The following is a 57,671-nucleotide window of genomic DNA, read 5'->3' as shown; positions in this document are numbered from 1 at the left end:
CAACTAACGAAAGGACAACTGCAACGATTGATAAGATTAAAGGAAGTGAAGTTGATTGATCAGAGTCAGATGCTTCAACATTTGTTGTTTTTGTTTCCTCTTTTTTTGTTGTATTTGTTGTAGCCTGATCATCATGATGTTGATCCGTAGAGGCACCTGCAACGATATCTGTAATTGAATGAGGTGTATCTCCACCTTCATCTTTCGTCCATTCTACAATACTGCCATCTTTATAAAATTGGAAAGCATCCCATGCAATTTTTGTTGCCTTATCAGGGTTTTTTGCAACAAACGTAAACTGTTGGAATTGACCAGGTAAGATTCCTTCACCAGTAGCCTCGAATGTAAATGATTTTATTTTTCCATCGGCATCTTTATCAGTGGAATATTTCCACCCAGGTATCGGCTGGTAAGACTCAATTTCTACGCCCTCTGGTGCTTTAATCGTAAATTTAGTTGTAGGGATTTCTTTTTCCGTTGGAACTTTAACTGTATATGTTTCCCAAGCACCTGTTGTGGAAGTAGTTGGGTTCACTGTCACATGGGCACTTGCCACACATGAAAATAAAAATAATCCTAGAACTGTTGGTAAAAGCACTTTCGACATCTTTTTGATTGTTTTTATCATTTTCGATTCTCCTCTTATTCTATATTATTGACTACCTACCAATACTTTAAAGTCAGTATCGAGGGTTGCTAAATCTTTCGTCAGGACGTGAACATGAACATTCCAGCGACCTGCCATATTGAAATTCATACCCATTCCTTCATATTTGCCTTCTTTAACTTTCAATAATGTTTTCGTATCCTCGCCCATATCCATCTCCTGACAAGTAAACGTAAGGACAACTTGCTCAATATTCTTCATTGGTTGCCCATTTCGATCTTTTAAATCAATAGCAAATGTATTTTTTCCGATGACGTTTGGGGTTGCTTCAAAAGTAATTTTGCTTCCTTGATTTACAGTTTTTGATTCTTTTATCGGACCCGGTGATGCCATTGCCGTTGGTAAATTTGTTAAGATAACGGAAAGAACTAGGACAATTATTCCTGCTAGTAATTCACCCCATAAAGAAGGAGAAACTCCCTTTTCACTCTTACGTTTTCCTTTAGTAAAATTCACTGCTGCAAATATAATCATAATAACCAGAAGAATAACTTTCCCTAATAATGTCCGTCCATAATCAGTAGTAATAAGTGAACGGAGATTAGGAATATATAATAGACTTCCAAAAATACCTGTCGCAGTTAAAACGAGGAGAATGATGATTCCCCACTTGGAAAACCTTCTTATCATTTCGAGATAATGATTCTTTGTATCCACTTTCCTGCTTAAAGGAAGTAGAGCAACAAAAACAACTAAGCTCCCAATCCAGATCGATGCTGAAAGTAAATGGAGAAAATCCATTCCAACCGTTAATAATACATTTGTCGTTGAAGCAGCATGGCTTGTTAGTGCTTTGGTTAGTATCAAACCTACTCCAATAATAAAAGAAATCCAGTAAAGTAATGATTTACTTTTAACATGCAATAAATAAGTAAAAATCAATAATAAAATTAGACCACCAACTTGGATTAACCACGTTTTCCCATAAGCCGAATTTGTAATCATATCCTTAAGCGTTTCAATGTTTAATACTTGTTTCCATGATGTTGTTAATTCAATAGATGCCATTAATGGTAAACTGACAATAATACTCAAAAATAATAATAATAGCGAATAATTTAGTATCTTTTTAAACGCCTTTTTAACATATCCATTTTGGACTAAATCCTTTTGAAGTATCAAAAGTAAAAAGAATAAAGCACCAATATAGCTTGCATTGCTAAAGTATTGTAACCAACGAATAATGATAAGATCACTTTGCGGTGTATACCCCTCTGATTTCGCCTCTATCGCTGTTCCATCTTGGACTGCACTATCTGAACCGATTTGAAATGGAATCACACCTTGAACGGGATGCCCATCATTTGATACAGCCTTCCATTGAATTCGATACGTACCATTTGGAAGTTTCGAGTTTAAACCGCACTCGAGAATGGTTGAATTTTTTGCATTTACATGCCCGTTTTTCTGGTCCACCCGTTTACCTTTGTCATTATAAACTTGAATCGAATTATTCACAGATTGGATGGTCTCATCGAATTGGATGAATATCTTTTTCGGTGATTGTTTGAGAATCTCGTTATCAGAAGGATTGGATTTGACTATGTAAGCATGGGCGGAGGTAAAGGTTGGAAATAAAAATAAAGTAAGACAAATGAGAGATATTAATAGATTAATTTTCTTGTTATTTATCAACGTAACTACCTCCCAATTGATGACACTCACAACTTCGATTCCCATTCATTCTTTTCACGATTTCTTCAATGGCTTGCTCAAATTGGAAAATTACCCCCCCAAAGCCTTTTTGAAATTGTTCAGCATATTTTAATGAATCAAACGTAAGTACCTGTGGTTGGCAGCAATTTAAATGAAAATCAGCATCCATTAAAAAATAAGCTAACTTCCCGCTAATCGTAGTATTTTGTAGAAAGTCGCGGCAGATGATTTGCGAGACATTTTTTTCAATATCCCGATATCTTAATAAACCACAATGAGGGCAACATAATTGTTCCACCTTCTGATCATTGGTGATAATTTGCACAGGATGTCTATTATTTAATTCCTTTAAACAATACGTACATGAATTCGAAGGAATATGGCCAATGGTCGCCAGAGAAACACCACGGGAGGTTTTAGTAATCTTTTTATCCTCCAATAATGGCTTTATATCCCGATATACGGTCATTTCAGATACATTTAAACGTCTACTAATTTCTGAAATTGATAGCGTTTCTTCTTCTTCTAACCAAGCTACTATTTGTCTTTGCCTTTCTATCGGTAACATAAAAGCACCTCTCTTAATCTAGTTGGAATTTACTTCATATAAATAGATTAAAACACCCATTAGTTATTAACAAGATAGAAATGTGAAATTTATGTTAAGAAATATCAATTAATCACATTTTTTATCAATGAAACATGTATATACATAACTAAAACTTTATAACCTATTAAAAAGTTAATTAAAGTATAAAAATAGTTTTTACACCAGGTAAAAAAGCGTTTACATTTTGAAAAATTGAAATTATAATACTTGTATACAAGTCTACTTGTAACATTGGAGGATCATTCATGGTTGAATCGACAGAACATTTATATCCAGAAAAGTGGTTATCTAAAGCTTCAACTGGAGACCGTATTGCATACGAGCTTAGAATGCGAATCATTTCGGGCACAATTGAAAGCGGTACCGTTCTATCGGAGAATAAATTGGCAGCAGATTTTTCTGTTAGCCGCTCACCTGTTAGAGATGCGTTAAAAATACTTGCTTCCGAAAATATTATTCAATTGGAAAGAATGGGGGCTATTGTCCTCGGATTAAAAGAAAAAGAAATTGAAGAAATTTATGATGTCCGTCTACTCATCGAAACGTTCGTATTTGAACGGCTTGTAAGAATGGATGTGAATGAATTAGTAAAGGAACTTAGCAAGATTTTGGAAATGATGAAAGTTGCAATCAAATATTATGATGCTGATGAATTTTCCTATCAAGATGTCCTTTTCCATGAAACGATTATTCGTGCTATTAAACATTCATACATCTTGATGATTTGGAATAATTTAAAACCAGTGATGGAAAGCTTCATACTTTTATCGATGAGGATGCGGTTTAAGGAAAAATACGAGGATTTTGAACGGATTGTAAAAAATCATGAACTCTATATTGAAGCGATCAAAACAAAAGATCGGTCACTCATGATTAAATCCTTGCATCAAAATTTTGATGATGTTCAAGGGAAAGTTGAAGATCTATGGAGATCACAAGAATTGCTTTCTAAAGGAGTCATACAAGAGAATGACTAACTTTATGTTAGGAATAGATATTGGTATGACAAGTACAAAAGCTGTGTTATTTAGTGGGAAAGGAAAAGTAAGGAATACAGGAAATTATTATCCGTTTCCATTCACTAATCCAAAGTTTTAACAGAAGATTATAGAAGAATTGCAAATTATCAAAGGGGTTTACTAAATCAAAAGGGGGAAAACAAATGCCATTAATTATTGTAGCAATTGGAATTTTAGCATTATTAATCTTAATTATGGGGTTTAAATTAAACACTTTTATTTCATTAATCATTGTATCATTTGGTGTTGCTTTAGCTCTTGGAATGCCTTTAGGGGACATTGTCAAAACGATTGAAGCTGGATTAGGCGGAACACTTGGGCATTTAGCATTAATTTTTGGACTTGGAGCGATGTTAGGTAAGTTAATTGCAGACTCAGGGGGAGCGCAGCGAATTGCCATGACCCTTGTGAATAAATTCGGTGAGAAAAATATTCAATGGGCGGTAGTTGCAGCCTCCTTTATCATCGGTATCGCCCTATTTTTCGAAGTTGGTTTAGTATTATTAATTCCTATCATATTCGCTATTTCAAAAGAGTTAAAGGTGTCTATTCTATATCTTGGTATTCCGATGACAGCGGCATTATCTGTAACTCATGGTTTCCTACCACCTCATCCGGGACCAACCGTTATTGCTGGAGAATATGGTGCAAACATCGGTGAGGTGCTACTTTATGGTTTTATTATTGCGATTCCAACAGTTATTATTGCCGGACCCATATTTACAAAGTTTGCTAGAAAAGTTGTGCCTGAATCCTTTACGAAAATGGGCAGCATCGCCTCTTTAGGTGAACAGAAGGTATTTAAGCTTGAAAATACACCTAGTTTTGGTATCAGTGTATTTACAGCAATCCTTCCTGTTATTTTAATGTCGATCGCTACTATTATTACACTGCTTCAAAAGACAATCGGATTTGAAGATAATAGTTTACTAGCGGTTATTCGTTTTATCGGAGACGCAGGTACATCTATGTTAATCTCCTTACTTGTCGCAATCTATACGATGGGAATAGCGCGAAAGATTCCTATCAAAACAGTAATGGACTCATGTACGACAGCAATTACACATATCGGTATGATGCTCTTAATCATTGGGGGCGGCGGGGCCTTCAAACAAGTATTAATAGATGGCGGAGTCGGTGATTACGTAGCTGAGTTGTTCAAGGGAACTTCCCTATCACCAATCTTACTTGCTTGGATCATTGCAGCCATCTTAAGGATTTCCTTAGGATCAGCAACGGTTGCTGCCTTAACAACTGCTGGATTGGTAATCCCAATGCTCGGACAATCCGATGTCAACCTCGCTTTAGTTGTTTTAGCAACAGGTGCAGGTAGTTTAATTGCCTCACACGTTAACGATGCTGGATTCTGGATGTTTAAAGAATATTTTGGCTTAAGCATGAAAGAAACCTTTGCAACATGGACATTACTAGAGACGGTGATTTCAGTAGCCGGATTAGGATTTATTTTATTATTAAGTTTAGTCGTGTAAATAAATTACAGTTAATTAATCGTTAAGCATCCCTTGCTCTATTGGCGGTATATTCCCCCTCTCATTCTTCTAGTATGAAGGGAGGGATATGCTGCCAATTTTCTTTTATTAACACCCCTTACTCCCCTACTTATCGGTTGGCGATTAGGTTAAATACCCGAGATAAAAACATAGGCGGAAAAATTCCGCCTAATTAGTATTTATTAATAAAAAAAGCTTAAATAGAAGGAGAAATTCCGCCTATTGACTCGAAAAATGCGAAAATAGGAGATTTTTCTTTGCATAGGCGGAAAATCTCCCCTTATATACCCCAGAAACGATCTCCATTCTGCATTTAACCGGAAAATCTCCGATTAATTTTACTCGTGCTGGTTACTCGATTAAGGACAAGCGAAAGTCACTTGACTCTCGCGGGATACCGAGGAACGGCCCTTTGTTTATACCGAAAACAGCATTTAGTGACTAATTTTCGAAAAGATCATAAATAATACAAATTATACGTATTTTTTATTTGACCTAGAATAATTATTTCCATATAATAATTAATATAAATTAATATTGATTATAGATTTACAATAAGGAATTATGGTAATACTTATTGTAGTCTATAATTTATAAATTAAAAACTTAGGAGGAATTAATAATGTCTTTAATCGGAAAAGAAGTACTACCATTTACAGCTCAAGCATACAGAAACGGTGATTTCGTGGAAGTTACTGAACAAAATTTCAAAGGTCACTGGAGCGTCGTTTGCTTCTATCCAGCAGACTTCACATTCGTTTGCCCAACTGAGCTTGAAGATCTTCAAGAACAATATCCGGCTCTTCAAGAACTAGGAGTAGAAGTATTCTCTGTATCAAGAGATTCTCATTTCACACATAAAGCTTGGCATGATACATCAGAAGCAATTGGTAAAATTACTTACACAATGATTGGTGATCCTGCACACGTTCTTTCTCGCAACTTTGATGTATTCATCGAAGAATTAGGACAAGCTGATCGTGGTACATTCATCATTGATCCAGATGGTGTTATCCAAGCAATTGAAATCAATGCGGATGGTATCGGACGTGATGCAAGCACACTTATTAATAAAGTGAAAGCTGCACAATATGTTCGCAACAATCCAGGTGAAGTTTGCCCAGCAAAATGGAAGGAAGGCGAAGAAACACTTAAACCAAGCCTTGATCTTGTTGGTAAAATCTAAGGGGTGCTATAAATGATACTCGAAGCAGATATTAAGGCACAATTAAATCAGTATTTACAACTATTAGAAAACGATGTACTTCTTAAAGTAAGTGCAGGTTCTGATAAATTATCACATGACATGCTAGCTCTAGTTGATGAGCTAGCAACAATGTCACCTAAAATAAAAGTTGAAAAAACAACATTAGAGAGAACACCTAGCTTTAGTGTAAACCGTATCGGTGAAGATACTGGTGTTGCTTTTGCTGGTATACCTCTTGGTCATGAATTTACCTCATTCGTTTTAGCCCTACTTCAAGTAAGCGGAAGGGCTCCAAAGATTGATCAAAGCTTAATTGATCGGGTAAAAAGCATTAAAGGTGAATATCACTTTGAAACATATGTCAGCCTTACTTGCCACAACTGTCCTGATGTCGTACAAGCATTAAACATCATGACTGTCCTCAATCCTGGTATAACCCATACGATGATTGATGGTGCTGCCTTCAAAGAAGAAGTAGAAAGCAAGGACATTATGGCAGTTCCAACTGTTTTCCTAAATGGCGAATCCTTTGGCAGCGGTCGAATGACATTGGAAGAAATTCTTGCAAAAATGGGCAGTACAGCCGATGCTTCCGAATTCTCTGATAAGGAACCATTCGATGTACTTGTTGTTGGTGGCGGTCCATCCGGTGCTAGTGCAGCCATCTATGCCGCACGTAAAGGCATTCGTACAGGTATCGTCGCTGAACGCTTTGGCGGTCAAATCATGGATACGCTCGGCATTGAAAACTTCATTAGTGTTAAATATACTGAAGGTCCTAAGCTTGCAGCAAGTCTTGAAGAGCATGTTAAAGAATATGACATTGATGTGATGAATACTCAACGTGCGAAACGGTTAGAAAAGAAAGACCTTATTGAAATTGAGTTAGAAAACGGCGCTATTCTTAAAAGCAAATCAGTTATCCTTTCAACAGGTGCTCGCTGGCGTAATATCGGCGTTCCCGGTGAAGCGGAATTTAAGAACAAAGGTGTAGCATACTGCCCACACTGTGATGGTCCATTATTTGAAGGAAAAGACGTAGCGGTAATTGGTGGCGGTAATTCCGGCATTGAAGCAGCGATTGACCTTGCTGGAATCGTGAACCATGTAACTGTTCTTGAATTCGCGGCAGAACTAAAAGCGGATACAGTTTTACAAGATCGTCTTAATAGCCTTCCAAATGTGACGGTTATTAAGAACGCTCAAACAAAGGAAATTACCGGAACTGATAAAGTAAACGGTATTACCTATATTGACCGTGAAACAGAAGAAGAACGTCACATCGACTTGCAGGGTGTATTCGTTCAAATCGGCCTAGTACCAAATACAGATTGGTTAGGTGATACGGTTGAACGTACAAGAACTGGAGAAATTGTTGTTGACAACCGCGGAGCAACAAATATTCCAGGAGTATTTGCTGCAGGTGACTGTACAAATAGTCCATATAAACAAATTATTATTTCCATGGGATCTGGCGCGACTGCTGCTTTAGGAGCATTCGACTATCTTATCAGAAATTAATAAACATTTTTCATGAAAGTCGCTTTTCTATTGATGAATAGAAAAGCGACTTTCTTTTTCTTTGTTTGGGCCCATTGATTATAAATTTGGGATTTGCCAATCGATCTCTTTCCCCCATATTTCCCGTAAAATCGCATTCGTCTTGGAAAATGGTCTACTGCCAAAGAAGCCTCTATTGGCAGAAAAAGGGCTTGGGTGTGGAGACTTAATAATAAAATGCCGAGGAGAAGTAATCAATTGTTGTTTTTGTTGAGCAAATTTCCCCCAAAGAATAAATACAACCGGTGTCTCCCTCTGATTTAAAGTTTCTATCACTTTATCAGTGAATATCTCCCACCCTAAACCTTTATGTGAGTTTGGGATTCCCGCTCTCACGGTTAAGACGGCATTTAGCATTAATACACCTTGCTTTGCCCATTTTACAAGGTAGCCATTATTCGGGATATAGCATCCTAAATCAGACTGTAGTTCCTTATAAATATTTTGCAATGATGGGGGAATTTTCACTTCTGGTTTAACAGAAAAACTTAATCCATGGGCTTGTCCAGGACCATGATACGGGTCTTGACCAATAATGACAACCTTTGTATCGTTAAACGGAGTAAAATGAAGCGCGTTATAAATATCATACCGGTCCGGATATATTACTTTCGTTTGATATTCTTCCTGCAAAGTTTTCCTTAATTGTTGATAATACGGTTTTTTAAACTCATCTTCAAGTAACGGAGTCCAGTCATTTTTTAAAATAGCCATTGCCATTTCACACTCATTTCTACTATAAAATTAATTTTCACTAAAAGATCTACATTTTTATAAACATAAAAAAAGCACCTATAATGAACTGAACCCCAAACGTTAGACACTTAAACTAATATTTGAGGTGCAGTTCTTAGATGCTTTTATAATAGAATTAGTTAGATACTGTTTCCTTCTCACTATGATTTAAACCAAGCGCCTTCGCTGTTGATGTATGAATTTCCTTGAAAAGATCAGGATTTTCCACTAGTGACAAGCCATAAGATGGGATCATTTCTTTTATTTTCGGTTCCCACTCTTTTTGATATTCTGGGAAGCATTTTTTTATTATCTCAAGCATGACATGTACGGCAGTAGAAGCACCTGGAGAAGCACCTAACAATGCCGCAATCGTTCCATTAGCCCCAGTAATAACTTCCGTACCAAATTGAAGTGTTCCTTTGCCACCCGCTTCAGTATCTTTTATTACTTGAACACGTTGACCTGCTACTACGATATCCCAATCTTCACTTTTAGCGTTCGGAACAAATTCTCGTAATTCTTCAATACGCTGTTCTTTTGATAACATAAGTTGTTGAATCAGATATTTTGTTAATGGAATGTTTTTTGCACCCGCTGCTAACATAGTGAAAACATTATTCGGTTTTACAGATAGAATTAAATCCATATTTGAACCCGTCTTTAAAAATTTTGGTGAGAATCCCGCAAATGGTCCAAATAGTAATGATTTTTTATTGTCGATATATCTTGTATCAAGATGCGGCACAGACATTGGCGGTGCACCAACTGCGGCTTTTCCGTATACCTTTGCATGATGCTGCTCGACAATCTCCTGATTGTTACATACTAAGAATAATCCGCTTACAGGGAATCCCCCAATATGTTTACTTTCGGGAATACCGGTTTTTTGCAGTAAAGGCAGGCTTCCTCCCCCACCACCGATAAAGACGAATTTTGAAGTATGGCGTTCTATACTGCCCGTTTCCATATTCCACACTTTCAATTCCCATAAACCGTCGTCTAAACGTTTAATATCCTCAACTTGATGTTTGTATCTAATATCAACGTCTTTACTCTTTAAGTGATCAAACAACATGCGTGTTAATGCACCAAAGTTAACATCGGTTCCTGAGTCAATTTTCGTAGCCGCTATCGGTTCCGTCGATTTACGGTCTTTCATAATAAGCGGAATCCATTCCATTAGTTTGTTCGGGTCTTCGGAAAATTCCATCCCTTGAAACAATGGATTGTTTGAAAGAGCTTCGAAACGTTTTTTCAAAAACGAAACATTTTTCTCCCCTTGCACTAAACTCATATGTGGCAATGGCATAATAAAATCCTGAGGATTACTTATCAGATTGCTGTTTACAAGATAAGACCAAAATTGTCTTGAAAGCTGAAACTGTTCATTAATTGTTATCGCTTTACTAATATCTAAAGTTCCGTCTGGTTTTTCGACGGTATAATTAAGCTCACATAGTGCAGAATGCCCTGTTCCCGCATTATTCCATTCGTTAGAACTTTCCTCTCCTGGGCTTTCAAGCTTCTCAAACACTGTAATTTTCCAGTCCGGCACTAATTCTTTTAAAAGTGTTCCTAAAGTCGCACTCATAATTCCGGCACCAATTAAGATAACGTCTGTACTCGTTTGTCTGTTACTCATCTTTACCGTCCCTTTATACCCTAATATTTGCAGAAAAGATGTAGGTGCACCTGCCTAGCAGCACAGCAAGACAAGGCATAAACCAGTCATACCTTTTCTGTATCAATTATTACATAACTATAGTATATCACTATTATTTATAGATTAAAATAACACTATTATGGGAGGGGTATTGGTTATTTAAGTTTAGGTGAAAATTGACAAATATATATGCGTCCTAAAAAATATATAAAAAAGCAAGAATTTAATCTAGCTAAGAAACTATTTCGTTTGAACCAAGACAATTTCGTCAATAATTGGAATTTCCTTTTTTAATAAAGCTAAGACATTTTCCTCAATATTATTGTCGATTTCACAAACTGTTATCGCAGGACCATTCATTTTTGAACGCTCATTAGCCATACGCGCAATATTAAATCCTTTTTGATAAAGAATCTTCGATAATTCTGCAATTACCCCTTTATGATCGTTATGACGAATCACAAGTGTTGGTCGTTCACCAGAAAGTTTTAACGGATAACCCTCCAATTCCTGAACCTCGACTTTACCGCCACCTAAGGAACTTGCTAGTATCTTAACACGACGTGTTCTCCCTTCCAATTCAACAAGAACCGTATTAGGATGATAGCTTCCAAGCACCCGTTTCGTGAATTTGTATTGTAATCCATTTTGTTCAGCTATTTTTTTTGCATTTGGAATGTCATCATCCATAGTTGATAGCCCCATTACACCAGCTAGCAAAGCTAAATCCGTTCCATGTCCTTGATAGGTTTCAGCAAAGGATCCCATCAAAGAGAACTCCACATATAATGGATTCTCGTGTAATAGCTGGCGGGCAATATTTCCGATACGGACAGCCCCAGCTGTATGCGAACTTGAGGGGCCAACCATGACAGGTCCAATGATTTCATATGCACTCTGGTATTTTGCAGGGCCATCACCACTAGTTTTTTTGCTTAGAATCTGCTCTTTTAATTTTTGCCCTGTCGGCGTTCCGGCAAGCCCGCCGATCCCGGTTTCTCTCAACGATTCAGGCATTTGCTGTCCTACTTCGTGCATGACATGAATCACTTCATCAGGAGGAATGACGCTAGCTACCCCAGCTAATGCCATATCCGCTGCAGCTTGTGCTGTAATGGCATGTAAACCGTTACGAATGATGCATGGTATTTCCACTAGCCCAGCAACGGGATCGCAAACCAATCCAAGTGAATTTTTCAAAGCAATTCCAACAGCATTTCCCACCTGCTCCGGCGTACCTCCAAAAAGCTCAACTAAAGTACCTGCTGCCATTGCGGTTGCTGAGCCAACTTCAGCCTGACATCCGCCAGCAGCCCCTGATATCGAAGCTTTATTGGCAACAACTAAACCGAGAGCAGAAGCAGTGAAGATTGATTGGACTATTTGCTCACGGGTGAAGTTCCCACTGTCAAGCGCATGAACAAGTACAGCTGGCAAGATTCCGGCTGAGCCGGCAGTTGGCGTTGCCACAATCCGCCCCATTGCCGCATTTACTTCTGATACCGCTAGTGCGTTCGCTGTAACATTTAATGTTGTAGGGTTGATAATGGAGAAGCCATTTTTGGCATATTGATAAAGACGGTTTCCATCTCCACCCGTTAAACCCGTTCGGGACATCGCGGGACTCATTGTCCCTTTGCGAACAGCTTCCTCCATTACTGTAAATTGTTCCGCCATTTTTTCAATGATTATATCCCTTGGATAACCCTTTTGTTCAACCTCTGTTTTGATCATCAATTCCGAAATTGTTGTTTTCCCTTGCTCAGCAAGTTCTATTAATTCTTTTAGACTTGTAAAAGACATGTAACCACTCCTTAACAGAAGACGGTTCAAACGCTAAAAAGCATAAGAACCGTCCCTTTGTTTATTCTTGTTCGAAGTATTCCGCAACAACGGCAGCCATTGCTTTTGCCGCAATGATTAGACTATCTTCATTAATAATAAATTTAGGATGATGATGAGGGTATACTGGACCATCCGCTGGCTTTGCTCCAACATAAAAGAAACTCCCTGGGACCTTTTGTAAATAGTATGCAAAATCCTCTGACGCAGATGCAGGTGGTGTTTCAAGGACTGCTTTAATTTCAGGAATATCGGCTTTATTTATCGCCTTGGAAACCAATTCTGTCATCTCTTCATCATTTATTAATACTGGATAATCATGTGAATAGATCAAATCATAGGTAATATCAAATTCTTGAGCAAGCCCGGCTAAAATTCGTTTGAATTCCGTTTCCACTGTAGCACGAACTTCATTGGACATCGTCCGAACATCTCCTTCAAGCTCCACACTATCCTTAATAATATTGAAGGAACCTTTGCCATCAAACGAACCGATTGTTACTGTTGCCATATCAAAAGGATTGATTCGACGACTGACAATCGTCTGTGCGGCGACAACGAAATGACTTGCGGCAACGATGCTATCATTACTTGTATGCGGTGCGGACCCATGTCCGCCTTTACCTTGAATTTTCACTTTGAAATATGAGCGTCCGGCCTGCATTTCTCCAGCACGATAGTGGACTTCCCCAGTATTTGCTAAAGACATTAGATGAATACCGAAAACATTATCAACACCATCTAAACAACCATCTTCAATCATTGCAATGGCGCCACCAGGAGGTGTTTCTTCCGCAGGCTGATGAAGAATAACAATATTCCCCTTTAATTGATCCTTTACTTCGATTAATGCCTCGGCCAAAATCATTAAATAAGCAGTATGGCCATCATGACCACATGCATGCATGACTCCTGGATTTTGTGATTTAAAAGGAACATCCGCCTCTTCCGTAATCGGCAGTCCATCGAAATCAGCTCTCAGGGCGACTGTTTTTCCTGGAAGGCCGCCTTCGATGGTGACAACCACTCCATAACCCCCAACATTCGTTCGAATCTTTACATCTTTATCTTTATAAAATTCAGCAATATATTGAGATGTCTTTTCCTCTTCAAACGATAATTCAGGATGTTGATGAAGATATCTGCGAATTTCTATCATTCTTTCTTTCTTCTCATCTAGCTTTTGTAATAGTTGATTTAACATATTTTCTCCTCCAATTATTTTTCTACTTTAACGGTTAGAGTAATGAGACCGCACACAACAATAGCGATTGCCAAGCTGATAAATACGATTGAAAATGAACCCCCTGCCAAAGAAATTAAAGCCCCAAATGAAATCGGGGCAATAAAGCCTCCAAGTGTTCCTCCAGTATTGACGATCCCAATGGATGAACCAATTACTTTTTCCGGCAAAATCTTATGTGGCCAAGAAAAAATACCTACAAAGATCGTCGTTAATAAAAATGTTAAGGCAAATAAAAATACGATAGACAGTGGTAATGAATCTGAAATTACTAAACCTAGAAAAAATATTGATGATAGGACTGAACAAACGATTATCAGTAGTTTTTCCTTGCCGTTAAACTTTGTCAATAAGACACCGGCAAATAAAGATGCTAGTGCTCCTCCAATAGCATTTACTGCTAGAATTGTTCCAACTGTACTAATTGATAGTGAGAACTTTGCCTTTAAAAAAGATGGCAACCATGACATATTTCCGTAAAAGGCAACATTGGCAAGCAACATGGCAATGAATAATTTAATGACATTTCGATTAGAAATGACGGATTTAAAACTAACTTTTTTCGATACAACATTCACTTTTTCTACCGGAACGTTATTTGGTACAAAAAAGATGACTAAAAGTAATGAAATAGCGAAGAGTACTCCTAATGCATAGTAAGCATAATGCCAATTTAGATCTATTAGCCTCGCTCCAATAACAAATGCCAAGATACCGCCAATCCCATTCGTTGACAAAATGAGAGATTGGATAAAGGTACGTTTTTCCTTTGAGAAATTAACCGCAATACTCTTTGAACAACTTGGCGGGTAACCTGCATGACCGATACCCGCTATGAAGCGAATTAGTACAAAAACGAGTAGACTCGCTCCAAAGCTAAATAGAAATGAAAACAATGTAATCAGCGAAAGAGATAGAATTAAGACCTTTTTATATCCGATCTTATCTGACAGCCATCCTCCAGGAATTTGCATTAACGAATAACCGAGGAAAAATAAACTCATCATTAATCCGGTCTGACTTGTTGTAAGATGGAATTGATCTGCAATTGGAATAATGGCGGTAGAAATCATATTTTTGTCCATATAAACCATGGAATAACCAGCCATTAGAGCTGTAATCAACATCACTTCACGAGAACTTTTGGCCTTAGGAACCGAAAGTTTAGCACCGCTTTCTTTTAACGCTTCTTGAGAAACAGACATATAAAGTCCCCTTCCGGTACATGGTATTTTGAAAACGTTTTCTTATTTATGATTGTAAATGATAGAAGTATGAAAGGCTTTCCAATCATTGTCCAGAATATTCCCTCCATTTGTCCTCATCCCTTATTCTTTTCCTAACAAAGGACAAAAAAAGACCACCAAGTTTTAACTTAATGGTTTAATTTCAATAAGATGAAAAGCATTTAATGTTAGGGTTGATTGTAAATAAAGGTCCGAATCAATAGTTTCCTCATAGATTTGTAATCCAGGATAGGTACGCTGCTTCAAGAACGTAATGGTTTCTTGATCATTAATATCCCTCTGTTTGAAATTCATCCACTTCATATAAAATGCACCGTTATTCCGATCTAAAATATGTTTACGAATTTGATAAGACCCGCGGGGCAAACCTGAAATCACAAACTTTTTTTCCTTCGTTAAGGAGCTTAAAAAGAAGCTTTCAACTGAGTAGGAAGGGTTGACATAGGAAGTGTTATAAATAGCCAATTGGTATCCTTGATCTCCCTTGGTCAGGACAAAGCCTTCTCCTTCCGCTAAAATTTGGTCGTTCATTTTTGCCATCAATTGAATGTTAAAAAAAGCGGGACGTTTCAATTGGTAATAATAAAGCAGGGCAATCCCATTCATGGCAATGTGCTCATACTTCCAATTATTTATTTCTAATGAATGGGTATCAATCCAAAATCCTAAACCAGAAATAATTTTCATTACATTAAACATATCTTTAAAAATAAGCGATGAGCGAAAAAAGCTTCCGCTTAAATCCACAGTATTTCCATAGAGAGTATTCCAATTTGTTAAGTAAATGGGACTGTCTGTCAATCCCACTGATTGCAGCTTTGCTTTCAAATCGATACATGATTTCATTAAAAAATCTTTAACGTCTTCAAAGATACTATTATTCATGTCAGTAAAATCAACTTGTTCATTCGGATTGCATGTGAAGCAGACCAGTTCGCATTCATTTGCAAATTGCTTTAAAAAGGCAGTAACAGGTGCTGTGATTCCTGTCTCTAAAGAAAATGGCACATGCAGACCAACTTTGGCGGCAGAGGACCATTTTTTCACCGTTTCATAAAAATTTCGGTAAAAGGTACCCGCTGTTTCCCCCCACTCTTCGAAAGCTAATTCAAACTGCCATTTCTCCACAAAGTCACTGCCAAAATAATGAACACTCTGCTGTAGAAATTCACCTAACATCTTGATGTAATCAGAACTTCTTTCGACCTCCTTTTCAAACTCGACACGGATAAAAGGCACTAAACCAAGCTGGCGAAAGGAATTGAATAATGTGTTAATCTGATAAAATTGTCCTCCTGTTTGCAGGAGATGAGTTGTAATCGTAAAAGTAGAAGAAAATAGGTTCGTGAAATAGACATATTCAAATTGGAGTAGCTCTTGAATAAGCCGTAATTCCGCTTGGACTTCTTCTTGTAAGGCATATTCCAGTTGTCCAATAACTAGTAATCTGCAGTCTTTTTTACGAATAAAGATGGGCTCTTTTGGCAGATCAATATATACCGTCGAAACGGCTGGATCCATCAACGTGAAAATTTTCTCATTTGATGGGATATACTTACTGATTTCAATTAAAAAATTCGGTGATTTCAATAATGTATATTGATCACTTACATAATGTACTTCCTCGATGTCGTTAGGTTCCTTTTTATGAAGGTTACGGTATTCAGCAGGCGTTTGCTGGTATATTTCTTTAAAAGCCTTATTAAATGCCTTTGCATTGGGAAAACCATTATTGAGCGCAACTTGCGTTATAGTATGTCCAGTATATAAGAGCTCACGAACAGCTGATTTCAAACGTAATTGCTTTACATATTGTGAAAAACTAACACCAACCTCCTGCTTGAAATAACGTGATAAATAGTATAGGGATAAATATTGCTGTTTGGCGATTTCCTCTAATGATATTGACTTGCGATAATTTTTTTCGATATAAGCAAGAATAGCCTTAATTCTTTCATCCTTCATACTAATAAATTGATTCTGCTGCAGATAGGTCGTTTTAAAATTCCGTATCAAAATAGTGACTAACTTATAAATCAGGCTAGTGGTTTCAAGTTCACTTCCATCTTGCTTTTGATAATGTGCAATTAGAATTTCCGCTAACAGTTGACGAATTTGATCAAATAGAAGATATTGACCATGATCCTCTTTAGACGAATAGCAATCAAAATAACACTCATGAATATCTTGATAATACCGCTCGATAGAACGTAGTGGAATTTGCAATAATAAGACTACATTGTCTTCAATCCCTTTTATGTTATGAACTTGATTAGCATTTATAAGCAGAAGGTCATTTTCAACCAAATGGTAGGAATCTTGATTGACGACAACCTCAATTTCTCCTCTAATAACTAGAAGAATTTCAATTCCTAAATTGATATGTTGCGAATGGTGCCGAATATTCTGTAAACTAATTTGGTACGATTCTTCGATTGCTCCGGACATAACATTCACCTCAATATTTCATCTTTGCAATCTTAATTTGTTCAACTTTATCCATAGCAATTATATCATGTAATACTATTTTAATAGACAAGATGTATGGGGGCACTAGGCTTTCACAAAACATAAGCTGTAGTAACTTCCATTTCATACAATTTGTAACAATAAATTTTAATAGTATAATAGTAATATCTAGATAGTAAGATAATATAAGATAAACAAAAGTCTAAAACGAAATTCCATCATTTTATATTTGAAGGACGCAGCTAGGTTAATAAGTGGCGGAGGGAATAGAGATGAATGCGTTAAACGAAATGGAAGTTATAAATAAAAAACGCAGTGAGCGAAATAAAAAGCCTGCAAAGCGTATATTCATTGTCATTGGAATCATCTTCATTATAGTACTCCTTTTTACGGGATTGAGCTATTATCAGGCAACTCATTTTAATTCATCGATTAAGATTAATAGCATAAAAGTCGGCGGACTCACTGCTAATCAGGTAATCAATAAATTAAAAACAACAGAACTAAAAAACAGAGTCTACATCGGAAACCAACAAATCTTAGATGGAAAACCTACAAAAATGGCATTTACAGAGAAAGATCTATCTGAAGTTAAGAAATTATTAAAAAGCCAGTGGACCTTTTTTCCTTCCTTCAAGGAAAAAAATTATTCTTTGGTACCGAAAAAGGCGGATCAGTTTCGCAGTGTAGCGATGAAAAAGCAAGTAGAAGAAAAGCTCTTGGAAATGAATAAGAGCTTAAAGGCACCCCAAGATGCGGACGCGAAATTAGAACAAGGTGAAATTGTTATTAGCGATAGTAAAGATGGCAAACAGTATGATGTCGACGGTATATTAGAGGAATATAAGAAACAAATATATACGAGTGATATCCATCTGAAACCTTTACTGCTAAAACCAATCAAAAAGGATAGTCCGATTATCAAGGAAAAGGAGCAAATATTAGAGGAACTTCTAAAACAAACAGTTGATTATAAAGTCCAGAAAAAAGTGCATCCTTTAAAAGCCAGTGAATTAATCAAAAATGCCTCTGTATCAAACGATAAGAAAATTACCATCACTGCGAGTGACATTAAAAAGAAGATAGATGCAATTAATCGTACTCAAGCAACATTAGATAAAAATTTTACATTTAAAACCCATTCAGGAAAGAACATTTCCGTAAAAGCAGAAGGCTATGGCTGGGCAATCAATGCTGAGAAAGAAACGGCAAGGATTCAAAAAGCCTTTGAAAAAGGAGACAAAGCGATTTCTGCCTCCAATATTTACGGAAAAGGCTGGAGCAATGAAGGCATTGGCTATGAAACGACAGCGAATCATGGCATTGGCAACACGTATGCTGAAGTATCAATTGCTAAGCAGCATATTTGGATCTACAAAAATGGAAAACTAGTTGTCTCCACAGATGTTGTTACCGGTAAACACAGCACAGGGGAAGATACTTCACCAGGAATTTGGTATATCCTTTATAAACGAACTCCGTATACCCTAAAAGGCACCGCTGTAGGTAAGGGCGAATATGCTGTTGATGTAAAATACTGGGCTCCATTCACAAACAGTGGTCAAGGATTCCACGATGCAAGCTGGCGGAAAAACTGGTCAAAAAAAGCTTATCTCAATGATGGATCAGGTGGATGTGTAAACACACCTCCAAACATTATGAAAGCTGTGTATGATAATCTCAGTACGTATGATCCAGTTGTTATTTATTGAGAAAAGCTCAAATGTCATTTTGAGAAGCGTGATGTGATCACTTACACACCTATATGCGGAAAATTGGAGTAAATCTGAAGCTGAAAAAGCGAAGTATCAGCAAATAATAAAACAAATTGAACTGAATGGTACAAATTTGAAATAGATATTCGTCTTTATAATGGAAAAAGACCGGGCAAATTCGCCCGGTCCTTTTTATTTAAGAGAATGTCCGAAGGTTTTTAGCGCCTCTTTAATTTAATCAATTCTTCTGTATCAGATTCTTCAAGTTCCAATTTATCCCCTTGGAGATACTTCACAGTGAACGTAAGTGTTTCCACACTATCTTCTTTCCGTTCGCCATCTTGATAAAACTCTATGTCATTTGTAAGTTTTAAGATTTTTGCTTCTGAATCATACTCCCAATGTCCTTTAACATAATCCGTTTTCTTAGGATACGTGTCATCCATATATTGCTCAAAAATACCGTCTGGATGAATAATGAGAGCTACATTGAATCCATTTTCTGCATCCTCCCCCCAAGTACCGGCTATTTCTTTGCTATCCTTCGATATGTTTGGTGTCTCTGGCTTACTTTCCTTTTTCGTTTCAGAGGATTCAATCTGTTTAGCCGTTTTTTTCACTGTTGCATCCCCACAGCCCCCTAATAACATTAACGGAATTGCAAAGCATAATAATTTTTTCTTATTCATGGTCCCCTATTCCTCCTATGTATTTATTTACCATAATTCTTTTATCCTACCATTCTCATTTTTAAGCGTCAATGAATCTTCTTTTCTAGAAAATGTTGTTACCCTTAGGATAATTAGAAACCTTCTACTGTTCAAAAATCCCTACTGGTATAAAAAATTGCCATAAAAGGACAAGAAGAAAAACAATGGCGAACAGCTTATTTAAAGCAAACGGAAGGCCGGACAGCACCTTCTGTCCATGGTAGTTAATTCCTGAAAATAAAATCGTCATATATTTATAGAAAAAATCCAAAATACTTTTGCATTCATTATGAACATTTGACTGATACAATATCATCACTGCCTTTTGAACGAAAATCGAGAAAAATGCAAAAATACAGTTAGCGATTAATATAATGGACACATAACTGCTTGGGATCGAAATATTGATGCCAAGAAAAGGTAGTGCAATTAAGGTGCAGACGAAAAGTGCTAAAATCATAGCGATAAATTCATTTTTCGTCCATTTTCTTTTTGTTTTGTTCTGATTATTCGCCTCATTAGTTTTCGGACTAAAACAGGCCAAAATAGATAGGAGAATGATTAAAAATTCAAATCCTAAAATAAAGATAATGACGGTTACGGATCCATCGCTTCCCCATTGTTTATAGTTAACAAATAATAAAAGGATCATGAAGCATAAGACCAAATTACTTTGTAAAAAGAAGCGAAATCCATTTTTTGTTTTAAACATCTTCTTTTCTACTCCCTCTTATTTACTAAAAAAATTCTTTTATCGTTTCATCTATCTTATCAAAGTATTCTTTATTGTTTATTGCAGCGAAATAAATCTCCCCATCATTAACCTTTTCATAATCGATATGCCATATAAACTCATCACTAGGAAGAAGGAAAGCGATTTGGTCAATTTCATTCTCGTCCCTAACATAATTGGATTCAATAAAAGAGATATTATCCAATTCTTGTTTATTTCTTCTGAAATCCTTTAGAAAAATTCTTAGTTCTTTATCTAAAGCTTCATCCTCGATCATTGCCTCGATAACTTCCTTTTCAATAGTATGAAGCTCATCAAACATTTCATCGGATACTTGTATAGGTCTAAGGTTATCCACATCCTTTTCCTTATTTGTTTGTACTTCAAAATATTCACAAAGCAATTCATAATATCCCAGTTTGTTTTCATGAAATGAAAATGTATGTTCAATTTTTTCTACATGCTGGATCATCGAATTTCCCCCATCAAGATAATGAATAAACAATACTCGATCCTGATTCACGCAACGGATTTTTCTACGAGAATGTACGAGTAAATGCAATAAATTTTCTAATCCAGCCGTAATTTTAGTTTCCCTTTCTTCATCCCAGTACCCTTTTTGTTTCAATAACCATTCCGACTCGCTAACAAATCTTTCAAATTCCTTATCATTATTAATTAATTTATTTTCATTTAAAATTTGACTAGCAATATGGTCATGCCCGCATAAAGCCAATGCTGAAACTAATTCATTTGTGGTTAATTTTATTTCAGAAGCCATTTCTTCCTCTCCTTCATATAGTTTGATTATCTAAAGTAGCTTGAAATAAATTTCTTTGCCCCAGATAACTTTTTAGATATTTTATTGGTTGTTTCTTTAATTAAGTCATTTGTATCTTCAATACGTCTTTCTACCCAGCGGCCGACAGATTCTCCCCATTCTTTGACTTTATCTTCAGCAAACCATGAGCCGATGATCCCTGACCCAGCTCCCACTGCTCCACCAATAATTGTACCCACTCCGGGACAGATCATAGTTCCAATTACTGCCCCTCCTGTAGTAAGTCCAGCAACTCCTGCATCTAAACCAACTCCTGCAACAAATCTGCCTGTTTTCTCAAAACCTGATTTATATTTATTTTCATCACTAAAAAATTCACTCGTATTCATTGTTAATGAAATTGTTATACCAGCCACAGGTATACGCTTTGCAAATGCACTTAATTTGGTCGCATCAGTAAATTGGGAAGTTGTTCTTCCGACATTGACCTTCATTTTATAATTGTTAAGCATGCTTTTATCAAATACGACCGAGTTAGTATACTGACGTAATATTCTTCCAAAATAAATGCGTTTTGTATTAGGTGCCAAACCAACGATTTCCTTCAGAACTCCTCCTGGTGCTTTGCTATATTTTGAAAGATAACGCTTTAAAGGAGAAGAAGAGTTTGGATCTGCTTTCTTCAAAATACTATATATCCGTTCGGCTAATTTCGATTCAAATTTTCCATTTGCCGCTTTCCTCCATTTTGAAGAGACGACCACCTTAAAGATTCCTTTTCCCTTCTTTTCTAATTTCAATGCTCCAGATGACAGCACACCAATGGCAAGAGCACCTTTCACAACATCTAAAGCACCCGTCCCTTTGCCAAGGGTATCCATCCAACTTGCAATATCTCCGATAAATGTTGAATTTCCTTGTTCTACAGACAATTCGATCGCACTATCAACCATTTCCTTTATTGCATCTGTATTTAAGAAGTAGTCTTCTATCATACGGATTTCTTTTTTACTTAAAAAGATTCCGCTCTTTGACCATACTTTCATTTTCCCTATAAGTTGATGAATGTTTGTTAAATCTTTTCCGGGATCCTCTAGTTTTACTGTACTACTTTGATCAAGTTGATTTATATCTTCTATCGTTTTTCGAATTTGTCGCTTAGCACTTGAAATATGTGCATCAAAATTTATTGTTTTAATTGGAATAGCAGCTACTAAATCATTCACTTTATACAAATCTTCATTAATACTTTTTACGATATCATGAGTTTCCTTCTCTACCTTAGTGATACCATTCATAACATCATGATGAATAAATTCCTCTTTAATAAAACCATCTTCTGTTTCATAATGTTTTACTACGTTTTTGATATTCTTTAATTCTTGAACATAATTCTCTAAGAATTGGTTAAATAATAGAATTATAGGAAAATGTAGCACGTTATAGTAATCCTTAATTGCATTACCCCCTCGCCTTTTAAAGCATCATCTAAATTAATGACCTTTTCCATTGCATCGTGAATGGCGAGAATTTGTCTTTTCTCTTCTTTCTTTTTGTTAATCAATTGATCAATTCCATTGTTGATCTCGGAAACTTTTAACACTCTCATTGTGCCTTCTCCTTATGTATACTCCGAGCCAGATTTTGATCTAATTTAATGTATGATTCAATACTCGACCAAGCATCATTATTCGTTTTTATTAAAAACGTTTTAAAACTTTTGATTGTTTCATAATATTGTTCTTCAATCTCTTCCATTTTTTTGATGAAATCAAGTTTGGACTCTGAGAATTCAACTTTTGGATTAGTAGTATCCAACTCATTTGTTTTTTCCTTTAAATTTTGAAAAACAGGTTCAACTTCACTCTTTATGACTTTTATCTCCGGCATAAACATAGACTCCTTCCTACATATTATTGATTCTAGAAATTTCCCTTTGTTTCACGCTTATCGAATCCAAAAGACTTTCATTTTTATCTTTCAATTTTTTTATTTTTTTATCAATTTCATTTAAAAGTTCCCCAACTTGTTGATTAGCAATATACGTACTACTTTGGGCAATACTATCTCGAATATTTGAATGCTCTTTTGCATGTTTCCCAGCCCAAGAAGTTGAAAAAAACTCTGGCTTAAATACATTTTTTTATTATTGATTAAATCTTCTCTCAGGTTTTCAATGCTCATTTTTGCTTTCCGTAATCGTTTTATTTTCTCTTCATTCTCTTGGATAGCTGTTGAAAATCTAGAAATATCCTGATTCAAAATCATAATAGTTATCATATTTATATTATTCACTCAACCACCACCAAAGTAATTTCGTATTTTATCTTTTTTAAAACATGCGGACTAGAAACCATAAGACGCAAGGCTGATCCGCTAAAGAATTCTTTTGTTTAAAGTCGGATTATACTGTTACTATTATCATAATTTACCAAATCCCACATCAATAAAAATATGAATAAATTACTGAAATCAGGACTTATTTACTGTTATTAGAGTCAATATCCCTCATATAGTAATAGGATATTAGTCATACTAAAATGAAAGAGTTTTTTATAATTGGATTATGTGTTATTAACACCAAGTACTTCACGGTTCTCATTTAATTTGTTATTTTTAGAATTGAGTTAAACAAGATAAATTTAGTGGAGGAAATTAAAAAATGGGACCTAAAGAACTTGGCAAGAGAATCAAACAAATGAGAACAAAGAAAAAACTTACACAAGCTGCTCTTGCTGAATTAGTAGGGATTACAAAAAGTCATATTTCAAAAATTGAAAATGGTGTTGCTACACCTAGTTTGGTGACACTCTCAAAAATTGCTGAAACATTGGATTCCCCAATGTCCTGGTTTGTTATTCAGGAAGAGCATGAGGGATTATCCATTGTAAGAAAAAGTGATAGGAAAGAAAACGTCGCTAAAAATGAGATTGGCTACGACTATGAGTTATTAGCAAATAAAAACTTTATGAGTAATATTAATCCAACGATTGTTACTGTTTTACAGGGAGCAGAAGAAGTTGAACCTTATATCCATAATAGTGACGAGTTTATATATGTTCTTACTGGGGCCATCAAACTAATTTATGATGGGGTAACATATAATTTAGTTGAGGGTGATTCAGCTTATTTTTCCGGAAGAAAACCGCATATATTTATCAGTAATAGTCAAGAGGTTTCAAAAGTATTAACCATTTATGTTGAAGAATAGGCAAGACTTATAAATCGTTTTAAATATATCATCAAAAATACTACCTGAAAAGGACCCCACTTTACAAAATATTTATACTATTATAAATTATATATATCATTATTCAACAAAGTTGAATTATAGGAAACTATTTTCAATCAAAGGGGGCCATATGATGGTTATTTCAAGAGTAAAGGGTTTCTATCAATTATCTGTAGACGAAAGAGTAGATCTTATTACTAAAGGAATAGGTTTAACAGAGGATGAAATAAATGTATTGTCTAATGGTATGACGTTAGATTTAGCTGATGCTATGGTTGAGAATGTAATTGGACAAATTGGTATTCCGTTAGGGGTTGCTGCCAATTTTAAAATAAACGGTAAAGATGTATTCATTCCGATGGCTACGGAGGAACCTTCAGTCATTGCGGCAGCAAGTAATGCCGCTAGGGCAGCATATGATTTAGGTGGTATTCACACAGCAACTTCCGGAACAATCATGCGCGGACAGATTCAAGTATTAGATATTTGTGATCCATATGCAGCAAGAGCAAGGGTATTTGAGAACAAAGAAGAAATTATTGAACAATGTAATTTAAAAGATCCAACCTTGGTGAGCTTAGGGGGCGGAGTAAAGGATATTGAGGTACATCTAGTAAACACTGTTAAGGAAACAATGCTAGTTATCCATTTAATAGTGGATACAAAGGATGCGATGGGCGCAAATGCAGTAAATACAATGGCGGAATCTGTTTCTCCATTAATTGAAAAAATTACCGGGGGCAGAGTTGTTTTACGTATTATAACGAATTTAGCTGATAAACGAGTCGTTAGAGCTCGAGGAGTTTTTTCATCAGAAATGTTGGGAGGAGAAGAAATTGTAAAAAATATTGTAAGCGCTTTTGAATTTGCCGATGCAGATCCTTATCGCGCTGCAACACATAATAAAGGTGTGATGAACGGGATTACCTCCGTAGTTCTAGCGACCGGAAATGATACACGTGCTGTAGAGGCGGGGGCACACGCATATGCTTCTAGAACTGGAAGATACCGTTCCCTTACAACTTGGGAGGTAAATAATGAAGGCAATTTAGTAGGAACATTAGAAGTCCCAATGGCGGTTGGAATTATTGGAGGTGCAACAAAAACACACCCAGTCGCACAAGTTGCATTGAAAATTATGGGTGTAAAGACAGCAGAAGAATTAGCTGGAATGATTGCAGCAGTTGGATTAGTAGAGAATGTAGCTAGTTTACGAGCACTATCTGCAGAAGGGATACAAACAGGTCATATGCGCTTACATGCGAAAAATTTAGCTGTAATGGCTGGAGCTAAAGGAGATCTTATTGAAAAAGTGGTTCAGAAGGCGGTAGAAGAAAGAGATTTTCGTTATGACCGAATTTTAGAAATTACTAATTCACTGTAACGGGGGGCTAAGTATGTTAAATCCCAAAAAGAATGTTATCGATCATGAAAAAGATATCGTTGTACAAGAGAAAGGGCAGTTTATTGAGATTTTAGGGGATACGACTTCTAGTAAACAGCTTATTGTTGCAATTTTGATGAGTGTCGTTGTTAGTTTAGGGGGATATAAGTTAGGTCAATATATCTTTCCAAAAATAGCGAGTCCCCAAATGGTAAATTCATATTCTTTGTTGTTAGGAATTGCTGGTACTGTGATAGTTTTATTTTTAAATGCCGTTCTTTTTAAGCCAAAAAGAATATTGGTTGAAGACGAAATCTCAAATAGCACAATGGAAGATGTATTTAAAGATTTACAGCTTGATATTGATGAAGAGTTAAGACTAATCGATGCCGATCCGATAACAAAAAGAGAATTGAATGAGCTTGGGGTACTAGCAAATTTTGAGAATATGAAGAGAGTGAATAAAAAGTGAGTATTTATTTAATCGCATTGTTATTTGCTCTCTTAGGCGCTTTCATTTTTACCATTATCGGTTTAATTTCAGGCACTGATGAAACCGCTATCATGGTGCCGATTACACTATTAATCATACTTTTAGGTGCACCCCCGGAAGGAGTCTTCGCATTCTTTATGGCAGCTGTACTTTCAAAGCATCTTACTCATGCTGTTCCAACGGCACTTATGGGGATCCCGGGAGATACGACCGCTGTTCCGTTAATTGATCATGCAACAACACTAAGACGTATGGGGATGCCTCATATCGCCTTACGGAAAATGATCTCAGGTGGGATTATTGGTGCTTTTATTGCATTACCTACGGCGGTTTTGCTGGGACAATTTTTAGGGCAATTTGCAGACTTCTTTAAAGCATCATCCGGACTGATATTTACAATTGCTGCTTTTTTAATTGCTTATTTTTCAAAAGGGAAATGGGCTAGTGTACTAATTATTATTCCTTTTGCCTTTTTTATTAAATCGTTAGATACTTTAAGCTTCTCTATATTGGATAAACATTTATCCATTACTTTCTTTCTAGGAATTGCTATAGGACCAATGTTTAGTAATATATTAGTGGCAGCTTCTCCCGCCGCTCGAAATGCAATTGTAAGAAATAAACCAAATGAATACAATCTAGCACCAGAGACGAAGTCATGGAAGGGTTATTTCCCGAATCCATTTAAGATACTAACCGGACGTCAAACGACTTTCACTTCTATTACAACGTTTATATCTTCATTAACATTTGTATTCAGTCCGGTCGGAATGACTTCATTAATGGGTGAAATTGTTGGATCACGTACAAAAGGGGCTTATAAAAAATCAACTACGAGTTTAACAGTTATGAATGGTGTGACAGAGTCTACTTATCTTGCAGAAGCAATTATTCCACTTATTGCTTTCGGTATCCCATTAAGCCCAGTAGCACTAGGCCCGGCATCGGCCTTGTTTAATGCTCCACCGGTATATTCAGTGGAGCCAATTAATAACTTGCACACATATTTATCAACGTGGGATTTCTTTATTTTTGGTTTTATTGGTATTGTCATAGCTTCATTGATTGCTTATCCATTTTCAATGAATTATGCCCGAAAGGCGTCCGTTTTAGTTTTAAAATTTGTTAGTCAAGAGGCCATTGTAGCCATGTTCATAGGTTTAGCTTGTTTACTTGCTTATAATGAGGCAGAATTCCTTGGGATTATCTTAACATTTACCGTTGCAACCGTAGGCGGGTTATTAAACCGCATCTTAGGTGTAGGTGCGGGTGTACAATTTATGGTATTTTACGCGTCAAGCTGGATCATGCTTCAATTATTCAGATTCTAACTAGAATAAGGATGTGCAATGAAATTTCTACTAAATTATCGCGGTTTTAGCTTGTACTGCTTATGGGCAGAATAGGTGTAATCTCTCTCGTAAAGATTCACGGAGTTCTTGCGGCATTTCCTTGACCTCGATATCTCCACCGAGGAAAAGTAGCCAATTTGTTATTTCGGTCAATTCATCTGAATTATTAACATTGATAAAAGTCTTTAGAATGGCTGTCGTTTGGTAAGGATTCGTATAGGAAATTGAAACTTTTAAAGGATGATATTTTTTGAACTGTGCAATCGCTTTGGGACCAAGTTCAAGGACAAGGTTAATTACTTCTTCCTGCTTACGTAGTTTTTCTAAAATCTTTTTCTTACTTAATTTTTTTTTCGTATAGTATGGTTCGACATTGGTGAGATTGTCGACAGGGATAGTCCGTCTCTTTTCATCCTTTAAGTCAAAGCCTTCAATCAACCAAAGACTTTTTTCACGATAAAGATGCAAGAGATAAATTGAATAAGACTTTATTATCTTCCCTTCTTCAATGGTAACCAATAAATAGCTATCTAAAAGAAGGATTTCGATTAGTTTTTCTAACATCGGGTGTGGCAGATCTGACAGATCGAGTAGGTCCGGATTATTGGGATTGGTCCCTTCGAAAAGCAAGAGTTGATTTAACAGAACAAGTTCATCTTGCTGGTTTTCTGAGATAAGACCAAGTAATTTTTCAGCTAATGATTGACGGCTCTTTAGATAAGGGAGTTGTAGATTTCTCGTTGCCATGAAAGCAATAAAAAGTGCTTTAATCTCATTATCGGTAAAGCGAACAGTTGGCAGGACAGAGTTATTCATGACAAAATAACCACCATCTCTGCCCACTTCAGCAACAAGTGGCATCCCCATGGCTTCAATTTCTCTGATATCTCTAATAGCTGTCGAACGAGAAATGTTAAATTCCCGCATGATTTCAGTAATGGTAAAGCGAGAGCGGTTGTTGATATACCGCATAATGGTATTAATCCGTTCAACTTTTTTCATAAGGTCTCCTAAACAGTGTCACTTTTTGACATGATTTAAGGTTATCATATGCTTAGCAAGTGAAGAACGCAAGGCATTTAACTACTTTTGAAAAGGAAGGTTTTGAACATGGCAAACTATACTTTAGAAGAAAAAGACAGCTTTACCGTTTTAGGAATTGGAACTGAGCTTAAGAGCCATTACACAGACTTTGCGGGCATAAACAAGGAAAAGTCGGACTTTTGGGAAGCTATTAGCCAAGATGGAAGGCTTGACGCTTTAAAATCCATTGCTACAAATGATTACATTTTTGCCGTTAACGAAGCGGTGAATAACAAAATGATGTATTATGCTGGTGTCATGACAGAGGCATCGATACCAGAAGCAACTAGACTTATTCAATTCCCAAAAGGGGAATACCTTGTTGTAAAGGGAGAAGGGAATACAAGCGAAGAGTTGAGTAATACGCTTACTGGCATTGCCTTTGGGCAGGCATTACCAGAAGCAAAGGATGTTGCCTATGTTGGCGGGCCAAATACAACGGTTGAGATGGGGCAACGAAACGGCTTAGTCTTTGGTGAAATGTGGATTCCTGTTGTTAGGAAATAAGAGATTGAAGGAAAGTTTAAGTTTGCAAGGCAGAAGGCTAAATTAGCTGGAACTATTCGAGGCCCGTATTTAAAGGAGACTATTAAAAGTAACAGCACCTCTTCATTGAATTAGAGGTGCTGTTACTTTTTTGCAAAAACGCTAATCAAAATAATTAAATTATAACGATTTTCTTAAATTACTGGTTTCATCGTTTCTTTTAGGACGGAAACGGAATGATTAAATTGTTCTTTTTCCTTTCCACTCAGCTCAATCTCAACTATTTCTCGAATGCCGGCACGGTTAATGACAGCGGGTACTCCAATAAATACATCATTTTGACCATATTCTCCGTCTAGATAAGCAGATACTGTCAAAATGCTGTTTTCATTATTAAGGATTGCTTTTGTAATCCGCACGAGAGACATTCCTATTCCATAGTATGTCGCCCCTTTTCTTTCAATGATCTGATAAGCTGCATCACGGACATTTACAAAAATGTCATCTAAACATTCTTTTTTCAAATCTCCCTTCCGTTCTAAAACAGAATCAAGATGTTCAATTCCAATCATTGCATGACTCCAAACAGGAAGTTCTGTATCTCCATGTTCACCGATGATGGCTGCATGAACATTCCTTGTATCTACGTTAAAATACTTCCCTAGTGCAGATCTTAGACGTGCAGAGTCTAATACTGTCCCAGATCCTATTACACGTTCTTTTGGCAGACCAGATTCTTTCCAAGTTACATAAGTTAAAATATCCACCGGGTTTGTTGCAACTAAGAATATTCCATTAAATCCACTTTCCATAATACCTTTTACAATTTGTTTAAATATTTTAGTGTTTTTTTCCACTAATTCCAAACGGGTTTCTCCTGGTCTTTGGGCCAGTCCAGCAGTAATGACCACCAAGTCTGCGTTCGCACAATCTTGATAAGAACCACTCCATACACGTATAGGTGATGGCGCGAAAGGCATTCCATGATTAAGATCCATCGCTTCCCCTTCTGACTTTGCTTCATTGACATCAATTAAAACTAGTTCCTCAGCAACTCCTTGATTAATGAGAGAATAGGCATAACTACAACCTACAGCACCTGTTCCAACTAATACAATACGATTTACTTTTTCTTTATTCATGGTAATAGATCTCCCTTCTGATTCTAAAGATTAAAAGATTATCCAGCTATCCAACATCGCTGGCTTTTTATAAATAAATAGGGCAATATTCCCGCTATAAATAAACTGAGGAGTCTTGCGATATATCCTTTTAATTTAAACACCGTCAGCATAACTATAATAACTAGCTAACTAATTTGTGAAATGTTTCACAATAGGATATAAAAAAATATATCTTTCAAGACAAATTTACATTATTACTTTTCTGATAACACCGTTAGTATACCATAAGTTTTGTGAAAAATTTCACAAAATTTACGAACAAAATATGAATATTATTTTTAAAAGCGGACATTCTCCGAGACTTTAAATCTCGTATTTTTATAGGTAAAATTATTGATAACTAATGCCTTTTAACATCCCAATGTAAGCGTAAAATCAAAAAGCCGTGGATGATTAGCGAATAGTAACGATAAGGAGATGATTTTTATGAAAAGGATTCCAGTTACAATGGTAAGAAAGGATTTGTTAGATATCCCTCAATATTCGCTTCCAGCCGGATTTCGTATAAGGTTATTTGAAAAAGGCGACGAACATAATTGGACTCGTGTTGAAACAAGTGTAGATGAATTTAAAAACGAACAAGCTGCACTAGAGCACTTTAACAAAGAATTCGGGCCACATTTGGACGAAATGTCACGAAGATGTGTTTTTATTGAGAATGGAGATGGAGAAGTGATTGGTACCACCACAGCATGGTATGGCGACTTACATGGCGATGGAGAAGTATCCGGCAGAATTCATTGGGTAGGTATTGTTCCAGAATATCAAGGGAAGAAACTTTCAAAACCATTACTTAGTGCTGCTATGAATATTTTGGCCAATAATCATTCAAAATGCTATCTTACATCGCAAACGACAAGTTACCAAGCAATCAATATGTACTTAAATTATGGGTTTGAACCTTTACTTACCAAACCAAGCTGTCATGAAGCCTGGTCCTTGTTAGAAGATAATTTAAACCGAAAAATACTAAAATAACATTTAAAGTAGAAGTCCAAGAACATCTTGGCGGTACGTTGGTGGGGAAGTGTTTGCACTCATCGGATTATACTTACTTCTATTCAAACGAAGTGAAAAACTTTCAATCTATGAAAACACGATTGTTTTGACTTTAAAAGGGCAAGAACTATTGATTCCAAAAGAGCAGATTAGCCAAATCGAATATCAGAAACTAAAAGTTAGAAGAAGTCCTGTCGTGAATTATTATCCAGTACTCATATTAAACGATCAAAAAAAAGTGTTAATTAATAAGGCATTTAATTCAATGGTCAATCAAGATTTCAAGAAAGTTATCGAGTCATACCTTTGAATATCACGATTCTAAAAAGGTGCCCCAAAAGTATAGAATTTGGGGCACCTACTATTTTTCAAAACTTATTATCTAAACTTGCAAACACTTTGTGAACTTCGTTATATAGATGTTTCCAACTTTCGGATGTGCTTGCAATTTCACTTAAACTATTCATGTAAAGCTTAATAATAAACTTTCCAAGCTTACTGCTGGGAGTGGTCTCAAGCGTATTCATGATCTGCTGCAATCTTTCATTCATAACCTTGACAGTTTCCACTTCAAATTCATCATTAGTATAATCATATGTGGCATGTTCATACGCATCTTTAAGATCAAAAGGTGCAGTTAATATATAAACAATGGAAGAAACAATTGGTTCAACAAATTGTGGCTCGCTTTCCATGATTTCCGGTGAAACTTGGTTTAACACAACAGTTTCTAAGTTGTTGATTACTTCTGACATTTAATTTGCACCCCAATTATATTATTTTTGAACTATGTATTCTAGATAAAAAAAGCACGTATGGTAAAAAGAAAATGCATTAGCATCCTTCAAATTTCATCATGATTATACAAAAAACTAAGCAACTTTTATACTATTTAAAAAAAATAATTTTCCAGCTGGGTTCTGGTTCTGCTGCTTAAGGAAAAAAGCACAGGTTTTTATAATGGGTGAATGCATTATCATTTACTTATGGTACTGTTCAGACAGATATCAATAAATGAATTAAAAACGTTTAACTGTTTTTTCTCTTTTCTGTAAAGTAACTGACGATGAAAGTTTAAAGCTGTATCATTCAAAGGAACGGTTTTTAAAAACTGATCATTTTCCTCTACTGCAAATAAAGGTAAGAAACCAATTCCCCAATGGTTTTTTATCGCTTTTTTAATGGTTTCCACACTGCTAAGTTCCATGGATATATCATGAGAGATACTTTCTCCATTTAATTTTTCAAGTAAAAAAGCCCGATAAGTACATCCTTTTTCTGTTAGAATGAATGATTCATCCGTTAGATCTTTTATTTCTAGCTCACGTCTATTAGCAAATTTATGATCATGTGGAACAACAATACCCATAGGCTGTTTCTCTAAAAGAAGGTTTTCAACTTCAGGGATATAATAGGGAAAATCTAAAATAAGTCCAAAATCAATCTCCTTTTCTTTAATCATTTGTATAATATTTCTCTCATTGCTTGGAATAATTCGTATATGTACATCAGGATATAACTTCTTAAATTTGTCCAATATTTCAGGAAGAAAATAAAGAGCTACGGTCTCAATTGAACCTATGGTAAGGGTTTTAATTTCCTGATCTCCTATCGCAGAATGTGAATCCTGATATAAGGATAATATTTTTACAGCGTAATCATAAAGTAATTCCCCAGATGAAGTCGCCTTCATCTGTTTCCCTTTTCTTTCAAATAAACGAACTCCCCCATATAATTCTTCGAGTTTCTGAATATGATTGGTCACACTAGATTGAGCATAGTCTAAATCTATAGCTGCTCGAGAATAACTTCCACTCTTTAATACTTGAACGAACGTTTTTAAATATAAAAATTCGATAATATCCCCCTCCTATTATCAACATTAATGATACTTGATATCTATAATTATCTATAACTATGAATTAAAAAGCAATGTATGATTACCATATAGAAACAAAAATACATTTTGTAGAGGAGAATATTAAATGAATTTAAAACCAAGATTTGCTCTTTCATTAGAAATGGAACCTGCTAGTCCGGAAATAGCTTATTCACATTTTATGAACAAATTGACTTTTGAAACGGATGTAGCTGACTTGTCAATCGATTTAAGGAAAGGTTACGAGGGCATCATTGTGGTCGATGTAAGGGATTCAAAGTCGTACGAAGAGTGCCATATACCAGAAGCGGTATCTCTACCAAATAATAAAATTAATGAGAAAACCACAAATGGTCTATGTAAAGATAAGACCATCATAACTTATTGCTGGGGTCCAGCATGCAATGGAGCAACTAGAGCAGCGGCTAAGTTTGCTAAGTTAGGTTTTAGAGTGAAAGAGTTAATTGGAGGAATCGAATACTGGAGGAAGGAAGGAGGCGATGTGGTAGGAAGTGTAGCTGAAAATGCTCCTCTATATTGGAAAATGAAATAAAAGAAGGGTGTCGGGATCTTAGTTAATAACTTTGCAAAAATAACATAAGTCAATGTGGGTTTAAGGTTGTTATATTCAGCATGATCGTATTAATCCGTTCAACTTTTTTCATACGGTTTTCTAAACAGTGTCACTTTTTGACATGATTTAGGGTTATCATATACATATCAAGTGAAGAACATGTGGTCAAGTACTTGGTGAAATGTAGATTCCTGTTGTTAGGAAATAAAAAGTGAAAAAAGGAGAGATGGAATTGTCCTATGTCGTTGATTTTAAAAATGTGTCTACGGTTGGTCTAGAGTCTTCGCCAGTAGCTGAAACGCTTGCTGGTTTACGTGCTAATGAAGCGCGATACTTTATGAACAAATACAAGCATGAATTTACGGTTGTCCCAGCTAGCGAAAGTCAGGAGACACTTGATTATGTAAACCGCATTTTGAAAGAACGTGATATTGAGTTTGCAGCCAAACCTTTAGAAACGTCGCGTTTTCAAGTGGAAAATATCAAAATTGCCTACGTCTTTTATGAAGATGGCCTTAGTGTCAACGTCATGTACACGATTGATGACCCTAAGAAGCGTGCCGTAGGTTTTAAGCTTTCTGAAGGAATGGAGGTACCAAAAGAGTTAGAAGGCAAGTTTAAGTTTGCTAGGCAGAAGTCTAAGTTAGCCGGAACCATCCGGGGCTCATTTTTTGTCATTAAATGAAAATATTAAAGTAAGCAAAGGTCCTCGTGGAGGAATTTAGCCATTTTTCATATTTTTAATAACAATTATTTTTATAGCAATTTAATCATCTATATTTTTTAATCTATCTACCTCATCAGTTAAACCTAATTTAATCATTTCATTAATGACCAATTCTTTTAATTCTATTTCATCCGAAATCAAGCAAGTAAATTGGGCATCTCGTATGAAAGCTAATTTACTTTCAGGTGTCGCAGAGTTGAAAAATTTTTCCATCTCGTTAAGGTTAATAATCATATCCTTTTCAATCTTGAAGATATTAAAGTTTCTATTAACATTTTCCAATGCTATTATTCCCAAACCATCAAGAGTTGGTAAAATTGTTTGCTTCTCTCTTTCTGTCTTTACTTTTCTTTCCACATAATGATACACATCATCTATAATTTCACATCCAATAGTGTTTATTACCTTCTCTACTACATAGTTAGTCCTTTTTACAAATTCCTCATTTTCAATTTCTTCTTGTTTAAGGTCTTTAATCAAGTTTAAATAATCTTCCTCTTCTTTAAAATAATTAAAGTTAGAAATAGCTCCTGCATCTTTCATTGTACAAATTAAACTAACAAACTCCCTTATATTCCTTGCAACAATCTTTATATGTGAACCAAAATCCATTGGACTAATACATACAACAAAGGCATCTTCTAAAGATGACACCGTTCCAAAGTCGGTTAACAAGCCAAAATGTATTCCATCACAACCTATACTTGCAAATGTAATTACGTCATAGGGAGTAACAAAATAAGAATAGTAATCGGAATGTAAAATAAGGCCCAAATCACTATCTAAAGAATATCCTTCTTCTTTTAAATGAACATCTAGTCTTTTTAACTTTTCAAATGTTAATGGCATTTGCTTATACTTGCCTAAATAGCTCATATTGTCCTCCCTTATTAATTCTATTTAATTAGGTTATCTATTAAATTTTAACATTTTTACTTTGTTAATAGTATTTTGGAAAACAATTGAAACATACACACAGTAAGTGCAAAAAAGATGGAAAAAGCTCACTTACTTATGATACGGTTCACCGTGGTGATTTAAGAGGCAAAAACCGGCATTGGAATCAATTTCCAGTGCTGGTTTTTCATTAATTCTATGCCTCGTATCTGGTATTTAGACACTGGTGGTCGGGGTCGAAAATGGTGTCAAACCCTTGATTCTATAAGGTTTTGTAATTGTCGTGCGTAAAATTTGCGTAGATTGATAAAAAGTCAGATGAAAGAGAGGTAAACGAGATTGCCATTTGAAAGAGGAGAAAGATTTGATGTGGTTTATTTAGGTGAAATTTTTCCTTCTCATGTAAGCTACATAGGTGCGAATATTCCAACTTTACTTTTTAATGATTATGTATTTTGTTTTAGCACCATGTTAGGTCAAAGTGAAGATTCGAATGTTTACGGTCAAGTGAGGATTGATTTGGTAAGGCATGACTTCTTATCTTATTTCAATCATACTCTAAGAAAACAAGGAATGTTAATTGTACATAAAATATATTTATAAACAATAACATAATGTATACATTGTATTTGAAATGGAATGAGTCAGTTATTCACAGTTTAATAAATAGAACGGTTTATCACAGCGATTTAAGAGAAAAACAGCATGGGGCTTTAACTACCAATGCTGTTTTTAAAATAGTCTATTATTTAACTCACTCTATAACCAGTTATTAGCTTTTCCATATCTTTTCATATTCAGTTTCAAACTCAATATTATCAGCTATATTGTAAAGAGGTAATCCAATTAATATGTACTTATCGGATTTATAGGTTAATATATCCTGGTTCGAATACCTTTCTGTTATCTCTCTTAGCAAATTATCTTTCCATTTGTCCTTTTCTAGCAATCCATCGCCTTTTGGCTCCATAAAGACGTGATAAAACTGGTTTCTTTTATCTTTGTCTTTCAGTAATAAAATAAAGTCTGGTTGAAATCCCCTTCCTGTATCAAAGTCATATATCTTATAGACTTCTTCATTTCTAAGCAAATAGACTTCCTTATACTTTGTTTCCAAATTGTTTATAGTGCTTTTAATATCGTTTATTAATCCTATTTCTTCAGTTGTTCCATTGAAATCGTTAAGAATATACCAATTCTCATCAGCTAATTCTTTTGCTAATCTCTTTGAGGCCTCATTTTCTTCAATCACCTTTATCTTAGGTTCAGCAAATAATTCACTCATTTTAATAGGCTTAAATTCAGAACCTAAATAAGGATTAATATAGTTTTGGAAATTAACTAAAAACTGGTCTAAGAACTTAATCATAATGTTTAGCTTTTCCTTATTTGGAATTTTCCTAAACTCTTGCTTTTGGTTTACTACTATATTAAGAACAAATTCCCCTAGAAATTCATCGTTTAAAAGTTCATCAATACTTTCGATTTTTAATTCCTTTTTTAAATTGTTAAACCGAAAGATTGATTTGTCTGCTTTTGATTTAATATTTAGTGCCTTATAAAAGATGTGACGATCAAATTCTTTTAGTTTTATCCTCAGAGTTTTATTTTTCTTTTCTTTAAACTCCAATCTGTTAATATCTGTATCCTGTTGCAGATCTAGTTCTACCTCAGTATATTCAAAGCCACCTGTTTTATATTCAAATGACCAAGATTCCCTTATGTCTTCTAATGTATTCTTTCTACGATTAGGATTGTCAATTCTTTCATTAACCCAGATTATTGATTTTTTATAAAAAGGTTTATCCCTAAATTCTTCCTTTAAATCAAACTTTTTTTCAACCTTATTATCACTAATGTAACCTTCTTTTCTCAACTCTTCTTTAAGATGAGAAATATATCTTGAGTCCTCATCATAGGTATAATAATATAGTTCTTCTAGCACTCTTAACTCATTACGGACTTCATCATCAAATTTCCTTTTGTTTTTTATCTTATTCTTATATGAAAATGGATAGTATCTTACGCCTCGACCAATCAGCTGTTTTTCTTCAATTGTAGCTTGAGGGGTTTTTTTAGTCGAACCACCCGCATTTTGACCTTGATAGAGTCGAACAATATCATACAGGTTTAATACATCCCAACCCTCTGTTAGTCTTTTTACTGTAAAGATAGCTCTAATGTGATTTTCTTTATCCTCAAGGCTGTTCAATAATCTTTCTTGCTCATCATTAGTTTTTTCAGTTTTTGTAGTGTTACTTTCTGAGTTGGTTATGATACAATTCTTTTCAGAAAAATTATTCTTCATATATGAGACAATTTGAGAGTAGGAAATACTTTCAACTTTTATGAATTCTAGCACATCTCTTGTCCTAGATTTCCCTTTTTCATACATACTTTTATTTTCTTGTACCTTACTCTCTATTTCATCTAAGAAAGAGAAGTCACTAGGTTTTAAATTTTTAATAATTCTTAAAAAATAATCGTAATCATTTTTTGATTCTTCTATGGTTTTACTTCTAAATAAAATAACTGGTTTAAAATTCCCTAAACTTTTGTTCCCCAACCTATAGTGTTTAAGTGCAACTTTTTCTCTGTACCAGCTAAAGAGGAGTGCATGTAAGATCCTTTCTTTTTTATCAAATCGAGAAGATATTAGGTTGATTTCCTTTGTATAACCTTCTGATAGGAATTCTTTTAAACCAAACTTATAAATAATTTTGTCTCTATACTTATCTGCTACATGTTTATCCTCCGGTAGGGTAGCAGTGAACTCCAGTAGTATATTTTTATTTCGTTTAGCTTTATCCCTCTTTTTTAAGATTAATTCAATAACTGTATGTTCCCAGCCTTTTCTTTCTATCTCTGCTTCGCCAGTTCTTGCAGTTATCTCGGTTTTTAAATCAAGTTCCATTTGTGCAGCTTTTTTTTGCGTATTTGTATTTAAGTGATGTGCTTCATCAGCTAACATTACAATATCTTTTTTATCTAATTCATCCAATATCACATTGTTTTCCTTTTCAATATGTATATCATTGTAAAGTTTCTGTATTGTGGTAAATTTAATTTCAATGTTTTCAGTTGTTTCACTAAAAAAATCAACCTTTTTAATTTCTACAGTTTTATCCTCGATTACTATATCTTCAGTGAAAAGATATTTTGGATGTAATCTTTCAACGAAATTATTTTCAGTCTTATCAACAATATTGTTTTGATTAACAAAAAACAAAAAATGTCTATAACCCTTTTTGTAATAATATAAAATACAAGCAGCCATTAACATAGTTTTCCCTGTACCGGTTGCCATATTGAACATTAAATGCGTAGGAGAATTAGGGTTTTCTACTTCCTTAATTTTTTGATATGTCATTAGATTTTCAAAAGCATTCTTCTGCCAAGAAAAAAAATCATACTTCAAATTATTCATTACGAAACTAGGAACTTCTGGATGAGAAAGTCTTAATTGCCACGCCTTCTGACCCAGAGTTTTATAAAGTTCTTTACTTTCAACCAATTGTTATTCCCCCTCATAAAATAAAGCTGTAATTTGCTGATCTTTCTTATTTACTCCATACTTATGGTCTTCTATTTCCGTTCTTTGTATATACAATTGGTTTAAGTCTAGCATGGTAATAAACATTGATTTTTGTTCCTCAAGTGATAAATTAATAAATTCTTCTTTATTAATTACTTTTTCAGTGAACTCATTAACATTAAAGTTATAATTTAAGAAGTATTTCTCACATAAATCGGAGAATAAATCTTTTAGATTTTCGAGATTTTCACATTTATTTATTTCCTCTTTGGCTTGTTCATTCCATTTTGCAAGTTCACAGTAAATAAATTCTCCTCCACCCTGCCATTTAATACTTTTAGAAATTCCACCCTGTTCACCATTAATAACATTATTCATACGCTTTAATGAGATATTTTCAATATAATCCATTTGTTCAATACCAATAAATTGTCGTCCCAACTTCATAGCCACTGCTTGAGTAGTTGCTGAACCCATGAAAAAGTCTAAAACTAAATCACCTCGTTCTGTAGCCATTTCTATTATCCTTTGCAAGAGCTTTTCAGGCTTTTTCCCTGTAGGAAATGAAACACCTTGTCCACCTTCATTTTGGGTATTTTGAAAATCAATGTCCGTCCATAAATCTCCTAATAATTGTGCAAGTTTCTCTTCACCATCAATAAGATGGACTGAACTTGAAAGAAATGCAATTCTGCTTCCATTTAAAGCATATTGTGTATTCCCCTCTGTATCTTTGTATTTTATTACTGTGTTTTCATTATTTAAACTCTCTTCCTTTATGTCAGCCGGGATAGAGTTTACTAAACGATATATTTGCTCTTTGTTTGTAATGCAAAAATCCATAAACTCTTTATTATTAATAAAATCTTCTGTAATAGTAGTTGTGGAATTAATTATTCCCTGTTCAACTAAAACATCCTTTAACCTCTTAGGTTTATAAATGTTTTTCTCCTCATCAACAATTTCTAAGTAAGCATTATAATGTGTGTCCCATTTGCTTTTTTCGGTATATTGTGGATTTATTGTTACCTCTCCACTACCTTTGTAAACTAAAATTGTGTCCTTATTTTTTAAAATGGTCTTATCTTTAAATCGTGTTTTACTACCTGAAATGGAATTAGATTTGACAGTTATAGAAGTTATATATTTGTTACGTCCAAATATCTCATCCATTAATACTTTTAAGTAAGCATCTTCATTCTTATCACAGTGAACAAATAATAACCCATCATTTCTTAATAGGTCTTTTGTCACTTCTAAGCGATTTTTCATAAATGTCATCCAAGTAGAATGATTAAACTTATCATTGTATACAAAGCTATCTGATTCCGTATTAAAAGGTACATCAATATAACAGAGCTTAACCTTTTTGGAAAATTGCCTTTTTAGTGAATGTAATGCAAGTAAATTATTTCCTTTTATAATTAAGTTATCTCTAATAAAGCCATTCTCATCTCTATTAAAACCATTCACATCAGACTTTCCGTCTTTGTTATATCTAGTCCAATTAACAAGAGCTTTTTCATCTAATAGCCTGTCAATTTCATCTTGCCCTAATATTTCATTAAAAAATATTTCATTTCTCTTAGTTTTCTTTTCTTTAAACCCTGCCGGTTCAATCACTTTCTTACCTTTTACAGTTTTTAATTTCTCTTCTTCATATTCAAAATATACGTCAATCCCTTCTTCAGTGGATTGGCCACCTTCCAAAATACAATCTTTGTAAGGAAAATTTATTACTACGTCACTGCGATTAATAATAAATTCCTGACCATCTGATAAACCAATTTGGTTTACCAAATCAGTATAGGAGTTATTTATCTTGTTCTCTTCCATAAAGAATCTAAAGTCATTAATCTTAAATATGTATTTGTCTTTAACATTTAGGAAAAATTTTTCGCATGTCTCATTATTATTAGATAATAGGCTTATCACTGTCTCGTCATATTTATCTAAGAGATCAAATAAAAGAATTTGATTTAATTCCTGCTCTTCTTCATCCCAAAGTCTATTATCAGCCTTTAATACCTCTAAAACGATATTTTTTAATTTACTATTTTCCATATTTGTTCCCCCTAATAATTTCGTTTATTTTGGAAGGGTTTGAATTAAATAACATTTTATAGATCTTGTTTAATTTTATAAATTGTACTTCTTGCAACACCAGTTCTTCTATGTATATCCATAATACTTGTTCCTTCCACTATCTCTTTGATTATCTCTTCATAGATAATCTTGTCCTTACCTTTTGCATTTGAATGATACTTTCTTTTTCTTCCTTTATATTTACCTTGTTTCTTTGCAATTTCTATTCCTTGTTTTTGTGCTATTTTTATTCTTTGTCTTTCTTCATCAACCATCCATGATAATAGCGATAATGTTAAGTCAGAAATTAATTGTCCAACCCCTTGTAAGTCCTTATATTTAGTAGTATCTAGTATCGGCATATTTAAGACAACAATATCTATCCCATCTTTTATTAGTGATTCCCACTCATCTTTTATCTCTTGCTTGTTCCTACCAAAGCGACTTAGATCATGGACTACTAAAACATCTCCAAACCGTAATTTTTCACGCAGGTTTTGATAAATCTTTCTATCAACAAAATTTTTCCCTGATTGTTTCTCTGTAAATATCTTTTCACATCCATATTCTTCTAGTTCTTTTATTTGTCTGGAAAGCGACTGATCTGAAGAACTAACTCTCGCATACCCAATAATCATATATTAAAATCACCTCTTTATCCGAAGTAATTATCGTACAACCCTAATAATACACTTTGAAGGTTGATTTTACAATGTTTTATCGTGGAGTCTTTGGGTGTACCTAAAAAGGACAAATAAATATAACAGCAAAAAGCCCTACAATCAAATCTTGTAGAGCAACCATAAAAAAAGAAAGTGACTAATTCTACTGCTCCGTTATTCTAAACCTTATTTTAATTGCTTGAAATGCCAATCGGCTATTTTGCCTATCTAGGTTTCGGAACAACTCTGAGATAGTCCAACTAGGATAGTTATTATAAAGATTGTAACCAAGAAGAACCAATGCTCTAGCACCGCTTGAAATAGATGCACGATCATTGTCTATTTTGATCATTCTTTCTTGAAAATCATAGAAGAGATTCACTTGTTTCATAATTTCTTCATTACCTGCAAAAATGTAAAATAATGATTTTCTTTCTATATCATTCGGATGTGTTCCATCTTTCCCCAATAGACATTCGTAGTTATCTTTGTGATTCGGAAACATGAACATAAAAATCCCCCTAATTCTTTATTAGTACACTCTGTACTATGCAGTTATGTACAGAATGATAACGCTAATAATGGGAAACTTAGCATAAATGTTAAGGGTTCCCCTTTTATTATGTGGGGAACCCTTTCTCATAGGTTGTATATAGTTGGGATTGTTACATCAACCACTTTTCTAAACAACTTAGTTGCCATCTCTACCTTTTCCCTTGGATTGTCTAAATCCAATATCGGAAAAACTATCCTTTTTCCCTCGAAAAAGATAGTCTCAAAATTCTCTACATCCTTAAATTGACTTACTACTCTTTGAAACAACTGAGATTGCCATTCATTTTCTAGCCTTATTGCAATTTCACATGCAGCCAAATTTATGACAAAGCTGAAGTCTGAATAACCTGAACCAAAAACGATAGAATTTACGGTTAATTTTTTGGATCGGTGTACATTAAGAAGATACGGAATTTCTTTTCTGAGAGTAGATAGGAGGTAGGAGTTCATCGCTTCTGAAGAAGTAGAATATAGTGGAAAGTCCGGTGCTGATATTACGGAATCCTTAAAGCCTAATGGTATCCCTCCCCACTGTTTTACAATGCTTAATTTTGGTAGCACAAACTCTCTGTGATTAAAATGGTACCAAATGTCTGAATCCTTTTGTCGATTTAATTTGTTCAGAGTTTTTGTGTAACCATTTTGGAAGGTCAGAGCTAAGATTTTGATAGGCTTTCCTTTGGCATGTAACTCTAGCAGTTGTTCTATCGCAACTAGATACTCTTCTTTAAACCTAGAAGCAATCCAGATAAAAATCCCACTTTCATTTTTGTTGGTTTCAATTAAGTATTTTACCTTATCAAAATGAACTTCGTCTGAACATCCTAGTTGGCTTTCGATGTAAATTGGTGAGTTATGCTCTAAGTCATGACCATAAACATCAATCCTCTTTACTGAATCATATTCTAACTCGAGCAATTCTACTTCTCCTAAAAAAGGCTTCAATATCTGAGGGTTTCTTTGTAGGATAAGGTTAAAGATAAACTCCTTTTTACTTCCATTTTTGCTCATTTAACATTCCCCCTGTGAAGGAGAGACAATGCTCTCCATTATTTTAGTTATCAGTAGCTATCCTCTTTCTATATATCTATTCTTTTGGAAATGCTACTTTAAGTAGGTACTCAAGGTCTATTTCCAGTACCTGTGACAATCCATAAACGATACCTACATTAGGATTTCTCCGTTTATGATTTTCAATTCTACTTATATAACCATCACTAGAATGGACAGCTAAGGCGACTCTCTCAATTGTGTAGCCTAAATCTTCTCTTCTTTGTTTGATGAGATTTGCAAATTCTGGAGAGACCCCTCTTGCAGAACTTTGATTACTTTTCATTTCTATCACCTTCAATTCAATAGTTTTTGTCAAGTGGATTATCATCATTTGACTAATATATTCTAGTATTCGAGTCAACTTTTAATAACCCTAAAGTTGTTCTACCTCAGAATTGAAATGGATTTTTAACCACGGAAGGTGATTTTCTACTTTTGGGAATTAAGATAGGGTTTATGTTGAGGGAATTTAGTTGTTTGAGGAACTTTTTTCGGTAGTACGTGGAATACTTTTCCTTAACATAATCAAATCCATGCTTCGATATTTCGCATAAAAACAATAACAACTTTTCCTTTTCAGAATCTTTCAGTTGGCTATTGTTGATTATCGTTCGGGCCTTATTGATTTTGTAGAAATCTCCATTAAATAGTATTTCTCCAAAATATTTTTCCATATATTCCTTGAATAGCTCGTCTTTAAAGTATTCTTTAAGACACTTTTCTTTCCCCTGTCGGTATTTCTTGTATTTTAGATGCTGATTAAGGATCCTTACTTCCAATCGCAACACAGAATCCTCATACCACTCTACCTTACCTCTTTCCTCTCTGGCCTCGAGGTCCTTATCGTACACACAGCTAATTATGCTTTTGCTGTTGAAATATAATGTGGTTTTATATCTCAAATCCTTTTCCTGATGACGATGTTTTGATGTAGTCTTTCTATATAAGGAGAGTAGCAGTTCTCTTTCTACCATAGGTATTTGTACATCTCGACGATAATCCAATCTAGTCATACAAATACGGTCGAGGAAAGACGCATCCTGAAAAACAAATAAGATAAATTCATCAATCTTTCTTTCAGTTTGGACATAATCGCTTTCTTGAATATTTGATTTATTCAAGAGCTTAACAAAATCAATAGTGAAGAACAGCCTCATTCCATATTTTTGGATAACCCAAGCAGTAATCCCATTAAATTTCTTTTCAATCTTAGATTTAAGCTGATCTAATGTTATGCCTAAATTTCTTTCGATTAAGTATGCTTCATCTTTTGTTAAGTCGATATAAAAACGTGCAGTGTGTAACAATCTAATTCCTCCTTCAAGTGTGTAGCGGGAAATTCATAAAACTTCTATTTTCTCTATAAATCTCCTATTTTCTCTATCATTCTCTTATTTTCGCAGATAACAAAAGGGCTTTTTTCCCGTAAACCACCCATATTTAATGTATTTATCAACCACCTGATAGGCAATTGACTTTGGCATACTATTCAAGAGGCAATATATTTATTCATCATTGTTAAATTGAATGTTGTTTCTATGTTCTGATTCCTTCATGAAAGAAAGTAAATAAATAATTCCAGGAGGTAGAACCAAATAAAGTGGACTTAAAAAATGAGGGTCTTTAATATAGTAGATAACAGCTAGTTTCAAAGTTAAATAGAACATCATAGAAAGGAAGGGCATTGTGAAAGACGATTTCTTCTTAGACCCAAGAGGTAAAATTAACGATATAATTTTTGGAGAGAAAGATTCAAAAAAGGTTTATGCAAATAACTTTTTGAATATGTTTGTGGATCTAATTTTAGAAAACGACAAATTGAAAAATAAGATTAAAAATGAAAAGATGGTGAATGAATAATGGCAAAGGCAGTAGGATATTCAAGAGTGAGTACCGGTAAGCAATTGGATGGATTCTCCATCAGTACCCAACATGATATGATACAAGATTTCTGTAAATCAAAAGGACTAACCTTATCAAAAATTTACGATGAGGGTGCGGGATCAGCGAAAAGTATTGAGAATCGGGACGTATTTAAAGAGATGATATACGATGTGATAGAAAACAACAAAAATCAAAAAGTATACGTCGTATTAGCTAAACTTGACAGATTCTCAAGAAATACTGTAGATGGTATTCATGTAGCTGATTTGTTAAAAAGCCATGGACATTGTCTAGTATCAATAGTAGATGGTTTTGATTCAGATAACCCCTATGCCAAAACATTGCTAATCAACAAATTTGCACAATCAGAGCAAGAAAGAGAGAATATTGTTTTAAACGTAAGAAATGGTATGAAAAAAAGAGCACAACAAGGTTTGTTTAATGGCGGGAAAGTGTTTGGTTATAACTCTACACTATCGAAGGAACTAGAAGTAAATAAAGAACAAGCAAAAGTCGTTCAATTTATTTTTGATCGATACACAAATGATGATTGGGGATATAAAAAGATTGCCCATTTCCTAAATACACAATACACTGAAGCAAAAGCCCAAAGAGAATGGGATGTTATATCCATTAAAACCATAGTTACAAACCCAATTTATGCTGGATTTATTCGTTGGGGCGAGAAAAATGATGAGAGAAAGATTTACATCGGAAAACATCAAGCAATTATCAGTAATGCACAATGGGAAAAAGCAAAGCAAATATTTGAAGCCAAAAGCTATCAGCCTATAAAGATACACAAAGGTTCATACTTCTTATCTGGCTTACTAAGATGTCCAGATTGTGGGTCTTCTATGGTTCAGCACAAGTCAAAAGGCGGTAAATATTTATATTATCAATGTAGCAAAAACAAGACTAAAGGACTTTGTAAATCAAACTTAGTCAACAAGGAAAAGGCCGAAGCAAAGGTCCTCAATGAATTATCCTCAAAATTACAATCCCCAGATTATGAAAATCTCCTTTCAGAAAAAATTAAACAGCAAATAAAACTTGAACAAATTCCAGTAAAAAAACAATATTCCATGATTGAACAAGAAGAAAGAGAACTTCAAAATAAAATTGACGAACTATTTGACTTATTTACAAGTCATACAATTCCCAAAGAAACACTACAAGATCAAGTATCAAGATATGAAAATATGAAAAATGAACTAAAAACCCGTAAAGAAAATATCGAAGCAAAACTTCATCTATCCTCTTCTCAAAACACCACATTTATTGTTCAACAGGTTTTAAACAACTTTGAAAGTTTCTTTTACTCACTTGGTGATACTGAAAAAAAAGGACTTCTTAGAGAGATTATTTCTGATATACAAATTGAAGAGGTGGATACAGGTGGCAAAAGGAAAAAACGCCAGATTTCTGAAATCCACTATTACTTTGATGAAAATATTTTGATGGAAATAGCTTCTTAAAGTTAGGAAAGGATAACCTCCTTTCCTTTTTTGCGTCTAAGTCTTAGAATAAATTTGAAAGGAGGCTATTTACTTGGAAGAAATCAAAAACGTAGCAATTTATTGTCGTGTAAGTACAGAAGAACAAGCGACTGAGGGTTACAGCATCTCCGCTCAATTACAAACCTTACGTCAATATACACAATTATATGGATGGAAAGTAGCAGAAGAATACGTTGATGAAGGGATATCTGGAAAGAATATTAAAGGTCGCCCCGCTATGCAAAGATTGGTTGCAGATGTTGAAAAGGATAAGTTCCAAGCAGTTCTTGTATGGAAAATTTCAAGACTTTCACGTAATATGTTGGATACTCTAACACTATTAGATAAGTTTGAGGACTATGGAGTAAAATTCATTTCCTACTCGGAAAACTTCGATACTGGAACCCCTATTGGGCGTTTAGTTGTACAACTTATGGCTTCCATTGCGGAGATGGAACGCAACACGCTTTCAGAAAACGTTAAACTCGGTATGAAACAAAGGGCTTTAGAAGGATTATGGAATGGTGGTGTTGTTTTTGGATACGACCATACTGATAAGAAAAAACTTGTTATCAATCATAAGGAAGCAGATGTAGTGAAGTTAATCTTTACTATGTATGCAGATGGCAAAGGACTAAGAGCAATTTCCAATCACCTAAATAAAGCAGGTTATAAGACTAAACGTAATCGTTACTTTTCCATCAATGGTGTAGCACAAATCCTTGACAACGTTATCTACATTGGAAAAATCAGATGGTTACAATTCGAGAATTGGGATACAAAACGAAGAAGGGGTAAAAATCCTAATCCTATCCTTGTTGACGGTCAACATGAAGCCATTATATCGGATGAATTATGGAGTATTGTTCACTCAAGAAGAAAAAGTAAATCCTTTAAACAGCGTCAATCCAATGAACCTTTCTTACTAAGCGGCCTTTTACGCTGTCCTGATTGTGGGCAAGGAATGGTTCCATCTATCACTTCTCACACTCGGAAAGACGGAACAAAACGAAAACATCGTTATTATGTTTGTGGTGATTTCCACAATAAAGGATCATCTGCGTGCAGAGCAAACTCAATTAAAGCGTATGATGCAGAGGATTCAGTTATAAATAGAATCGAAACAATACTTTCTAAGAAGAAGTTATATAAAACGCTTCATGATATAAACTCAAACTCCGTTGATTCACATAGTCAGCTAAATAAGGAATTAGAAAATATCGAAGAACGCTTGTCCGAAATTGAGTCATTACAAGACCGTTATATGGAAGCATTTGAAAAGAACACCTTACCGACAGCAATTCTTCAAGAAAGACTACAGAAAGTCAGTAATGAAAAAGAGGAATTGCAGCAAAAGAAAAATGAGATATCCGTAGAGTTAAGCTCTACCGATTCAAGGATTATACAGCCCGAACTAATTGAATTACTACTAAAACAATTTCTCTTAATGTATAAAAGTTCTTCAAGGGAGAATAAGAAGCGGTTGCTTCAACATCTTATTAACAAAATAACGATCAAACAACAAAAATCAAAGTCACGAACAATTAATGAAATTGAACTCGACTTTGATTTTACAGAAATCAACATATCCAAGACCTTTATTCTTATCCATTTGTTATATCGTGATACGGATAATGAAAACTTGTTTTCAATACCCGCTTCCGACAAAGAATTACCACCTTATCTACAACAATTTTTGCCTCTATTTGTGGTACGGTTCCCCCCGAATAATCCGAAACGCCCGATACACCTGCTCCACCAACACCAACCTCATCAACTGATGCGGAAATGTCATCTTCGAAAATGATAGGCTTTCGTTCGCCCGCTTCATAACTTCATCACTCAACCCTAATGATCCGCCAATAACAAAAGCAATTTTACTTTTTCCATATGTACCGAGTTTGTCGATGCCGTCGGCAAGTTCTTCGGAGGTTTTCATTTTTCCTTGGATGGCGAGGGCGATGACGTGGGCATCTGGGTGGATTTTTGCGAGGATGCGTTCACCTTCTTTTTGTTTGACTTGTTCCATTTCTGTTTCGCTTAGGATTTCTGGTGCTTTTTCGTCAGGGACTTCGATGATTTCTACTTTGGCGTAGGCTGTTAGTCTTTTTAAGTATTCATCGATTCCTTGCTTTAAGTATTTTTCTTTGAGTTTTCCGACGGTGATGATTGAGATATTCACAGTTTACCCCCACTATATGAACAGATTACAAACACAATATCCACAATAGTTATCCACATATCCACAAAAACTATCCACATTTTGTGTGGGAATATTAGTTCCCTACCATATATACTGCAGGAAGATTGCAGTATTCACAGGTTGTGGATAATGATTCGTCTTCTTTCAGTTTTTTAAAAATAGGTGCTAATGCATTTTCATAAATCGCTTGATCTAAGGCGATTTCAACATGCTCTTCGCATACATAAGCCTTCATAAAAAAACCAACCTTTCACTGCATTTTTATCGAACACTTATTGTCCAAATGCTATTTTACCATTAATTTTTCCATTTTCATAAAAAGGTTTTTATAGTTATTATTAATTAAATTCCCTGTAGGGTATGCGTGAAGCGATTTCTATACGAAGTATAACTAGCTGAACGCATACCCTACAGGACTTTAACAGAAACAATATTTTTTCACAAATACTGTGCTAATAACATTCATAGTTATCCACACAAAAATGGGAAGCGACATACGCTCCCCGTTTTTACAATTATCCACATTGTGAATTATAATCTTGATTCATTTGTTAATTTCAATGTTGCTTCTTTTTCTTTTCCTTGACGATAAAATTTTACTTTCATTGAATCGCCTGGTTTTTTATTAGTGTATAAATATTTTCTTAGCTCTAAGATGTTATTTACTTTATGACCATCTAATTCGAAAATTACATCCATTTCTTGCATGCCTGCCTTTGCAGCTGGAGATCCAGGAGAGACGCTTTCAATCATGATGCCTTGTGTTACACCTTTTGGAAGTCGTAATGTTTCTTGTTGATGGTAGGCTGGGACATCACTGACATTTTGAAGTTTTACACCCATTGCTGGACGTCTAATTTTTCCATACTTCTCTAAATCGTTTATTACTGGTTCTGCAGATTTAATTGGAATGGAAAAACCGATTCCTTCGACAGCTTCTTGAGCAATTTTCATTGAATTAATTCCAACGACTTGACCAGAAACGTTTATTAGTGCACCACCGCTGTTACCAGGGTTAATGGCAGCATCTGTTTGTAATACTTCTGCTTCCCAATCCTCAAGTCCGTCATTATTTAAATCCATAGGTACCGTCCGATTGACCCCAGAGACAATTCCTTGTGTGACGGAGCCGGCAAAGTTTTCGCCAAGTGGATTTCCAATTGCGATGACTGGTTCACCAAGTTTCAACTTATCAGAATCCCCAAACTGAGCAACAGTAGTTACATCTTTACCATCCACTTCAACTACCGCTAAATCTGTCCAAACATCACTACCTAATAATCTTGCCGATAATTTTTTTCCATCGTAAAGTGTGACTTCAAGTTGATCAGCGCCTTCAACAACGTGATTATTAGTTACGATAAATGCTTTTCCATTTGCTTTTTTATAAATTACACCTGAGCCCGATCCTGTTTCATGTTCGCTTTTCCCTTGCCCTTGCTGTGACCAAAAGCCTTGTGATTGGATATTAGCAATCCCGACAACAGCCTTTTCGGCTTTTTGAACCGCTTTCGTTACATCTGTCGTCACATCTAAAGAAACTGATTTGCCTGTAATATTATTTTGGCTATTTTGTGCATTTTCAACTGATGTTTGTTGATCAGAGGAACGATTGAATACATTACCGAGTGAAGGGAAGGCAATCATTACAAGTAATGCTCCAATAATTACACCGACTAGACCAGAAATAAAGGATCCGCCTTTCGACCGCTTTGGTCGTTGATAGCGATCATTATCATTATCATCATAATAACCCACGTTTACCCATCCTTTCTTTCGTCAAAAACTATCTATATTTTAGTTTACCTTCTATATGCCCTTATTATAATCAGCAATTATTAAAATATCATTAAACAGAATTAAGAAATTTCTTTTTAATCAATTTCCAATGCAAAAAGGGCAAAAATCCTTTATGTAAAGAACCTTTACCCTATTTTTTATACTGCAGTCAGTGGAGTTGGAATTTTTGGATCGGTATCAAATAAATCAAATTGGTGACCAATTCCCATTCCACGTGCTTCCAACGTCTGAGCAACACTCATTCTCGCTAAATCTTTCATATTATTATCAAGACTTAAATGGGCAAGGTAAATTCGCTTCGTAGCATCACCGATTACTTCACTCATTGCGATTGCTGCGTCCTCATTCGATACATGTCCGACATCACTTAGAATACGTCGTTTAATACTCCAAGGATATTTACCCATACGCAGCATTTGGACATCATGATTGCTTTCAAAAATAAATACATCCGCATTTGAAATGGTGCCTTTCATTCGATCACTGACATATCCTGTATCAGTAATTACGACAAGCTTTTTTGATCCATTTCTAAACACATAAAACATCGGTTCGGCGGCATCGTGAGAAACGCCAAACGATTCAATATCAAGCGAACCAAAGGTTTTGACTGTTTCCATATCAAATGTAAACTTTTGCTCGACTGGGATAACACCAATGAGATTATCCATCGCTTTCCACGTTTTTTCATTTGCGTAGATCGGTAATTTATATTTACGTGCTAGAATTCCAACACCTTTAATATGGTCACTATGTTCATGGGTAACAAGAATTCCGTCTAAGTTTTCCGGTTTGCGATCAATTTTTTGAAACAAGGCTTCCATTTGTTTGCCGCTAAATCCAGCATCGACTAAAAATGAATGATTTTCTGTTTCAACATATGTCGCATTTCCTGTACTTCCACTGGCAAGTACACTAAAATGCAATGACATTCTTTTCACTCCAATGTTTCAGTTTCAGTTCCAGTTCCAGTTTCAGTTTCTTTATCATTTTTCGGGATTACGCGACCATCTATGGCATTTACAAATAGGTCATCAGCGACCTTGCCATGCTTAACGACAAAATGCCAAGTAGGTACAAGCATTTGTGATTCCGTTTGTGGAATTAATGTATAATAACCTAATTCTGCTTTTACAACTTCACTTTTAGCAAAAATCATATTCTTGGCATAAAGATTGCCGATCGCTGTCATAATCGGCAGTGCCTTTTCTCCGCCTCTTTTTTCCATCTTTTCTAAAATTGTTTGTTTATACGAAACAACTTCATTTTTATCGTTCAGAATTAACACCAACTGACCACTATCATTTTTGAAAAACTGTTTATCTTCATATGTCTGATAAAATATAATTACATTTTTATCTTTGTCGTATTCCCAATATTTATATTGATTACCATACAACATATTTTCCGATATAAATGTTTCTAATTGAATCGGGTCGAAGCTGGAGTTTAGTTTTTCTGGCTTTTTAAAGGTAGAAAATAAAGACGTTTTATTTGGCCCAATTGTTACCGTTTGATTAACTAATTCTTTTATTTCTTTTTCGGTAAACTTCTTTGTTTTTGCGCTTATATACTGAACTTTAATTGATTCAGAAGGAAAGCTTATATTATAAGTAATCTCCGCATCCTTTAACCGATCCTCTAATGAAGGATCTTCCTTTAGTTGCTCAATTTTGCTATCACTATATTGTCTAGAAAACTGGACAAATAAAAAGATATCAAGAATTAAGAAGACAATGATAAACATTGTTTTTGTTTTATTCCAATCCATGCTGCTCCCCCTTAATATCCTCAGACATCAATGGCAGCCATTTACCGTCATACTCATAATACCATATCGGTTCAAAAGTTAGCACCTTCCGCTTAGAATCATAGTCTAACTGATATCCAACCGATAAATTATTAATTTTTTGTTGATCAATATCAAGCTTTTCTAAGTATCCCAACACCATATCAGTAGAAGGAAGTTTTACTTCTCCATTATCTATAGGTACGAGGGATGAAAAGTTGATATATGGTCTTTCATATTCATAAATGATTTGGGCGTCTCCCCAATTGAGTGTTGCATCCGCTATATGGTCTGGATATTTCGTATTAAATACAGGGATTCCATTTTTGAAAAGACGAAAAACCACTTGATTTTTATTTGGATCCGTACTAAAGTAGCGAAAATCATCTTTCCATCCACCATTATTATTAACAAAGTCATTGCTCTGCCTAATTAGATTTTTAATGCGAATAAAAATCCCCGGGCTTTCACTTGGATTAAAGAAATCTATTGAACCACGATCTAAATTCGCCCTCATAAAACTTGTCCCATCTTGATATTCTATATTGCTGCCTTCCTGGCTTTTTTCTACAATCTTGGGTACAGGGAATAAAGCATTTTTGAAATTTTCTACGATTGATAAATCATTTTTATCCCACAAATAACTATATCTTGTAACAGTTTGTACGGATGTAGGTAATAAAATTTCCTTTTTATTATTTAACTTGTACACGTGATATGGTTCGTACAGATCCTTTTTATTGTTAATTTTATTTACAAAGGCTTGTAGACCAGTATAGCTAGCAGATCCACTAAACACTCGTTTCGCCTTTGTATTAATAAAATATACGGATGCAACCTTCTGGGCCGGATTTGAAATATCAATCACCATTTGGTTAAACTCTTCAGTAGGAACCTTTTTGTCACTGACATGAATAACACCTTTAAATGTATCAAAAGGGATCAAATCTGAAAAATAAAGTTCTAATTTTTTTGATCCGTGTATAATCTTTTGCCAGTCATTGTCTCTATAACTCTTGGCAGCTCCAATCTCATAAAACTTAAAGCTCCCAATTTCATTCATAATCCGATCAATTTCTGTTTCTTCTGTTGTTCCACTATATAAATCATTATCATGAAGGAAAATTTTCATCGGTTTAATGATTTCCTTTAGTTCCTTTGGTTCAACATTTTCTGTATCAGGTGTTTCTGTATTTCTAATGGTTTCATAATTTACTTGGAACGTCCACAAACTCCATGTTAAATAAATACTGATGGCGACTAGAAAGATTAACAATATTGTTTTCAACGTTTCATATTTCATAACCATTCATCCTCTTGAGAACGATCATATGGAAGTGTTAAATAGATCGTTGTCCCTTTTCCTTCTTCACTTCTAGCCCATATTTCCCCACCATGTGCTTCAACCATTTCCTTGGCAATTGCTAGTCCAAGTCCAGAACCGCCCATTTTTCTAGTTCTCGCTTTATCAACGCGGTAAAAGCGTTCAAAAATCTTCTTCAGATTATCTTTAGGAATTCCCATTCCTTGATCGGAAATACTTAGTTCAATCATTTCATTAAGTTCACGAGCTCTAAATGTTATTTGCCCGCCTTCAGGTGAATATTTTAATGCATTTGAAATAATATTATCTAGCACTTGAGTCAATTTATCTAAATCAACCTCGACAAATAAATCCGCGTTAGGAAGCTTTCGTTTAAACGTTACATTTTGCTCTTTTGCCATTTCGAAACGATCAATGACATGGTGGAAATATTCAATGATATTAACCCATTCTTTATTTAATTGATAGTCTCTGCTGTCCATTTTTGATAGTTTCAACAAGTCATTGACAAGGCGAATCATTCTTTCCGTTTCATTTTGCGTAACTGTTAAAAATCTTGGTGCAATTTCTTTATCTTCCCAAGCTCCGTCAGCTAATGCCTCTAAATAACTTCTCATCGTTGTAAGCGGCGTTCTTAATTCATGGGAAACATTTGATACGAACTCTCTTCGTTCCATATCAATTTTTTCTTGCTCGGTAATATCGTGTAATACAGTTATTAACCCGCTAACAAATCCCGTTTCACTTTGAATAACGGAAAAACTAGCACGCAAAATATACGGTTCATCCTTTTTACTATAATCCAAAATAACCGAGTCCTGTTCATTCAGTAAATCTTCAAAATGGTGGAGGTCCTCAATTTTTAGTAGGGAAACAAGCTCTTTGGAAAGGACTGTTTCACGTGAAACATCTAGCATATCCGCTGCAGGCTCATTAATTAAAATGATTTTTCCTCTTCGATCAGTGGCGATCACACCGTCCGTCATATGGGAAAGAATGGAGGAAAGTTTTCTTCGTTCTCCCTCGGTTGTTGCCTGAGATTCTTGAAGCTTTTTCGTCATATGATTAAAACTATATGCTAGTTGCCCTATCTCATCGTTTCCGTACACTTTCACTTTTCTGGAGAAATTTCCTTTCGCCATTGCCAATGCCTGCCTTCGCATATCGGAAATTGGCCTTGTAATTGTTTGAGCTAGTACAATCCCAAGGATTGCTGTAATAACCATAGCGATCGCAGTACCTTTGGTAAAAATTGAATTAATTTCATTGATTTCTTTATATACTGATTCAATCTTACCTACGATATAAATATAGCCAGTTTCATTGCTGCTTAATTTAATAGGATTAATTAAAACCCAAATACGCTTTCCCGAGTTATCAACAAAACGCTTGCTCCATGTATTTCCGGAATTTATCGCCCTTTTCACGTTATTATCTATTGCCTTTTGTCCGACAATTCCTTGATCACCTGTATCAGAAGTAGCGAGAATGACATTATTACTATCAATTAAACGTATTTCCTCAATCTCTGCGCGTGCATTGTCTTTTAATATATCTTGTATTTTTTTTCTGCTATCTTCATTCGTTTCCTCTGTGCTCATCGCCTCACGAATAAAGTATCCTAAACTGGTCACTCTCCCCTTAATGGAGCTCATAAAGTTTTCTTGTAGTTTTTCCTCTAATTTATTAACAAAATAGACTCCGATAATCTCCATTGATACTAATGTTAATAAAAGAAAAATTAAGACGAACTTTAAATGGATTGACTGAAAAAAACCAACCTTCTTCATCACATTACTCCTGTTCGGGATTACGCAAATAGTAGCCTACTCCACGGCGTGTAACGATCCACGCAGGATGACTTGGATTATCCTCTACTTTTTCTCTTAAACGTCTTACAGTAACATCAACTGTTCGGACGTCTCCGTAATAGTCATATCCCCAAACCGTTTGCAGCAAATGTTCTCTCGTCATCACTTGACCGATATGTTGAGCTAAATAATATAGTAACTCAAATTCCCGATGTGTTAACTCTATCGTTTCCCCACGTTTAGAAACGATGTATGCATCTGGGTGAATAACTAATGATCCAATTGTAATTTCATTGCTTTTCTCTTCTTCGTCCGCTACGGCTGCGACTTGTTGATGGCGTCGCAAATTCGCTTTCACACGCGCGATTAATTCTCTTGTGCTAAAAGGCTTCGTTACATAATCATCCGCTCCGAGCTCTAAGCCGATAATTTTATCGATCTCTGAGTCCTTAGCTGTAAGCATGACAATCGGCATTTCATATTTTTTTCTAACTTCTCTACATACTTCAATTCCATCACGCTTTGGTAGCATAATGTCTAATATTAATAAATCAGGGTTGATTTCCTCGACCATTCTAATTGCTTCTTCACCGTCATATGCACAGTAAACGGTGTATCCTTCTTTCTTTAAATTAAACTGAAGGATATCAGCAATTGGTTTCTCATCATCAACGACCAATATTTTTTTATCCATGTTATTACTCCCTTTATATTCAAATAAAATTGATTTTAATTATAATGTATTGTAATACGGCAAAAATTATCCACTACCTCTATTTTACTGTAACATGTTCTATACGTGAATTCATCTTTTAAGGATAATTGTTTTTTTCCAACTCTTCCAAATTCCTTTTATATAAATAGCAAAAAGCTCTAGACTTTGCTAGAGGCATTTTTATCATCTATTAATAGTATTTTAATTGTCTTGAATAATTAAAGAAAATGAAGGGGGAAATTGTCGAAAAGAATTGTATAAATAAAAAAGCATTGCGAGAGTCTTATGTCATCGCAGTGCTTTTTGATGATGGCTCGGGACGGAATCGAACCGCCGACACATGGATTTTCAGTCCATTGCTCTACCGACTGAGCTACCGAGCCAATTGGAATGGCGGTCCGGACGGGACTCGAACCCGCGACCTCCTGCGTGACAGGCAGGCATTCTAACCAGCTGAACTACCGGACCAAATATTATTATTAAAAAATATTTGAAGGATGAGCCATGAAGGACTCGAACCTTCGACCCTCTGATTAAAAGTCAGATGCTCTACCGACTGAGCTAATGGCTCGAACTTAATATTTCGTAACAACGTATTTTATATTACCATAACATTATTTCATAAAGCAACAACTTTCGGCAAATTTCGTAAAAAAAATAGAAAAGCTAAAAGCTCCTTGCTTAGCTTTAGCTAGACGTTGCAGGATAACTTTGTAGGACTGATTACAATAAAAAATGAGGATGATCAAAAATTCATCCTCATTTCCTCATTTATCTCCAAACACTATTAACAACATTTGTTTGTGAACGGTCAGGTCCAACAGAGAAGACGGACAATGGAATTCCTGTTAACTGTGAAACGCGTTCTAAATAGTGACGAGCATTTGCTGGTAACTCTTCTAATGTTTTGCAGCTTGTAATATCTTCCGTCCAACCCGGCAGCTCTTCATAGATTGGTTCACATTCAGCTAAAATATTTAGATTTGCCGGAAACTCTTCAATAACTGTATCTTTATATCGATAAGATGTACAAATTTTAACTGTTTCAATACCCGTTAATACATCAATGGAATTAAGGGAAAGGTCTGTAATTCC

At 35.0% G+C, this 57,671-nt stretch carries 54 protein-coding genes, 3 tRNA genes and 2 pseudogenes (2 of these 59 cut by a window edge); 19 read left to right on the top strand and 40 right to left on the bottom strand.

Annotated features, from left to right (window positions below):
* The 3 genes in view from MKY81_RS05110 to MKY81_RS05100 are tightly spaced (at most 24 nt apart) and all read right to left on the bottom strand, a layout consistent with a single transcriptional unit that may run on beyond the window.
* A protein-coding gene (locus tag MKY81_RS05110) for a YcnI family copper-binding membrane protein (protein WP_107958216.1) crosses the window boundary here: on the bottom strand, positions 1-628 show its 5' portion. Its footprint begins 29 nt before the window's first position; the window shows 628 of its 657 coding nt (coding positions 1-628); the start codon lies at positions 626-628; the stop codon falls past the left edge of the window.
* Between the two features lie 24 nt (positions 629-652).
* Positions 653-2,302 carry a copper resistance CopC/CopD family protein gene (locus MKY81_RS05105; RefSeq protein ID WP_244913503.1) on the bottom strand — a complete coding sequence of 550 codons (1,650 nt, stop codon included), beginning with the start codon at positions 2,300-2,302 and terminating at the stop codon, positions 653-655.
* Complete coding sequence (locus tag MKY81_RS05100) at positions 2,292-2,891, bottom strand: HTH domain-containing protein (RefSeq protein WP_066230732.1); 600 nt, start codon at positions 2,889-2,891, stop codon at positions 2,292-2,294. Before MKY81_RS05100 ends, MKY81_RS05105 begins: the two co-directional genes overlap by 11 nt.
* Positions 2,892-3,178: 287 nt before the next feature.
* Here MKY81_RS05100 and MKY81_RS05095 point away from each other — a divergent pair, with 287 nt between their 5' ends.
* From MKY81_RS05095 to ahpF, 5 genes and pseudogenes are all read left to right on the top strand, one after another.
* On the top strand, positions 3,179-3,910 hold the full coding sequence (locus tag MKY81_RS05095) for a GntR family transcriptional regulator (RefSeq protein WP_066230735.1): 732 nt from the start codon (positions 3,179-3,181) through the stop codon (positions 3,908-3,910).
* Positions 3,831-4,004, top strand: a pseudogene (locus MKY81_RS21080) (gluconate kinase); the annotation flags it as partial. The gene MKY81_RS05095 and the pseudogene MKY81_RS21080, both read left to right, overlap by 80 nt.
* Before the next feature lie 91 nt (positions 4,005-4,095).
* Entirely contained in the window at positions 4,096-5,442 is a 1,347-nt protein-coding gene (locus MKY81_RS05085; RefSeq protein WP_107921171.1) for a GntP family permease, read from the top strand.
* Between the two features lie 643 nt (positions 5,443-6,085).
* Positions 6,086-6,649 (top strand): alkyl hydroperoxide reductase subunit C, encoded by a 564-nt coding sequence (ahpC, locus tag MKY81_RS05080; RefSeq protein ID WP_066230744.1) that lies wholly within the window; start codon positions 6,086-6,088, stop codon positions 6,647-6,649.
* 12 nt (positions 6,650-6,661) lie between these two features.
* On the top strand, positions 6,662-8,191 hold the full coding sequence (gene ahpF, locus MKY81_RS05075; RefSeq protein WP_107921172.1) for an alkyl hydroperoxide reductase subunit F: 1,530 nt from the start codon (positions 6,662-6,664) through the stop codon (positions 8,189-8,191).
* A 78-nt stretch (positions 8,192-8,269) separates the two neighbouring features.
* Here the strand turns inward: ahpF and MKY81_RS05070 are convergent, their stop codons facing one another.
* The 6 genes from MKY81_RS05070 to MKY81_RS05045 all read right to left on the bottom strand — a co-directional run bounded on the left by MKY81_RS05070 (position 8,270) and on the right by MKY81_RS05045 (position 17,411).
* A complete protein-coding gene (locus MKY81_RS05070; RefSeq protein WP_108072604.1) occupies positions 8,270-8,944 on the bottom strand; it encodes a uracil-DNA glycosylase in 675 nt (224 codons plus the stop codon).
* Positions 8,945-9,101: 157 nt separating this feature from the next.
* Positions 9,102-10,610, bottom strand: a complete 1,509-nt coding sequence (locus MKY81_RS05065) for a malate:quinone oxidoreductase (protein ID WP_108072576.1) — start codon at positions 10,608-10,610, stop codon at positions 9,102-9,104.
* A gap of 261 nt (positions 10,611-10,871) precedes the next feature.
* Positions 10,872-12,434: an L-serine ammonia-lyase, iron-sulfur-dependent, subunit alpha gene (gene sdaAA / locus MKY81_RS05060; protein ID WP_341116972.1), complete on the bottom strand. Its 1,563-nt coding sequence runs from the start codon at positions 12,432-12,434 to the stop codon at positions 10,872-10,874.
* Between the two features lie 61 nt (positions 12,435-12,495).
* Complete coding sequence (locus MKY81_RS05055) at positions 12,496-13,677, bottom strand: M20 family metallopeptidase (RefSeq protein WP_341116970.1); 1,182 nt, start codon at positions 13,675-13,677, stop codon at positions 12,496-12,498.
* A gap of 14 nt (positions 13,678-13,691) precedes the next feature.
* Positions 13,692-14,921 carry an MFS transporter gene (locus MKY81_RS05050; RefSeq protein WP_341116969.1) on the bottom strand — a complete coding sequence of 410 codons (1,230 nt, stop codon included), beginning with the start codon at positions 14,919-14,921 and terminating at the stop codon, positions 13,692-13,694.
* A 165-nt stretch (positions 14,922-15,086) separates the two neighbouring features.
* The gene (locus MKY81_RS05045; RefSeq protein WP_341116968.1) at positions 15,087-17,411 is read right to left on the bottom strand and encodes a helix-turn-helix domain-containing protein; all 2,325 of its coding nucleotides are present in this window, start codon (positions 17,409-17,411) and stop codon (positions 15,087-15,089) included.
* A 293-nt stretch (positions 17,412-17,704) separates the two neighbouring features.
* Here MKY81_RS05045 and MKY81_RS05040 point away from each other — a divergent pair, with 293 nt between their 5' ends.
* Positions 17,705-19,144 (top strand): L,D-transpeptidase family protein, encoded by a 1,440-nt coding sequence (locus MKY81_RS05040; protein ID WP_108072570.1) that lies wholly within the window; start codon positions 17,705-17,707, stop codon positions 19,142-19,144.
* Between the two features lie 221 nt (positions 19,145-19,365).
* Here the strand turns inward: MKY81_RS05040 and MKY81_RS05035 are convergent, their stop codons facing one another.
* The 7 genes and pseudogenes from MKY81_RS05035 to MKY81_RS05010 all read right to left on the bottom strand — a co-directional run bounded on the left by MKY81_RS05035 (position 19,366) and on the right by MKY81_RS05010 (position 23,666).
* Positions 19,366-19,836, bottom strand: a complete 471-nt coding sequence (locus tag MKY81_RS05035) for a DUF3994 domain-containing protein (protein WP_341116967.1) — start codon at positions 19,834-19,836, stop codon at positions 19,366-19,368.
* A gap of 124 nt (positions 19,837-19,960) precedes the next feature.
* The gene (locus MKY81_RS05030) at positions 19,961-20,569 is read right to left on the bottom strand and encodes a hypothetical protein (protein ID WP_108072566.1); all 609 of its coding nucleotides are present in this window, start codon (positions 20,567-20,569) and stop codon (positions 19,961-19,963) included.
* Between the two features lie 25 nt (positions 20,570-20,594).
* Positions 20,595-21,371 carry a hypothetical protein gene (locus MKY81_RS05025; protein ID WP_341116965.1) on the bottom strand — a complete coding sequence of 259 codons (777 nt, stop codon included), beginning with the start codon at positions 21,369-21,371 and terminating at the stop codon, positions 20,595-20,597.
* Positions 21,372-21,397: 26 nt separating this feature from the next.
* Positions 21,398-22,980 (bottom strand): annotated as a pseudogene (locus MKY81_RS05020) (T7SS effector LXG polymorphic toxin).
* Entirely contained in the window at positions 22,977-23,261 is a 285-nt protein-coding gene (locus MKY81_RS05015) for a YwqI/YxiC family protein (protein WP_108072558.1), read from the bottom strand. Before MKY81_RS05015 ends, MKY81_RS05020 begins: the two are co-directional and overlap by 4 nt.
* A gap of 16 nt (positions 23,262-23,277) precedes the next feature.
* Positions 23,278-23,445 carry a hypothetical protein gene (locus MKY81_RS21075; RefSeq protein WP_425319836.1) on the bottom strand — a complete coding sequence of 56 codons (168 nt, stop codon included), beginning with the start codon at positions 23,443-23,445 and terminating at the stop codon, positions 23,278-23,280.
* Positions 23,382-23,666, bottom strand: a complete 285-nt coding sequence (locus MKY81_RS05010; RefSeq protein ID WP_181294679.1) for a hypothetical protein — start codon at positions 23,664-23,666, stop codon at positions 23,382-23,384. The genes MKY81_RS21075 and MKY81_RS05010 overlap by 64 nt, the downstream gene beginning before the upstream one ends.
* A 367-nt stretch (positions 23,667-24,033) precedes the next feature.
* On the opposite strand from MKY81_RS05010, the gene MKY81_RS05005 reads away from it, so the two are divergent.
* The 4 genes from MKY81_RS05005 to MKY81_RS04990 all read left to right on the top strand — a co-directional run bounded on the left by MKY81_RS05005 (position 24,034) and on the right by MKY81_RS04990 (position 27,811).
* Positions 24,034-24,582, top strand: a complete 549-nt coding sequence (locus tag MKY81_RS05005; RefSeq protein ID WP_066230778.1) for a helix-turn-helix domain-containing protein — start codon at positions 24,034-24,036, stop codon at positions 24,580-24,582.
* 154 nt (positions 24,583-24,736) lie between these two features.
* The gene (locus MKY81_RS05000; RefSeq protein ID WP_341116961.1) at positions 24,737-25,987 is read left to right on the top strand and encodes a hydroxymethylglutaryl-CoA reductase, degradative; all 1,251 of its coding nucleotides are present in this window, start codon (positions 24,737-24,739) and stop codon (positions 25,985-25,987) included.
* 13 nt (positions 25,988-26,000) lie between these two features.
* Positions 26,001-26,459 carry a hypothetical protein gene (locus MKY81_RS04995; RefSeq protein WP_341116960.1) on the top strand — a complete coding sequence of 153 codons (459 nt, stop codon included), beginning with the start codon at positions 26,001-26,003 and terminating at the stop codon, positions 26,457-26,459.
* Positions 26,456-27,811 (top strand): tripartite tricarboxylate transporter permease, encoded by a 1,356-nt coding sequence (locus MKY81_RS04990; protein WP_341116958.1) that lies wholly within the window; start codon positions 26,456-26,458, stop codon positions 27,809-27,811. Before MKY81_RS04995 ends, MKY81_RS04990 begins: the two co-directional genes overlap by 4 nt.
* Positions 27,812-27,871: 60 nt before the next feature.
* On the opposite strand, the gene MKY81_RS04985 is transcribed toward MKY81_RS04990, so the two are convergent.
* Positions 27,872-28,834, bottom strand: a complete 963-nt coding sequence (locus MKY81_RS04985; RefSeq protein ID WP_328007248.1) for a helix-turn-helix transcriptional regulator — start codon at positions 28,832-28,834, stop codon at positions 27,872-27,874.
* A 108-nt stretch (positions 28,835-28,942) separates the two neighbouring features.
* Between MKY81_RS04985 and MKY81_RS04980 the strand changes: the two genes are divergently transcribed.
* Complete coding sequence (locus tag MKY81_RS04980) at positions 28,943-29,422, top strand: GyrI-like domain-containing protein (protein ID WP_066230793.1); 480 nt, start codon at positions 28,943-28,945, stop codon at positions 29,420-29,422.
* A gap of 173 nt (positions 29,423-29,595) precedes the next feature.
* On the opposite strand, the gene MKY81_RS04975 is transcribed toward MKY81_RS04980, so the two are convergent.
* Positions 29,596-30,543: an L-lactate dehydrogenase gene (locus MKY81_RS04975; protein WP_066230797.1), complete on the bottom strand. Its 948-nt coding sequence runs from the start codon at positions 30,541-30,543 to the stop codon at positions 29,596-29,598.
* Between the two features lie 468 nt (positions 30,544-31,011).
* Here MKY81_RS04975 and MKY81_RS04970 point away from each other — a divergent pair, with 468 nt between their 5' ends.
* Both MKY81_RS04970 and MKY81_RS04965 read left to right on the top strand, forming a co-directional pair.
* The gene (locus MKY81_RS04970) at positions 31,012-31,563 is read left to right on the top strand and encodes a GNAT family N-acetyltransferase (RefSeq protein ID WP_066230801.1); all 552 of its coding nucleotides are present in this window, start codon (positions 31,012-31,014) and stop codon (positions 31,561-31,563) included.
* Between the two features lie 49 nt (positions 31,564-31,612).
* Positions 31,613-31,894 carry a hypothetical protein gene (locus MKY81_RS04965; RefSeq protein WP_066230804.1) on the top strand — a complete coding sequence of 94 codons (282 nt, stop codon included), beginning with the start codon at positions 31,613-31,615 and terminating at the stop codon, positions 31,892-31,894.
* Positions 31,895-31,952: 58 nt separating this feature from the next.
* Here MKY81_RS04965 and MKY81_RS04960 read toward each other — a convergent pair whose 3' ends face one another.
* Positions 31,953-32,339 carry a hypothetical protein gene (locus tag MKY81_RS04960; RefSeq protein ID WP_066230807.1) on the bottom strand — a complete coding sequence of 129 codons (387 nt, stop codon included), beginning with the start codon at positions 32,337-32,339 and terminating at the stop codon, positions 31,953-31,955.
* 221 nt (positions 32,340-32,560) lie between these two features.
* Positions 32,561-33,442: a LysR family transcriptional regulator gene (locus MKY81_RS04955; RefSeq protein ID WP_066230810.1), complete on the bottom strand. Its 882-nt coding sequence runs from the start codon at positions 33,440-33,442 to the stop codon at positions 32,561-32,563.
* 127 nt (positions 33,443-33,569) lie between these two features.
* Here MKY81_RS04955 and MKY81_RS04950 point away from each other — a divergent pair, with 127 nt between their 5' ends.
* Positions 33,570-34,016 (top strand): rhodanese-like domain-containing protein, encoded by a 447-nt coding sequence (locus MKY81_RS04950; protein ID WP_066230813.1) that lies wholly within the window; start codon positions 33,570-33,572, stop codon positions 34,014-34,016.
* Positions 34,017-34,269: 253 nt separating this feature from the next.
* Positions 34,270-34,722 carry a phage tail protein gene (locus MKY81_RS04945; protein ID WP_341118735.1) on the top strand — a complete coding sequence of 151 codons (453 nt, stop codon included), beginning with the start codon at positions 34,270-34,272 and terminating at the stop codon, positions 34,720-34,722.
* 81 nt (positions 34,723-34,803) lie between these two features.
* On the opposite strand, the gene MKY81_RS04940 is transcribed toward MKY81_RS04945, so the two are convergent.
* On the bottom strand, positions 34,804-35,640 hold the full coding sequence (locus tag MKY81_RS04940) for a hypothetical protein (RefSeq protein ID WP_108072546.1): 837 nt from the start codon (positions 35,638-35,640) through the stop codon (positions 34,804-34,806).
* Positions 35,641-36,000: 360 nt separating this feature from the next.
* Between MKY81_RS04940 and MKY81_RS04935 the strand changes: the two genes are divergently transcribed.
* Positions 36,001-36,264, top strand: a complete 264-nt coding sequence (locus tag MKY81_RS04935; protein WP_341116951.1) for a hypothetical protein — start codon at positions 36,001-36,003, stop codon at positions 36,262-36,264.
* A gap of 169 nt (positions 36,265-36,433) precedes the next feature.
* On the opposite strand, the gene MKY81_RS04930 is transcribed toward MKY81_RS04935, so the two are convergent.
* The 7 genes from MKY81_RS04930 to MKY81_RS04900 all read right to left on the bottom strand — a co-directional run bounded on the left by MKY81_RS04930 (position 36,434) and on the right by MKY81_RS04900 (position 44,858).
* Complete coding sequence (locus MKY81_RS04930) at positions 36,434-39,175, bottom strand: DEAD/DEAH box helicase family protein (protein WP_341116949.1); 2,742 nt, start codon at positions 39,173-39,175, stop codon at positions 36,434-36,436.
* 3 nt (positions 39,176-39,178) lie between these two features.
* Complete coding sequence (locus MKY81_RS04925) at positions 39,179-41,260, bottom strand: site-specific DNA-methyltransferase (RefSeq protein ID WP_341116948.1); 2,082 nt, start codon at positions 41,258-41,260, stop codon at positions 39,179-39,181.
* 56 nt (positions 41,261-41,316) lie between these two features.
* Positions 41,317-41,919, bottom strand: coding sequence for a recombinase family protein (locus MKY81_RS04920; protein ID WP_341116947.1), 603 nt, complete (start codon positions 41,917-41,919; stop codon positions 41,317-41,319).
* 187 nt (positions 41,920-42,106) lie between these two features.
* Entirely contained in the window at positions 42,107-42,454 is a 348-nt protein-coding gene (locus tag MKY81_RS04915) for a DUF6075 family protein (protein WP_341116944.1), read from the bottom strand.
* A gap of 128 nt (positions 42,455-42,582) precedes the next feature.
* Positions 42,583-43,509 carry a hypothetical protein gene (locus MKY81_RS04910; RefSeq protein ID WP_341116943.1) on the bottom strand — a complete coding sequence of 309 codons (927 nt, stop codon included), beginning with the start codon at positions 43,507-43,509 and terminating at the stop codon, positions 42,583-42,585.
* 76 nt (positions 43,510-43,585) lie between these two features.
* Positions 43,586-43,867, bottom strand: coding sequence for a helix-turn-helix domain-containing protein (locus MKY81_RS04905; RefSeq protein WP_341116938.1), 282 nt, complete (start codon positions 43,865-43,867; stop codon positions 43,586-43,588).
* A gap of 73 nt (positions 43,868-43,940) precedes the next feature.
* The gene (locus MKY81_RS04900; protein ID WP_341116936.1) at positions 43,941-44,858 is read right to left on the bottom strand and encodes a hypothetical protein; all 918 of its coding nucleotides are present in this window, start codon (positions 44,856-44,858) and stop codon (positions 43,941-43,943) included.
* A gap of 379 nt (positions 44,859-45,237) precedes the next feature.
* Here MKY81_RS04900 and MKY81_RS04895 point away from each other — a divergent pair, with 379 nt between their 5' ends.
* The 3 genes from MKY81_RS04895 to MKY81_RS04885 all read left to right on the top strand — a co-directional run bounded on the left by MKY81_RS04895 (position 45,238) and on the right by MKY81_RS04885 (position 48,741).
* Positions 45,238-45,411 (top strand): hypothetical protein, encoded by a 174-nt coding sequence (locus tag MKY81_RS04895; protein ID WP_341116934.1) that lies wholly within the window; start codon positions 45,238-45,240, stop codon positions 45,409-45,411.
* Entirely contained in the window at positions 45,411-46,913 is a 1,503-nt protein-coding gene (locus tag MKY81_RS04890) for a recombinase family protein (RefSeq protein WP_341116932.1), read from the top strand. The genes MKY81_RS04895 and MKY81_RS04890 overlap by 1 nt, the downstream gene beginning before the upstream one ends.
* Positions 46,914-46,986: 73 nt before the next feature.
* Complete coding sequence (locus MKY81_RS04885; RefSeq protein WP_341116931.1) at positions 46,987-48,741, top strand: recombinase family protein; 1,755 nt, start codon at positions 46,987-46,989, stop codon at positions 48,739-48,741.
* Here the strand turns inward: MKY81_RS04885 and rlmH are convergent.
* The 12 genes from rlmH to MKY81_RS04825 all read right to left on the bottom strand — a co-directional run.
* A complete protein-coding gene (rlmH, locus tag MKY81_RS04880; protein ID WP_341116929.1) occupies positions 48,637-49,116 on the bottom strand; it encodes a 23S rRNA (pseudouridine(1915)-N(3))-methyltransferase RlmH in 480 nt (159 codons plus the stop codon). The two genes, MKY81_RS04885 and rlmH, sit on opposite strands and share 105 nt — an antisense overlap.
* Before the next feature lie 94 nt (positions 49,117-49,210).
* A complete protein-coding gene (locus MKY81_RS04875) occupies positions 49,211-49,372 on the bottom strand; it encodes a CxxH/CxxC protein (protein WP_107920287.1) in 162 nt (53 codons plus the stop codon).
* A 296-nt stretch (positions 49,373-49,668) separates the two neighbouring features.
* Positions 49,669-50,895, bottom strand: coding sequence for a S1C family serine protease (locus MKY81_RS04870; RefSeq protein WP_327990391.1), 1,227 nt, complete (start codon positions 50,893-50,895; stop codon positions 49,669-49,671).
* A gap of 179 nt (positions 50,896-51,074) precedes the next feature.
* Positions 51,075-51,869, bottom strand: a complete 795-nt coding sequence (locus MKY81_RS04865) for an MBL fold metallo-hydrolase (RefSeq protein ID WP_108072525.1) — start codon at positions 51,867-51,869, stop codon at positions 51,075-51,077.
* Between the two features lie 5 nt (positions 51,870-51,874).
* A complete protein-coding gene (locus MKY81_RS04860; RefSeq protein WP_341116926.1) occupies positions 51,875-52,708 on the bottom strand; it encodes a two-component system regulatory protein YycI in 834 nt (277 codons plus the stop codon).
* Positions 52,695-54,029, bottom strand: coding sequence for a YycH family regulatory protein (locus MKY81_RS04855; protein WP_328007506.1), 1,335 nt, complete (start codon positions 54,027-54,029; stop codon positions 52,695-52,697). The genes MKY81_RS04860 and MKY81_RS04855 overlap by 14 nt, the downstream gene beginning before the upstream one ends.
* The gene (gene walK / locus MKY81_RS04850) at positions 54,026-55,840 is read right to left on the bottom strand and encodes a cell wall metabolism sensor histidine kinase WalK (protein ID WP_341116922.1); all 1,815 of its coding nucleotides are present in this window, start codon (positions 55,838-55,840) and stop codon (positions 54,026-54,028) included. Before walK ends, MKY81_RS04855 begins: the two co-directional genes overlap by 4 nt.
* A gap of 4 nt (positions 55,841-55,844) precedes the next feature.
* Entirely contained in the window at positions 55,845-56,555 is a 711-nt protein-coding gene (gene yycF, locus MKY81_RS04845) for a response regulator YycF (protein WP_066230906.1), read from the bottom strand.
* Between the two features lie 331 nt (positions 56,556-56,886).
* A tRNA-Phe gene (locus tag MKY81_RS04840) sits at positions 56,887-56,959 on the bottom strand.
* Positions 56,960-56,967: 8 nt separating this feature from the next.
* Positions 56,968-57,044, bottom strand: a tRNA-Asp gene (locus MKY81_RS04835).
* A gap of 30 nt (positions 57,045-57,074) precedes the next feature.
* Positions 57,075-57,147, bottom strand: a tRNA-Lys gene (locus MKY81_RS04830).
* Between the two features lie 200 nt (positions 57,148-57,347).
* Positions 57,348-57,671 carry the 3' portion of an adenylosuccinate synthase gene (locus MKY81_RS04825; protein ID WP_108072519.1) on the bottom strand. Its footprint extends 963 nt past the window's final position, so the window shows 324 of its 1,287 coding nt (coding positions 964-1,287); its start codon lies beyond the right edge, outside the window — the gene reads right to left on this strand; its stop codon occupies positions 57,348-57,350.

This window comes from Heyndrickxia sp. FSL W8-0423, assembly GCF_038009395.1.
Classification (GTDB): Bacteria; Bacillota; Bacilli; order Bacillales; family Bacillaceae_C; genus Heyndrickxia; species Heyndrickxia sporothermodurans.
The sequence above is the reverse complement of the archived record's forward strand: the minus strand, read 5'-3'. Positions and strand labels throughout refer to the sequence as shown.

Excerpts from the sequence above, each read along its gene's own strand:
- MKY81_RS05100 (WP_066230732.1), bottom strand. The coding sequence starts at position 2,891 with ATGTTACCGATAGAAAGGCAAAGACAAATAGTAGCTTGGTTAGAAGAA.
- MKY81_RS05095 (WP_066230735.1), top strand. The coding sequence starts at position 3,179 with ATGGTTGAATCGACAGAACATTTATATCCAGAAAAGTGGTTATCTAAA.
- MKY81_RS05085 (WP_107921171.1), top strand. The coding sequence starts at position 4,096 with ATGCCATTAATTATTGTAGCAATTGGAATTTTAGCATTATTAATCTTA.
- ahpC (WP_066230744.1), top strand. The coding sequence starts at position 6,086 with ATGTCTTTAATCGGAAAAGAAGTACTACCATTTACAGCTCAAGCATAC.
- ahpF (WP_107921172.1), top strand. The coding sequence starts at position 6,662 with ATGATACTCGAAGCAGATATTAAGGCACAATTAAATCAGTATTTACAA.
- MKY81_RS05070 (WP_108072604.1), bottom strand. The coding sequence starts at position 8,944 with ATGGCTATTTTAAAAAATGACTGGACTCCGTTACTTGAAGATGAGTTT.
- MKY81_RS05065 (WP_108072576.1), bottom strand. The coding sequence starts at position 10,610 with ATGAGTAACAGACAAACGAGTACAGACGTTATCTTAATTGGTGCCGGA.
- sdaAA (WP_341116972.1), bottom strand. The coding sequence starts at position 12,434 with ATGTCTTTTACAAGTCTAAAAGAATTAATAGAACTTGCTGAGCAAGGG.
- MKY81_RS05055 (WP_341116970.1), bottom strand. The coding sequence starts at position 13,677 with ATGTTAAATCAACTATTACAAAAGCTAGATGAGAAGAAAGAAAGAATG.
- MKY81_RS05050 (WP_341116969.1), bottom strand. The coding sequence starts at position 14,921 with ATGTCTGTTTCTCAAGAAGCGTTAAAAGAAAGCGGTGCTAAACTTTCG.
- MKY81_RS05045 (WP_341116968.1), bottom strand. The coding sequence starts at position 17,411 with ATGTCCGGAGCAATCGAAGAATCGTACCAAATTAGTTTACAGAATATT.
- MKY81_RS05040 (WP_108072570.1), top strand. The coding sequence starts at position 17,705 with ATGAATGCGTTAAACGAAATGGAAGTTATAAATAAAAAACGCAGTGAG.
- MKY81_RS05035 (WP_341116967.1), bottom strand. The coding sequence starts at position 19,836 with ATGAATAAGAAAAAATTATTATGCTTTGCAATTCCGTTAATGTTATTA.
- MKY81_RS05030 (WP_108072566.1), bottom strand. The coding sequence starts at position 20,569 with ATGTTTAAAACAAAAAATGGATTTCGCTTCTTTTTACAAAGTAATTTG.
- MKY81_RS05025 (WP_341116965.1), bottom strand. The coding sequence starts at position 21,371 with ATGGCTTCTGAAATAAAATTAACCACAAATGAATTAGTTTCAGCATTG.
- MKY81_RS05015 (WP_108072558.1), bottom strand. The coding sequence starts at position 23,261 with ATGCCGGAGATAAAAGTCATAAAGAGTGAAGTTGAACCTGTTTTTCAA.
- MKY81_RS05005 (WP_066230778.1), top strand. The coding sequence starts at position 24,034 with ATGGGACCTAAAGAACTTGGCAAGAGAATCAAACAAATGAGAACAAAG.
- MKY81_RS05000 (WP_341116961.1), top strand. The coding sequence starts at position 24,737 with ATGGTTATTTCAAGAGTAAAGGGTTTCTATCAATTATCTGTAGACGAA.
- MKY81_RS04995 (WP_341116960.1), top strand. The coding sequence starts at position 26,001 with ATGTTAAATCCCAAAAAGAATGTTATCGATCATGAAAAAGATATCGTT.
- MKY81_RS04985 (WP_328007248.1), bottom strand. The coding sequence starts at position 28,834 with ATGAAAAAAGTTGAACGGATTAATACCATTATGCGGTATATCAACAAC.
- MKY81_RS04980 (WP_066230793.1), top strand. The coding sequence starts at position 28,943 with ATGGCAAACTATACTTTAGAAGAAAAAGACAGCTTTACCGTTTTAGGA.
- MKY81_RS04975 (WP_066230797.1), bottom strand. The coding sequence starts at position 30,543 with ATGAATAAAGAAAAAGTAAATCGTATTGTATTAGTTGGAACAGGTGCT.
- MKY81_RS04970 (WP_066230801.1), top strand. The coding sequence starts at position 31,012 with ATGAAAAGGATTCCAGTTACAATGGTAAGAAAGGATTTGTTAGATATC.
- MKY81_RS04960 (WP_066230807.1), bottom strand. The coding sequence starts at position 32,339 with ATGTCAGAAGTAATCAACAACTTAGAAACTGTTGTGTTAAACCAAGTT.
- MKY81_RS04950 (WP_066230813.1), top strand. The coding sequence starts at position 33,570 with ATGAATTTAAAACCAAGATTTGCTCTTTCATTAGAAATGGAACCTGCT.
- MKY81_RS04940 (WP_108072546.1), bottom strand. The coding sequence starts at position 35,640 with ATGAGCTATTTAGGCAAGTATAAGCAAATGCCATTAACATTTGAAAAG.
- MKY81_RS04925 (WP_341116948.1), bottom strand. The coding sequence starts at position 41,260 with ATGGAAAATAGTAAATTAAAAAATATCGTTTTAGAGGTATTAAAGGCT.
- MKY81_RS04920 (WP_341116947.1), bottom strand. The coding sequence starts at position 41,919 with ATGATTATTGGGTATGCGAGAGTTAGTTCTTCAGATCAGTCGCTTTCC.
- MKY81_RS04915 (WP_341116944.1), bottom strand. The coding sequence starts at position 42,454 with ATGTTCATGTTTCCGAATCACAAAGATAACTACGAATGTCTATTGGGG.
- MKY81_RS04910 (WP_341116943.1), bottom strand. The coding sequence starts at position 43,509 with ATGAGCAAAAATGGAAGTAAAAAGGAGTTTATCTTTAACCTTATCCTA.
- MKY81_RS04890 (WP_341116932.1), top strand. The coding sequence starts at position 45,411 with ATGGCAAAGGCAGTAGGATATTCAAGAGTGAGTACCGGTAAGCAATTG.
- MKY81_RS04875 (WP_107920287.1), bottom strand. The coding sequence starts at position 49,372 with ATGAAGGCTTATGTATGCGAAGAGCATGTTGAAATCGCCTTAGATCAA.
- MKY81_RS04865 (WP_108072525.1), bottom strand. The coding sequence starts at position 51,869 with ATGTCATTGCATTTTAGTGTACTTGCCAGTGGAAGTACAGGAAATGCG.
- MKY81_RS04860 (WP_341116926.1), bottom strand. The coding sequence starts at position 52,708 with ATGGATTGGAATAAAACAAAAACAATGTTTATCATTGTCTTCTTAATT.
- MKY81_RS04855 (WP_328007506.1), bottom strand. The coding sequence starts at position 54,029 with ATGAAATATGAAACGTTGAAAACAATATTGTTAATCTTTCTAGTCGCC.
- walK (WP_341116922.1), bottom strand. The coding sequence starts at position 55,840 with ATGAAGAAGGTTGGTTTTTTTCAGTCAATCCATTTAAAGTTCGTCTTA.
- yycF (WP_066230906.1), bottom strand. The coding sequence starts at position 56,555 with ATGGATAAAAAAATATTGGTCGTTGATGATGAGAAACCAATTGCTGAT.